At 67.2% G+C, this 42,579-nt stretch carries 40 protein-coding genes, 1 tRNA gene and 1 pseudogene; 21 read left to right on the top strand and 21 right to left on the bottom strand.

Annotated elements, in window-relative coordinates; genetic code table 11:
• The 6 genes and pseudogenes from D9V32_RS10820 to D9V32_RS10795 form a co-directional block, all read right to left on the bottom strand.
• Positions 1 to 65, bottom strand: a pseudogene (locus tag D9V32_RS10820) (50S ribosomal protein L11); the annotation flags it as partial.
• Between the two features lie 348 nt (positions 66 to 413).
• On the bottom strand, positions 414 to 698 hold the full coding sequence (locus D9V32_RS10815; RefSeq protein ID WP_147440448.1) for a hypothetical protein: 285 nt from the start codon (positions 696 to 698) through the stop codon (positions 414 to 416).
• A 336-nt stretch (positions 699 to 1,034) separates the two neighbouring features.
• Positions 1,035 to 1,574: a chloramphenicol phosphotransferase CPT family protein gene (locus tag D9V32_RS10810; protein ID WP_121648908.1), complete on the bottom strand. Its 540-nt coding sequence runs from the start codon at positions 1,572 to 1,574 to the stop codon at positions 1,035 to 1,037.
• A 117-nt stretch (positions 1,575 to 1,691) separates the two neighbouring features.
• Positions 1,692 to 2,522 (bottom strand): transcription termination/antitermination protein NusG, encoded by an 831-nt coding sequence (gene nusG, locus D9V32_RS10805; RefSeq protein WP_121648907.1) that lies wholly within the window; start codon positions 2,520 to 2,522, stop codon positions 1,692 to 1,694.
• Positions 2,523 to 2,605: 83 nt separating this feature from the next.
• Complete coding sequence (gene secE, locus D9V32_RS10800) at positions 2,606 to 2,923, bottom strand: preprotein translocase subunit SecE (protein ID WP_425462007.1); 318 nt, start codon at positions 2,921 to 2,923, stop codon at positions 2,606 to 2,608.
• A tRNA-Trp gene (locus tag D9V32_RS10795) sits at positions 2,921 to 2,993 on the bottom strand. Before D9V32_RS10795 ends, secE begins: the two co-directional genes overlap by 3 nt.
• 307 nt (positions 2,994 to 3,300) lie before the next feature.
• On the opposite strand from D9V32_RS10795, the gene D9V32_RS10790 reads away from it, so the two are divergent.
• Complete coding sequence (locus D9V32_RS10790; RefSeq protein WP_183086274.1) at positions 3,301 to 4,497, top strand: LCP family protein; 1,197 nt, start codon at positions 3,301 to 3,303, stop codon at positions 4,495 to 4,497.
• A gap of 60 nt (positions 4,498 to 4,557) precedes the next feature.
• On the opposite strand, the gene D9V32_RS10785 is transcribed toward D9V32_RS10790, so the two are convergent.
• The 3 genes from D9V32_RS10785 to D9V32_RS10775 all read right to left on the bottom strand — a co-directional run bounded on the left by D9V32_RS10785 (position 4,558) and on the right by D9V32_RS10775 (position 8,194).
• A complete protein-coding gene (locus D9V32_RS10785) occupies positions 4,558 to 5,154 on the bottom strand; it encodes a TetR/AcrR family transcriptional regulator (protein WP_121648904.1) in 597 nt (198 codons plus the stop codon).
• 110 nt (positions 5,155 to 5,264) lie between these two features.
• Complete coding sequence (locus tag D9V32_RS10780; protein WP_245982257.1) at positions 5,265 to 7,475, bottom strand: YhgE/Pip domain-containing protein; 2,211 nt, start codon at positions 7,473 to 7,475, stop codon at positions 5,265 to 5,267.
• Positions 7,472 to 8,194 carry an ABC transporter ATP-binding protein gene (locus tag D9V32_RS10775; RefSeq protein WP_121648902.1) on the bottom strand — a complete coding sequence of 241 codons (723 nt, stop codon included), beginning with the start codon at positions 8,192 to 8,194 and terminating at the stop codon, positions 7,472 to 7,474. Before D9V32_RS10775 ends, D9V32_RS10780 begins: the two co-directional genes overlap by 4 nt.
• Positions 8,195 to 8,296: 102 nt before the next feature.
• Between D9V32_RS10775 and D9V32_RS10770 the strand changes: the two genes are divergently transcribed.
• Positions 8,297 to 8,674, top strand: coding sequence for an SdpI family protein (locus tag D9V32_RS10770; RefSeq protein ID WP_121648901.1), 378 nt, complete (start codon positions 8,297 to 8,299; stop codon positions 8,672 to 8,674).
• Positions 8,675 to 8,750: 76 nt separating this feature from the next.
• On the opposite strand, the gene D9V32_RS10765 is transcribed toward D9V32_RS10770, so the two are convergent.
• Entirely contained in the window at positions 8,751 to 9,386 is a 636-nt protein-coding gene (locus D9V32_RS10765; RefSeq protein ID WP_121648900.1) for a TrmH family RNA methyltransferase, read from the bottom strand.
• An 88-nt stretch (positions 9,387 to 9,474) separates the two neighbouring features.
• Between D9V32_RS10765 and D9V32_RS10760 the strand changes: the two genes are divergently transcribed.
• The 6 genes from D9V32_RS10760 (at position 9,475) to D9V32_RS10735 (ending at position 15,066) form a co-directional block, all read left to right on the top strand.
• Positions 9,475 to 10,389, top strand: a complete 915-nt coding sequence (locus tag D9V32_RS10760; RefSeq protein WP_121648899.1) for a metal ABC transporter solute-binding protein, Zn/Mn family — start codon at positions 9,475 to 9,477, stop codon at positions 10,387 to 10,389.
• Positions 10,386 to 11,168, top strand: a complete 783-nt coding sequence (locus D9V32_RS10755; RefSeq protein ID WP_183086273.1) for a metal ABC transporter ATP-binding protein — start codon at positions 10,386 to 10,388, stop codon at positions 11,166 to 11,168. Before D9V32_RS10760 ends, D9V32_RS10755 begins: the two co-directional genes overlap by 4 nt.
• Positions 11,169 to 11,202: 34 nt before the next feature.
• Positions 11,203 to 12,099, top strand: a complete 897-nt coding sequence (locus D9V32_RS10750) for a metal ABC transporter permease (RefSeq protein ID WP_121648898.1) — start codon at positions 11,203 to 11,205, stop codon at positions 12,097 to 12,099.
• A 77-nt stretch (positions 12,100 to 12,176) separates the two neighbouring features.
• Positions 12,177 to 12,842 (top strand): metal-dependent transcriptional regulator, encoded by a 666-nt coding sequence (locus D9V32_RS10745; protein WP_121648897.1) that lies wholly within the window; start codon positions 12,177 to 12,179, stop codon positions 12,840 to 12,842.
• Between the two features lie 100 nt (positions 12,843 to 12,942).
• A complete protein-coding gene (locus tag D9V32_RS10740; protein WP_121648896.1) occupies positions 12,943 to 14,064 on the top strand; it encodes an LPXTG cell wall anchor domain-containing protein in 1,122 nt (373 codons plus the stop codon).
• Positions 14,065 to 14,256: 192 nt separating this feature from the next.
• Entirely contained in the window at positions 14,257 to 15,066 is an 810-nt protein-coding gene (locus tag D9V32_RS10735) for an HAD-IIA family hydrolase (RefSeq protein WP_121648928.1), read from the top strand.
• A 77-nt stretch (positions 15,067 to 15,143) separates the two neighbouring features.
• On the opposite strand, the gene D9V32_RS16580 is transcribed toward D9V32_RS10735, so the two are convergent.
• Positions 15,144 to 18,119, bottom strand: a complete 2,976-nt coding sequence (locus D9V32_RS16580; RefSeq protein ID WP_121648895.1) for a septum formation family protein — start codon at positions 18,117 to 18,119, stop codon at positions 15,144 to 15,146.
• Positions 18,119 to 18,667, bottom strand: coding sequence for an orotate phosphoribosyltransferase (pyrE, locus tag D9V32_RS10725; protein ID WP_121648894.1), 549 nt, complete (start codon positions 18,665 to 18,667; stop codon positions 18,119 to 18,121). Before pyrE ends, D9V32_RS16580 begins: the two co-directional genes overlap by 1 nt.
• A gap of 77 nt (positions 18,668 to 18,744) precedes the next feature.
• Here pyrE and D9V32_RS10720 point away from each other — a divergent pair, with 77 nt between their 5' ends.
• Together D9V32_RS10720 and D9V32_RS10715 are read left to right on the top strand one after the other, a co-directional pair.
• On the top strand, positions 18,745 to 19,617 hold the full coding sequence (locus D9V32_RS10720; RefSeq protein WP_121648893.1) for an exodeoxyribonuclease III: 873 nt from the start codon (positions 18,745 to 18,747) through the stop codon (positions 19,615 to 19,617).
• 282 nt (positions 19,618 to 19,899) lie between these two features.
• On the top strand, positions 19,900 to 21,144 hold the full coding sequence (locus tag D9V32_RS10715) for a M23 family metallopeptidase (RefSeq protein ID WP_147440447.1): 1,245 nt from the start codon (positions 19,900 to 19,902) through the stop codon (positions 21,142 to 21,144).
• A gap of 12 nt (positions 21,145 to 21,156) precedes the next feature.
• Here the strand turns inward: D9V32_RS10715 and D9V32_RS10710 are convergent, their stop codons facing one another.
• On the bottom strand, positions 21,157 to 22,170 hold the full coding sequence (locus tag D9V32_RS10710; protein WP_121648891.1) for a magnesium and cobalt transport protein CorA: 1,014 nt from the start codon (positions 22,168 to 22,170) through the stop codon (positions 21,157 to 21,159).
• Between the two features lie 146 nt (positions 22,171 to 22,316).
• Between D9V32_RS10710 and D9V32_RS10705 the strand changes: the two genes are divergently transcribed.
• The 3 genes from D9V32_RS10705 to D9V32_RS10695 all read left to right on the top strand — a co-directional run bounded on the left by D9V32_RS10705 (position 22,317) and on the right by D9V32_RS10695 (position 25,368).
• The gene (locus tag D9V32_RS10705) at positions 22,317 to 23,567 is read left to right on the top strand and encodes a sensor histidine kinase (protein WP_121648890.1); all 1,251 of its coding nucleotides are present in this window, start codon (positions 22,317 to 22,319) and stop codon (positions 23,565 to 23,567) included.
• Positions 23,564 to 24,277, top strand: a complete 714-nt coding sequence (locus D9V32_RS10700; protein ID WP_121648889.1) for a response regulator — start codon at positions 23,564 to 23,566, stop codon at positions 24,275 to 24,277. Before D9V32_RS10705 ends, D9V32_RS10700 begins: the two co-directional genes overlap by 4 nt.
• An 83-nt stretch (positions 24,278 to 24,360) precedes the next feature.
• Positions 24,361 to 25,368 (top strand): aldo/keto reductase family protein, encoded by a 1,008-nt coding sequence (locus D9V32_RS10695; protein ID WP_121648888.1) that lies wholly within the window; start codon positions 24,361 to 24,363, stop codon positions 25,366 to 25,368.
• 69 nt (positions 25,369 to 25,437) lie between these two features.
• Here the strand turns inward: D9V32_RS10695 and D9V32_RS10690 are convergent, their stop codons facing one another.
• Positions 25,438 to 26,460 carry an alcohol dehydrogenase catalytic domain-containing protein gene (locus tag D9V32_RS10690; protein ID WP_220700692.1) on the bottom strand — a complete coding sequence of 341 codons (1,023 nt, stop codon included), beginning with the start codon at positions 26,458 to 26,460 and terminating at the stop codon, positions 25,438 to 25,440.
• 115 nt (positions 26,461 to 26,575) lie between these two features.
• Here D9V32_RS10690 and D9V32_RS10685 point away from each other — a divergent pair, with 115 nt between their 5' ends.
• A complete protein-coding gene (locus D9V32_RS10685; RefSeq protein ID WP_121648887.1) occupies positions 26,576 to 27,274 on the top strand; it encodes an ABATE domain-containing protein in 699 nt (232 codons plus the stop codon).
• A 62-nt stretch (positions 27,275 to 27,336) separates the two neighbouring features.
• Here D9V32_RS10685 and D9V32_RS10680 read toward each other — a convergent pair whose 3' ends face one another.
• Both D9V32_RS10680 and D9V32_RS10675 read right to left on the bottom strand, forming a co-directional pair.
• A complete protein-coding gene (locus tag D9V32_RS10680; protein ID WP_121648886.1) occupies positions 27,337 to 28,080 on the bottom strand; it encodes an SDR family NAD(P)-dependent oxidoreductase in 744 nt (247 codons plus the stop codon).
• Positions 28,077 to 29,543: an MDR family MFS transporter gene (locus D9V32_RS10675; protein ID WP_121648885.1), complete on the bottom strand. Its 1,467-nt coding sequence runs from the start codon at positions 29,541 to 29,543 to the stop codon at positions 28,077 to 28,079. The genes D9V32_RS10680 and D9V32_RS10675 overlap by 4 nt, the downstream gene beginning before the upstream one ends.
• A gap of 102 nt (positions 29,544 to 29,645) precedes the next feature.
• On the opposite strand from D9V32_RS10675, the gene D9V32_RS10670 reads away from it, so the two are divergent.
• Positions 29,646 to 30,299, top strand: a complete 654-nt coding sequence (locus D9V32_RS10670; RefSeq protein WP_183086272.1) for a TetR family transcriptional regulator — start codon at positions 29,646 to 29,648, stop codon at positions 30,297 to 30,299.
• Between the two features lie 68 nt (positions 30,300 to 30,367).
• On the opposite strand, the gene D9V32_RS10665 is transcribed toward D9V32_RS10670, so the two are convergent.
• The 3 genes from D9V32_RS10665 to D9V32_RS10655 all read right to left on the bottom strand — a co-directional run bounded on the left by D9V32_RS10665 (position 30,368) and on the right by D9V32_RS10655 (position 33,539).
• Positions 30,368 to 31,441 carry a threonine aldolase family protein gene (locus tag D9V32_RS10665; RefSeq protein WP_121648883.1) on the bottom strand — a complete coding sequence of 358 codons (1,074 nt, stop codon included), beginning with the start codon at positions 31,439 to 31,441 and terminating at the stop codon, positions 30,368 to 30,370.
• A 92-nt stretch (positions 31,442 to 31,533) separates the two neighbouring features.
• On the bottom strand, positions 31,534 to 32,658 hold the full coding sequence (locus D9V32_RS10660) for an ABC transporter permease (protein ID WP_281272136.1): 1,125 nt from the start codon (positions 32,656 to 32,658) through the stop codon (positions 31,534 to 31,536).
• Complete coding sequence (locus D9V32_RS10655) at positions 32,655 to 33,539, bottom strand: ABC transporter ATP-binding protein (RefSeq protein ID WP_121648882.1); 885 nt, start codon at positions 33,537 to 33,539, stop codon at positions 32,655 to 32,657. Before D9V32_RS10655 ends, D9V32_RS10660 begins: the two co-directional genes overlap by 4 nt.
• A 162-nt stretch (positions 33,540 to 33,701) precedes the next feature.
• Between D9V32_RS10655 and D9V32_RS10650 the strand changes: the two genes are divergently transcribed.
• Positions 33,702 to 34,658, top strand: coding sequence for a siderophore-interacting protein (locus D9V32_RS10650; protein ID WP_121648881.1), 957 nt, complete (start codon positions 33,702 to 33,704; stop codon positions 34,656 to 34,658).
• A 140-nt stretch (positions 34,659 to 34,798) separates the two neighbouring features.
• Entirely contained in the window at positions 34,799 to 36,574 is a 1,776-nt protein-coding gene (locus D9V32_RS10645; protein WP_121648880.1) for a right-handed parallel beta-helix repeat-containing protein, read from the top strand.
• A 75-nt stretch (positions 36,575 to 36,649) separates the two neighbouring features.
• Here the strand turns inward: D9V32_RS10645 and D9V32_RS10640 are convergent, their stop codons facing one another.
• The gene (locus D9V32_RS10640; protein WP_121648879.1) at positions 36,650 to 37,642 is read right to left on the bottom strand and encodes a malate dehydrogenase; all 993 of its coding nucleotides are present in this window, start codon (positions 37,640 to 37,642) and stop codon (positions 36,650 to 36,652) included.
• Between the two features lie 136 nt (positions 37,643 to 37,778).
• On the opposite strand from D9V32_RS10640, the gene acs reads away from it, so the two are divergent.
• Positions 37,779 to 39,824: an acetate--CoA ligase gene (acs, locus tag D9V32_RS10635; RefSeq protein ID WP_121648878.1), complete on the top strand. Its 2,046-nt coding sequence runs from the start codon at positions 37,779 to 37,781 to the stop codon at positions 39,822 to 39,824.
• A 150-nt stretch (positions 39,825 to 39,974) separates the two neighbouring features.
• On the opposite strand, the gene D9V32_RS10630 is transcribed toward acs, so the two are convergent.
• Positions 39,975 to 40,430, bottom strand: a complete 456-nt coding sequence (locus tag D9V32_RS10630; RefSeq protein ID WP_121648877.1) for a hypothetical protein — start codon at positions 40,428 to 40,430, stop codon at positions 39,975 to 39,977.
• A gap of 236 nt (positions 40,431 to 40,666) precedes the next feature.
• On the opposite strand from D9V32_RS10630, the gene D9V32_RS10625 reads away from it, so the two are divergent.
• The 3 genes from D9V32_RS10625 to D9V32_RS10620 all read left to right on the top strand — a co-directional run bounded on the left by D9V32_RS10625 (position 40,667) and on the right by D9V32_RS10620 (position 42,536).
• Positions 40,667 to 41,257, top strand: coding sequence for a nitroreductase family protein (locus D9V32_RS10625; protein WP_121648876.1), 591 nt, complete (start codon positions 40,667 to 40,669; stop codon positions 41,255 to 41,257).
• Positions 41,244 to 41,471, top strand: a complete 228-nt coding sequence (locus tag D9V32_RS16050) for a hypothetical protein (protein ID WP_147440446.1) — start codon at positions 41,244 to 41,246, stop codon at positions 41,469 to 41,471. Before D9V32_RS10625 ends, D9V32_RS16050 begins: the two co-directional genes overlap by 14 nt.
• Before the next feature lie 135 nt (positions 41,472 to 41,606).
• Complete coding sequence (locus D9V32_RS10620; protein ID WP_121648875.1) at positions 41,607 to 42,536, top strand: aldo/keto reductase; 930 nt, start codon at positions 41,607 to 41,609, stop codon at positions 42,534 to 42,536.
• Positions 42,537 to 42,579 lie beyond the last annotated feature (43 nt).

The raw sequence follows: 42,579 nt of genomic DNA, 5'->3' as shown, positions 1-42,579 counted from the left end.
GGGTTAGCGGCGCCAGCCTGGATCTGCAGCTTGATCAGACCCGTGACCTTCTTCTTCGGTGCCATGTTATTTCCTTCTTTAGTGATCGAGTAACGGGCGGTTGCCCGCTGCTCTCCCGCCGACCCGGAGGGCCGCGGTGGTGTATAAAACCTGTGGGGTACGCGTCAGAAGACGCAAACCCGATCAAGTCTACGCGATCAGGCCCCAGATCGCGAGTCTGGAATTCGCGACTTTTCCACGGTAACCTCCACGATGATCGTGCGAGTCCGCAGGCTCGGTCAACGCATGATCTTCGGCCTGGACGCTCTAGAGCCGTCCCACCCGAATGGCCATCACCCGCGTCTGATGATCAGGCAGGGCGTCAATGTCTTCCTGGAAGCCCGGCAGGGCTTCCAGTCGCGGCATCGTCACGATCAGTGAAACTGTGCGGGGTCCAGCCCCAGCCCGGCCGCAATATCACTCAGCGGCTGGGCCTGCCCCGCGCCCTCACGCTGACGAACCAGGGCGGCAATCTCGACGTCCTCGATCGCGGGCAGCAGCGCGACGTAGAGCTCGTACGGAATGACGACCGCTTCGGGCTTGCGGTGAGCCCCGAAAATCAGTGGCTCGGCGGAGATGCCCTCCGCGCGGAAGCGCTTGAGGACCTGAGCAAGTTCTTCACCGGCGTCCTTGCTGGCAAAAACCAATGGGGTAGTCATGGCACCAAGGTACCCGTTTAGGCTCCTAAATATGTACATATCTGTGTTCAATATGCGGCTAGGAAGCGTCAGCCCAACGTACGGAACCCCTGTCGTAGCCACGTCTCGACTCAGTACCTTCGCGTTCATTTTGGGCCCCCGGGTTCCGTTTTGCGTCGAGGTTCTGCGTGCCTGATCCGGCGAACCACCTCGAACTGCGGCCAGGCTATCCCGAGACTCCGCGGATTCCACGGCTTCGCCCTCGATGCCCCAGCACTTGCCAGCGGCAGCCCTTTACATGCACAGAAACCACTCCGGCACGAGAAGACATCGTGCCCGCAGTGCCCGATCGCCGTTCTAAGCCGCGATCACGCGCTCCACGATGAGGCGGGCAGCGGCCTCCGGGGTAAGCGCCCCGGTGTCCACATCGAGGTCATAGCGGACACCTCGGTGAACCAGCTCGGCCTGCATCACCGCCATACCCGGGGTTCGGTCCGGGCGGGTGGCCTCGCGAGCCTCCGCAGTGTCCGGAGAACAGTGCGCACCCACCCAGAGCACGCGAAGCCCCTCAAGCTGCGCAAGCAGACGGGCCTGAGACTCACCACCGGAGAGAAACACATCATCCAGAATGATGGGGGCACCGGCGCGGGCCATCTCGGCGATCCCCCGCGTCCAGGCACGCTCCAGGCGGCGGAAGTCTGCGCCCACGGAGACACCGCCATCCGGTGCAAAGTCGATGCCGGTATTCCCCTCACGCATCGTCGCGGGGAGAGCGTCGACAAACGTATCAATGCTGACGCTTAGCCAGGGGCTGGGAAGCGCCGCCTGCAGGGCGCGCACGAGCGTGGACTTCCCAGAGCTCGAACCCCCGTTGATGACGATGACGTCGAAGCCCATGTGTCCCCCAGTGTAGCGATGCGTGCAGCCCAGGCTAACAGCCGCCGCTCCGAACTCGCCGCACACACAAACGAGGACCCGTCACTGCGAAAGTGACGGGGCCTCGAAGGGTAAAAACTAAAGCTTGGTGACCTGGTCGAAGCTCAGCTCGACCGGAGTCTCACGCTCGAACAGCGAAACCAGAACGGTGAGCTTGCCGCTCTCCGGCTTGATCTCGGAGATCGAACCCGGGAGGCCCGCGAACGAACCCTCCTTGATGGTGATGGTCTCGCCGATCTCGAAGTCGATCTCAGCGGTGACGGTGCGGTTCTGAACCGGCTTACCCGCGGCCTTGCTGGCGGCAACCTCTGCGACCTCAACCAGGCTCTTCAGCATGTTGAAAGCCTCTTCGAAGCGCAGCGGGGTCGGGTTGTGGGCGTTGCCCACGAAGCCGGTCACACCCGGGGTGTGACGAACAACCGACCAGCTGTCCTCGTTGAGGTCCATCCGGACGAGCACGTATCCGGGGATACGCACGCGGGTGACCATCTTGCGCTGACCATTCTTGATCTCCACCACGTCTTCCATGGGGACTTCAATCTGGTAGATGTACTCGGCAACATCGAGCGTGCCCTTACGCTGCTCGATGTTGGCCTTCACCTTGCGCTCAAAACCGGCGTAGGAGTGAATGACGTACCACTTACCCGGCTGCGTACGCAGCTCCAGGCGGAAAGCCTCGTAGGGGTCGAGCTCGACGGCGGCCTCGGCCTCGGCGTCTTCCTCAGCATCTTCGGCGACGTCAGCATCGGCGTCAACAGCCTCAGCCTCGTCTGCCTCTGCGGCCTCAACCTCGACAACCTCGGCGGTTTCGGCAACCTCGTCGGCTACGACCTCGGCCTCAGCGGACGGGGCAGCCACGACGGGGGTCTCAGCCTCGGTCACGCCGTTCTCGTTCAGATTCTCTGACACCTGATCTCATTCCTTACGTAAGTTGCCGCCTGACGGAGGGGAAGGGTGCGATGCGCACGGTACCCATCCGAAATCGCGAGGGCCTACGGAGCGCCGAAGACCCAGTTCACCAGGGCCGCGAACAGCATGTCCACGCCGTATACGAGGCCCATCATGATGAGAACAAACACCAGCACGACGAGCGTGAAGTTGATGAGTTCCTTGCGGGTCGGGGTGACAACCTTCTTCAGCTCGGCAATAACCTGCTTGAGGAAGAGGATGATCCCGGCAAACGGTCCGCGCTTCTGGGCGCGCGCCTGCTTCGCAGCAGCGACGATTTCCTCACCGGGCTCGTCGATTACGTTTGCGACCACGTGTTCACACCTTTCATGTGTCGGTGTTTCTAAGACACCGACGCGCAGGGCGGACAGGACTCGAACCTGCAACCTGCGGTTTTGGAGACCGCTGCTCTACCAATTGAGCCACCGCCCTATGAATCGAATTGTCGATCACAGGATGTTGAAACCTACCTTACAGTGCCAAACCCCGACTCGCCGAATCGGCGAAAAAGGGCGCAGAAAAGCTTGTTAGGTTTCTCCTACTCCGCAAGTCTAGGGGACTCGGGGCCGCGAAGTAAAGTCGACACCACACGAAGGGTCGTTTCACTGTCGCTTTGGGCTGCGCGCACCGCCCGGCACGCCCACCGTGATAAACATGACGTGTGCTTCCGGACAGTCCCGCTCCCACATCATCCGCTCCAACCCCGCGCCCCCCGCTGCCACCACGGCATGCGGCACACGTGCGCTGGGGGTGGCAGCGCATCACGGTGATCTCGCTCTGTGGCGTTCTCGGACTCGGCCTGATCGGGGCCGGCGCGAGTGCGCTCACCGTCGTGAACCTGCTCCAGCGCGTGGGGAACAATGCCGTGGACATCACCCCGGACGACGACACCAATGATGATCTCGGCGAGATCTCGGGCGGGTTCAACCTGCTCGTTGTTGGCGTCGACAATACTGACGACCAGGACACCTCGTTTGGGCCGCGCGATGCGACCCTCAACGACGTCAACATCCTGCTGCACGTCAACTCCGACCACTCCGGGGCCACCGCGGTGAGTATCCCGCGCGACCTCATCGTGGATCATCCGGCCTGCACCGATGCCGCGGGCACCGCCTTCGCGCCGCGCACCGGCGCACCGTTTAACGTCGCCCACGGGCGCGGCGGTCTCGCCTGCGTGGTGGCCACCGCCGAGAAGCTCACCGGGCTCTCGATCGGCTACGCGGCCGAGGTCGGGTTTGAGGCGGTTATCGGCATCACCGACGCCATCGGCGGTGTCCCGGTCTGCCTCACCAAACCGCTGCGAGACCCCGCGGCTCACGTGGATCTGCCCGCCGGTATCGTCGAGATCAAGGGCGCGGATGCCCTCGGATTCCTGCGCTCGCGCTACGGAGTCGGTGACGGCAGCGACCTGTCGCGCATTTCGTCCCAGCAGCAGTACATGTCCTCGCTGATGCGGAAGGTACAGACCGACTCCGCCCTCACGAACCCCTTCAAACTGCTGGCGCTGGCCGACGTGATCACCTCCTCGGCCCGCCTCTCCACGACCATGGCGCGGCCCGAAACCCTCGTTCAGATGGCAAACGTGCTGCGCAAGCTCGACCTCACCTCGGTCGCGTTCGTCCAGTTCCCCGGCACCACCGAGGACCCCCGCTACCCGCAGAAGGTGGTCCCCGTGCGCGCCGCCGCGGAGCGCCTGTTTGCCGACATCGCGGCCGACCGCCTGATCACACCGGACACCTCGACACTCGGTCCGGGTGCCATCGAAGTGCCGAGCGACGCCCCGAGCGACGCGGCAACCCCGCCGGCCGAGACCCCGGTTACCGAGGCCGGCGGCGAAACACCGGGCGCACCCGGTGACGGCGGCACCGAACCCGTGATCCAGACCGGTGTGCGCGGCATCACCGCCGATCAGGAAACCTGCACCGTTCCCCGCTAGCAACGCAAAGGCGCCCGGCCACCGAGATCATCGGTGGCCGGGCGCCCGTGGTTTACGCGGCTAGTGCCCCATGTTGTAGGCGCCGGAGAAGACGCTGAGGATCCCGTCCACCGTCTCATCACGCGTGCGCTCGGGATCAAACACAACCCACTCAAGCCCGGCCACGATCACGGCACCGAAGATGGCGCTCGCCCGAATCTCGGCGGCGTGCAGCTCTCCGCCATCGATATCGCGAAGCGCCTCGGCAAACACGCCGATGAGCTGGCTGCGCACCCGCTGCAGCGACTCCTTCCACACCCGATCGGTGCGGAACAGCTCGGCCACCAGGAGCTTCGCCATGGCCTGGTTGTCACGAACCCGGTCGAGGGTGCCCTCGATCAGCGCGTGCAGCGCACGCACTCCGGTGAGCTCGCCGCGAACCTCAACCAGGAACGTGTGGAACTGGCACAGGCCGTCATCCAACAGGGCCTCGAAGAGCTGATCCTTCGAGCTGAAGTTGTAGTAGACGCTGCCCTTGGCCACCCCGGCCTCGAGCGCGACATCGTCCATCGTGGTGCCGGTGATGCCGCTGCGCGCGGAGAGCTCGAGGGCGGCGTCCAGAATGGCCCGCTTGGTCTTTGAGACCTTCGGTGCTGCGACCGGGGCGGATGCGCTCATCACGTTCTCCTTCTGGGCGAGCAACTGGGGTGGCGGGGCCGCGATGCTCAGGTGCGGCGTCCGGTCGATCGGTGCCGGGTGGTTTTACCCGGCACCGACCGATCGTGAGACTAGATCGCGAGTTCTGGGCTCAGGCGCTTCATGGTCCAGACCTTCTGACGGCCGGCCGCGTAGGCCGAGATCGCGAAGCTGATCAGCAGTAGTCCGATCATATAGGCCAGCGCGATCCAGAAGCGGGCATCAACGCCTCCGGTAATAAGCTGTCGCAAACCGTTCACAACGTATGTCGCAGGCATCAGCGGGTGCAGCACCTGGAAGAAACCGGGCGTGGTTTCTACCGGGTAGGTTCCACCCGAGGAACTGAGCTGCAGCATGAGCAGCACGAGGCTCACCACGCGACCCGTGGCGCTCCCAAACAGCACGATGAACATCTGCTGCAGCGCGAGGAATGCGAGGGTGGTCAGGTACATAAACGCCGCGGTGGCGACCCAGTAGACCGGCTGCAGGCCGATTCCGTAGACGAGTACCAGCATCATGATCACGACCTGGCCGAGACCGATCGCGGCGGCCGGGATGAACCCGGTGAGCGCGGCCCGCATGCCCGAGGTGCGCCCGGCGAGGGCGCGGGTGGGCAGTGCGCGCAGGATCAGCCAGGTGATCAGCGCGCCGACGAACGCGGCGAGGGCGATGAAGAAGGGCGCGAAGCCCTCACCAAAGCTCGCGGCCTTGTTCTCGTTGGCGGTGGCGAGTGCCACCGGGTTAGCCACAACGTCGGCGGTGCGATCGATGCGAGCGGTCGAGTAATCGGGCGCCTTCTCGGCACCCTCGCCCAGCTTCCCGGCGAGTTCTCCGCTGCCATCGGCGAGCTTCTGGGTGCCGTCGGTCAGGGTGACGCCACCGTCTGCGGCGGTGCGTGCGCCATCGGCGAGCTGGGTGCTGGAGGAGGCGAGGGTGTGGGCACCGGTGTTCAGGGTCCGTGCGCCATCGGCGAGCTTGTTGGCTCCGGGCACGGCCTCGTTGAGGCTCGATGCGAGCGTGTCGGCACCCGCGGTGAGCGTTCCCGCTCCGCCGCTGAGCTGCTGCACGGCGTCGTTGACGCCGGCCGCGCCGGCCGCGAGGGTTCCGATGCCCTGCTGCAGGGCGGGAGCGCTCGCGCTGAGCTTCGCGGTACCGGCGGCCAGGCCGGAGGCACCAGCGGCGAGCTTCGAATCCCCGGCGGTGGCCGCGGAGATTCCCGCGGTGGCACCGGTGAGCTTCTCCATCTGAATGCCGTTGGCTGCAAGCATCGCGTTCAGCTGGGCCACGGTCAGGTTTTGCGTGGCATCCGAGGTCAGCGCCTGCTGAATACCGGCGGCGAGCTGCGCGGTCTTGTCGGCGTTAACGTGGAGCGCGCCCACGCCATCCGAGAGCGCCTGGGCACCATCGTTCAGCGCGCTTGCCTGGGCGGGGAGGTCCTTCGACTTGAGCTGGAGCTCGGCGGCACCGGCACCGAGCGCCGGGGTCTTACCGGCGAGCTGGCCCAGCCCATCGGAGAGCGTGTGCGCGCCGCCGGCGAGGGTACCCGCGCCGGTCGCGGCCTTGCCGATACCGTCGGCGAGGGTCTTGGTACCGGCACCGAGGGTGTCGGTACCGTTTGCGAGCGTGTGCGCGCCATCGGAGAGCTTGCCCGAGCCGTCGGCAAGGCTGTTCAGGCCCACCACCAGCTCACCGGCACCATCGTTCAGCGTGTGCGCACCGTCGGCGAGGGTGCCGGCGCCGTCGGCAGCCTGTCGCACCCCATCGGCGAGGGTGTTGACCCCCACGAGCATGGTGTTGGCGGTCTGCGCGCTGACCTGCTCGGTCACGGCGTTGCGCAGCAGCGTCATCGCGCTCTGGCCAAGGGTCGAGGCGAGGAAGTTGTTGGCGTCGTTGAATTCGACGTCGAGCTTGGCCTGCTTGGGGGTCTCGTCGGCTACCGAGGCTGCCGCGGCGGAGAAGTCCTTGGGCACGGTCACGGAGAAGTAGTAGGTGCCATCGGATACGCCCTTGCGAGCGGTATCGGCATCCACCCGGCTCCACTTGAGGTCACCGCCCTCGAGCACCTTGTCCACGACCCTGGTGCCCGCGTCGAGGCGGGTGCCGTCCTCCAGGGTGGCACCGCGATCCTCATTCACGATGGCGACGGGGAGATTCTTCATCTCGTCGGTGGGGGCCCAGAAGGCCCACAGGTAGAGCGCGCCGTAGATCAGCGGAATGAACAGCAGCACGACCAGCGAGATCTTCGGCAGCGTGCCCTTTTTGAAGCGGGTGAGTTCGGTCCCCGCGGACGCGAACGACATCATACGAGTTCCTCCTGGAGGGAGCGGGTGGGGGTTGTTTCGGCGGTCGTGGTGTCCACGGGGGCCGGGCGCACGGGGATTTCGGTTACCGCGACACCAACGCCCGCGTAGAGGGCGGGCTCGAAGGCGGCGGCGGATACCAGCACGCCGATGCCGCTCGCGGCCAGCTCGCCGAGGCGGGTCAGCACGGCGGCCTGGGCGCGCAGATCGTGCACGTGATCTACACCGTCGACGATGAGCACCGAGGGGGCATCCATGAGCGCCAGCCCGATGCGCAGCATCAGCTTGGTGTCCTCATCGAGGTCCCAGATCATCGTCTTGGCGGCGGGCACGGGGAGGGTGCCAAACGCGGGAGCGAGGGCTCGCACGACGGCCACGTCATCGGCGCGGCGCACCCGGGCGTACCAGGGGGCGTTCCAGCGGGCACGCTCGGTGACGGCGTCGCCCACGGTGACGGCCTCCTCCAGGGTGTCGATCCCGTCGAAACCGGCGATCGCACTCTGGGCGCGCAGGGCTCGGGGTCCGCGGGCACCGCGGACGGTGATTTCGCCATTGGTCGGCTTCATGCGGCCGGCGGCGGTGAGCAGCAGGCAGGTCTTGCCGCTGCCGCGTGAGCCGGTGACCACGCCGAAGGGGGCATCGAGGGAAATATTGAGGGGGCCGTAGACGGTTCCACGAGCCGCGGTGAGGGCGAGGTCTCTCGCCGAAAGCAGTGTTGTCACACCCGTGACCTTTCTCGTTCTTTGTACTGACTAGTCAGTTTAGACTCGGCGGTACAAAAATTGCAAACCGGTCAGGCCAACCACCCCGATAGGGTTGACGGTATGGACATCGTGACGTCACTGCTGACCGGATTGCCCCTGACCCTCGCCGGGGTCCTCGTTATCTGGATGGGCCGGCGCGGCGCCCGCGGAACCCTCAAGCGCAACCCCTATATGGGCGTGCGCACCGCCGCCACGATGCGATCGGACGCCGCCTGGATCGCCGCCCACCGCGCGGTGGCGACCCCCACGGTCATCGGCGGCGCGGGCATCCTTGCGGCCGGCCTGATCGCACTCTTTCTCCCATCGAGCGCCGGCGTCTTCGTGATTCTCGGCGGCGCCGTCTGGGGCCTCGCCTGGCTCGTCGGCACGATCGGCATCGCGACCCGCGCCGCCAACGCCGCCAGCGATACCCCCGGCCACACGGGCACCCTGATCTAGACGAACCGACCACAGCTTTCGCGCTGCGACCACGAAAAACACCCCGCTCAGGGCGGGGTGTTTTTCTGTGCGGACGCTAGAAGGTTACGTGCTGCATGACCCAGGCGTGCATGGTCACGGCGGCAGCGGCCGAGGCATTGATCGAGCGGGTGGAGCCGAACTGGGTGATCTCCACCACCGACTCCGAGGCCGCGATCGCCTCGGGTGAGAGACCCGGACCCTCCTGACCAAAGAGCATCAGGCAGCGCTTCGGCAGCGCGAAGGTCTCGAGAATCACGGATCCGGGCACGTTATCGATGCCGATGATCGGCAGCTCCTGCGCCGCACACCACTCGACGAGCGCCTCGATGGATTCGTGGTGAATCACGTGCTGATAGCGATCGGTAACCATCGCACCGCGCTTATTCCAGCGACGGCGACCCACGATGTGCACGGTGTCGGCACCGAATGCGTTGGCACTGCGCACGATCGAGCCGATGTTCATGTCGTGCTGCCAGTTTTCGATGGCCACGTGGAACGGGTGTCGGTGCTCGTCGAGGTCGGCGATGATCGCGTCCATCTTCCAGAAGCGGTAGCGATCGATGACGTTGCGGGTGTCGCCGAGCTCAAGCAGCTCAGCGTCGTAGTGCTCCTCGGTCGGCCACTCGCCCACCCAGGGGCCAACTCCCGCGGTGGAGAGTTCGTGGGTCGGTGCGGTCTGCGGCTCGGTCATCCCTCCAGCGTAGCCGCCCACGGCACGTTTCTTGGCATCCAGACAAAAGAGTTTTCGGCGCACCGAAAAGTTAAGCTATGGTTTCTCCATGACCCTCCGCAGACTCCGCCTCACCGCGCTTACCGCCCTGGCCGCGCTCTCACTCTCCGGCTGCTCGCTCCTCGACGAGGGCGGCCCCCGCACCGCCTCGACCGATGACAAACCGCTCGTTCTCACGAGCTTCACCGTGATCGCCGATATGGCGCGCGAAGTGGCCGGCGATCACGTGCGCGTGGAGTCGATCACCAAGCCCGGTGCCGAGGTGCACGGCTACGAGCCGACCCCGCACGATATTCGCAACGTCGCCGGTGCCGCGCTGCTGCTGGAAAACGGCTTCGCCCTCGAGGGCTGGTTTGATCAGTTCACCGCGGGGATCCCCCGGGTCGTGCTGAGCGAAGGCATCGACCCGATCCTGATCTCCGTCGGCGATAAGGCGGGTGCCCCCAACCCGCACGCCTGGATGTCACCCACCGCCGGACAGGTCTACGTCGCAAACATCGCCCGGGCCTTTGGCGAGCTGGTGCCCGAACAGGCCGCCGAGTTCACCCGTCGCGCCGACGCCTACTCCGCCCAAATCGGCGAGATCGGCGCGGGGCTGCGGGAACGCCTGGCCGGAATCCCCGAGGAGCACCGGTTCCTGGCCACCTGTGAGGGCGCGTTCAGCTACCTCGCCCGCGACGCCGGACTGGATGAGGGCTACCTCTGGGCGGTCAATCAGGAAAACGAGGGCACCCCGCAGCAGATGGCGGACCTCATCGCCCGGGTGCGCGAGCGCGGCGTTCCGACGGTGTTCTGCGAGTCGACCGTGAGCGATAAGGCGCAGCGCGAGGTCGCCGCGGCCACCGGTGCCCGCCTGGCCGGGCCCCTCTTTGTTGACTCGCTCTCGGACGGCCCGCCGGTGGGCAGCTATCTGGACCTCCTCCGACACGATCTCGACCTCATCGCCGACGGGCTCGGCTCGTGAGCGCGGCAGGAGGCCCCGCGGCGAGCGCGGCAGTAAACCCCGCGGCGAGCGCCGACACCGGCCTCGCAGCCATCTCGGTGCGGGATCTCCACGTGTCCTACGGTTCGGTGATCGCGCTGTCCGGGGTCAACCTGGAGCTGCCCGCGGGCAGCATTGTGGGGCTCGTGGGTATGAACGGGTCGGGAAAGTCGACGCTGTTCTCGGCCCTGATCGGCACGATCCCGGGGGCGCGCGGAACCGTGCGCATCCTCGGCCGGGAGAGCGCCCGGGCGCGGGCAGAGAACCTGGTGGCGTTTGTGCCGCAGACCGAGGTGATCGACCGCGACTTCCCGATCAGCGTGCGCGAGGTGGTGATGCTCGGGCGGTACGGCCGGCTCGGGTTCACCCGTCGGCCCCGCGCCGCCGATCACGCAGCCGTGAAGGCCGCCCTCGCCCGGGTGGGGCTGACCGAGCTCGCCGAGCGCCCGATCGGTGCGCTCTCGGGCGGGCAGCGCAAGCGCGCGTTCGTGGCCCGCGGCATCGTGCAGGACGCCCGCGTGCTGCTGCTGGATGAGCCCTTCGGCGGGGTGGATGCCACCTCGCAGGCGCTCATCATCCGCGTCCTCAAGGAGCTGCGCGATGAGGGGCGCAGCCTCCTCGTCGCCACCCACGATCTCGCGGGCATCCCGGATCTCTGTGACGAGGTGCTGCTGCTTAATCGCCGCGTGCTGTTCCACGGCGACCCGGCCACCGCCCTGCTGCCCGAAAACCTCGCACTCACCTTCGGGGTGGCCCCGTGATCACCCCTGCCGACACCGTTTCCGGAGACCCCTCATGACCGACATCCTCACCTGGTTCCTCGAACCCATCAGTCACGGCTTTATGTCCCGCGCCCTGGTCGCCACCCTCATCTCGGCGAGCGTCTGCGCACTGCTCTCGTGCTGGCTGGTGCAGATCGGCTGGTCGCTCATGGGCGATGCGGTCTCGCACGCGGTGTTTCCCGGGGTCGTCTTTGCCCACCTCATCGGGGTGCCCTTCGCCCTGGGTGCGTTTATCTTCGGCGCGGGGGCGGTGGGCCTGATCGGTGCCCTGCAGTCACGCACCACGCTGAAATCGGACACCACGATCGGCGTGGTGTTCACGAGCCTGTTTGCGCTGGGGATCGCGGTGAACTCGGTGTTCCCGAGCCAGGTGGATCTCAATCACATCCTGTTTGGCAACATCCTGGGCGTGGGCGTGAATGACCTCCTGCTGGTGGCCGTGGTGGGTGTCCTGTGCGGCGGAATCCTGCTCCTCAAGCGGCGAGACCTCACCCTGTTCGCGTTCGATCCGGTGCAGGCACACACCCTGGGAATTCCGGTGCGACGCCTGCGCTTCCTCCTGCTGCTGGTGCTGGCACTCGTGGTGGTCATCACGCTGCAGACGGTGGGCATCATCCTGGTCGTGGCGATGCTCATCATTCCGGGGGCCACCGCGCTGCTGGTGAGTGGCCGGATGGCGCGGATCCTGCCCATCGCCGTGCTCTCCGCCCTGGTGTCCTCGACCGTGGGCGTCTACGCGGCGTACTACCTCAACGCCTCCGTGGGTGGCGTGGTGGTGCTCACCCAGGCCGCACTGTTTATGCTCGCGCTCCTGGTGGGGCCGCGCGGCGGGCTAAGCCCGACCCACCTGCGCTCGCGCCGGGCGGCACACACCTCGCGCCTCGGGGCCGCACAGACCATGGATGCCTAGCGCGGGCACTCGGCAGCAGTTGACGGGTACCCTGGAGGCGGACCCGTATGCCGGTGCGGGCCACCTAGGAGAGCCCGATGCCGCTGAGCACCCGCTATGAGGACGCCCACGAGGACTACCTCAAGACGATCTACTCGTTTACCGAGTGGCAGGATGCCCCCATCACCCCCTCGGTGCTGGCCGCACGCCTGGGGCTCGCCCCCTCGACCGTCACCGAGATGGTGAAGAAGCTTGCCGCGGCGGGCCTCGCCCACCACGTGAAGTACGGCGCGATCACCCTCACCGATGCCGGCCGGTTGCGCGCCCTCGCGGTGATCCGTCGCCACCGGCTGATCGAAACCTGGCTCGTCAACGAGATGGGGTACACCTGGGATGAGGTGCACGATGAGGCCGAGGTGCTCGAACACGCCCTGAGTGACCGGCTGCTGGATGCGATTGCGATTCGCCTGGGCGACCCGCGGATCGATCCGCATGGCGACCTCATCCCGACCGCGAGCGGAGAGGTCACCCGTCCGGACGCGCACACCCTGTCGCTCAGCGCACCCGGCAGCGAGGTCACCGTGGTGCGCATTCGGGATCGCGACCCCGAGATGCTGCGCCAGCTCGCCGAGCACGGTATCGGCCCGGGCAGCGTGGTCACCCTGGTCACGCTCTCACCGACCCCGGTGCTGCGTGCACACGGCACAAACATCGTGCTGTCTATCGGGGCCGATGAGATGATCTGGGTCGCAAACGCGGGCTGACCCCACCCCCTGAACGGGGTCCGTACACGGCGGTCACCGCGGGCTATGCTACGAATCGTCAGCGTTTCGCGCACCCGTGCCCGCCCCTCGGAGAGCCCCCATGACCCGCAGTATCCGAATACCCGCGATCGTGGCCACCACCGCCCTCGCGCTCGCCTTCCCCATCGCCCTGGGGGTGGCCGGTACCGCGGCCACCGCCGCCGACACCGTGCGCTGCGACGTGTGGTCGGGCGGCCTGCGTAACTTCACCGTGACCGAGGCCGGCCCGCGGCTGTTCCGGGTGGCGATGATCGACTCCAACACCCTGGCCGCCGCCTTCGAGGATGAGGACGGCACCGAGTTTTACGACCCCATTCCCGAGGAGTTTCGCTTCGGTACCAACACCGTAACCTTCGGCTCCGGCGTCACCGTGGTGCCCGGCAGCGTACGTCTCACGCAGTCGATCGAGTCCGGCGAGCCGAGCGACCCCGCGGAATCGCAGTTTGGGATCGAGCGGCTGCTCCACAATGCCCCCTCCGAGGGCGAGTCCGCCACGGTCACCGATGCCGGCGACCTGGTGTGGGTTCACAGTCTGGATGCCCGCCCGCTGCCCGATGGCAGCCTGCCCGTTCCCTCCTGGCCGCCGCTGATTGACGTGGATGATGCCACCAGCGTGGTGGAGTTTGACCTCGCGGTGCCCGAAGACCGGGTGGGGAGCACCGAGCTGATCACCGGTTTGCAAGCGGTATTCACCGGCGGGCACCACGGCGTCTTTCCCGGCACCTGGGAGCCCGGGGACGATCACGTCACGAACTCGCGTGCCTGCGCGGTGACCCTCGCCGAAATCCCGCCATCCCCGTCCGCCTCCCCCTCGGTATCGGTCTCCCCCTCACCCTCGAGTTCGCCGACGCCGCCGGTGTCGCCGTCCCCCACTCCGCCCGTATCGCCGTCCCCCACTCCGCCAGTGTCGTCCTCGCCGACGCCTCCGGTATTGCCGTCGCCCTCCGTCTCCGTTTCGGCAACGCCTGAGATCTCACCGGACCCCACCGCGAGCCCGAGCGCGACGGGCACCGCTGGGCCCACGACCTCGGCGTCCGAAACCGCTGAGCCGCACCCCTCCGCCGAGCCCGCACTGCCGCACACCGGCGCGAGTTCCGCACCGCTCGCCCTGGGCCTCGGAGTCGTCGCACTGCTCGCCGGCGCGGGCCTTCTGGGCGCTCGCCGCGGACGCTCAACCCGATAGACACGCCCCGATCACGCCGCGCGGCCGAGACACCCCGACACCACGGAGGGGTTTCGGCCGCGCGCCGCGTTATTCTGCGGTGCCGACGCGCCACACGGCACGGCTTCGGGGAATCCGTGCAGCCCGGCCGGGCATCGTGGTCCCATAGACTGGGAGTGACCCGTTCACACAGCAGAGGGAGCAGTACCGATGATGCAGAAGCGCGCCGAAGTCGAATGTTGGCTGACCGACATGGACGGCGTTCTCGTGCACGAGAACCGCGCGATCCCCGGAGCCGCTGAGCTGCTTGAGCAGTGGCGCAACGAGGGCAAGCCCTACCTGGTGCTCACCAACAACTCCATCTTCACCCCGCGCGACCTGAGTGCGCGTCTGCGCTCCTCGGGTCTCGACGTCCCCGAGGATCGCATCTGGACCTCGGCACTCGCCACCGCAGCCTTCCTGAAGAGCCAGAAGCCGGGCGGCACCGCGTTTGTGATCGGCGAGGCCGGCATCACCACCGCGCTGCACGAGGCCGGATTCATCATGACCGAAACCAACCCCGACTACGTCGTTGTTGGCGAGACCCGCAACTACTCGTTCGAGGCGATCACCAAGGCCATCCGCCTGATCAGCGGCGGCGCGAAATTCATCTCCACCAACCCCGACGCCACCGGCCCGAGCCGTGAGGGCCCGCTGCCCGCGACCGGCGCGATCACCGCACTGATCACCAAGGCCACCGGCTTTGAGCCCTACGTGGTGGGTAAGCCGAACCCGATGATGTTCCGCTCCGCGCTGAACAAGATCGGTGCCCACTCGGAAAACACCGGCATGATCGGTGACCGCATGGACACCGACATCGTCGCGGGTATCGAGGCGGGTCTGCACACCGTCCTCGTCCTCACCGGCATCAGCGATGACGAGGAGATCGGCCGCTACCCGTTCCGTCCGGACGAAATCCTGAACAGCGTCAAGGACCTGCTGTCTCCGGCCCCGATCGAGACCGAAAACTTCGAGGAGCTGTAAGCCCCTCGCTGTGACCACACGATGACGCCCCGCCGAGTATTCTCGGCGGGGCGTCATCGTTCGCGGTGCGCGGGCGATTAGCTCGCGGGGACCACGCTCGCGGTGAGGTCCTGGCCGTCTGCGCGGGTGACAAAGCAGAGGTAGCTGCGCTGGCCGGCCGCCCACTGCTCGGCGGTGACGGGGAAGGTTGCCTGCACCTGCAGGCCGGTCACGGCGTCCGCGGCGAGCAGGCTCGGGGCGGAGCAGGCGAGGGCGGAGCCCGCGGCGATGCTCGCCTCACCGGGGAACTCTGCCGCGGCATCGGCGCTGATCGCCACCGGGCTGAGCAGCTGCGCGGCGTGCGGTTCGGTGCAGTCGACCGCGGTGAACTCGTTTGCCCAGGCATCGGTGAAGGGGGCGAGGCACTCGCCGCCGACCAGGGCCGTCCAGGGGCGCGGGCCGGTGGCGTCCGGGGCGGGGGTGCCGACGGGCGCGGACGCCGAAGCCGAAGGCGTCGGGGCGGCGCTGGAGGCGGGGCCGGTGGGCAGGGCGAAGCCCCCACCCACGGTCATGCTCAGCGTAAAGAGCACCGCGAGGAGGGCGATGAATCCGGCACCGATACCGACCAGCAGGCCGATTCGACGCCCGGATCCCCCTCGTCCGCCACCGGGGGCACCGATGGAGGTACCACCGGGAGCGCGCGGAGGGACCGCGGATGCGGGGGCCTGCGCATCGTTGGCCTGCGCGGCGCGGGCCTGCTGGCTGGCCGGGAAGCGGGTTGTCGCAAAGAGCGGGGGCTGATCGGCGGAACCTTCGGCGGCGGGCGTCGATACCGGGAATACCGGCGAGCGCGGGGCACCGAGCGAAGCGGCGGCTTCGGCTTCGGCTTCGGCTTCGGCTTCGGCTTCGGCTTCGGCTTCGGCTTCGGCTTCGGCTTCGGCTTCGAACGGAGTCTCGCCCATCAGGGTCACGGGGAAGATACCCTCGGGTTCTCCCACGGTCCAGGCCGCGCTCTCGGAGAGGTCGACGGGCTCGTCCTCCCGACCGGCGGGAAGCACCTGGGTGAGCGGAGGCAGTTCGATCGCGCCGGTCAGCGGCGGGAGGATCGTCGCGGCCACCGAGGCGTCGGCCTGGTCAAAGGCGAGCTCGGTTTCGGCTTCGGCGGCTGGTGCGCCGCCCGCATCGGCTTCGCCGTCCGCGGCGGTTTCCTCGTCCGCGTTGGCGTCCTCGTCCGTGTTGACGTCCTCGGGAGTCACCCCATCGGTAAGGCTGGTGCCGGCGGTGTCGCCGTCCTCGGACAGCGGGCCCTCATCGCGAATGAGTTCTGCGAGCAGGGCGAGGTCCAGTGGAACGGTGTGGGTGTCCTCGATCGGGACTACCGGCACCGCCGCAAGCGGGGGCTCGGCCTCGTCAAGCGACGCATCGTCATCGTCGCCGCGGCGTTCGCGCACGCTCTTTGAGACGAGGTCGCGCACACTGGGCTCGGCGATGCCGGGGGGCACGTCGAGGAGGGTCGTCGCGGGCTGCGCGGCCGCGGGGTCGAGGAGCACAGTGTTCTCGGGGTTCTCCGCACCGGATTCGGTATCGGGCTTGACCTCCGTATTTTGTTCGGAAAACTCGGCGGATTCGCCGTCGTTCAGGAGATCTTCACCGCTCGATTCCGATACAACATCGCCAGAGGCGGCACTGCTCGTATTTAATGCGGACTTTTCCGGGGGGTCCGATTCACGTACGCTCCCTGCGGCGGCCTCGTGCACGGTCGGGTCCAGCTGATCGTTCGGGGTGAGGCCCCAGTTGAAGACGGGCGCCTCGCTCGCCACCGGGCTCACCGCGGGTGTGGGGTTCGGGGTGACAAACGGCGAGGGGGTGTCGGGCCGGATGATCGGCAGTGCGGAGGCATTGGTGTCTCGGAAATCACGCTCCTGCGAGCTCTCACCGAGGTGCGCGGCCTCGGCAATTTCGCGCTCTGCCTCGGCCCGGGCCGCACGTTCGGCGGCCTCGTGTCGCTCACGTTCACGCTCAACCTCGCGCGCGCTCTCGGCGGCATCGGCGGCGGCACGCAGGTCGGCGCGATGTGCGAGTGGGGGTGCGTCCGCGGCACGGATCACGGGGATCGGGGCCGCACCCAGGTGTGTTTCATCCCAGTTTTCGCCGCTCTCGTCCGCGCGATCGTCTGTGATGCCGTCGGAGATGTCGACGCTTTCGACCTCGGGAATCGCTTCCCCCTCGAGTTCCGCTGCTGGCTCAGCCGCGGGGACCGCTTCGACCTTCGACTCCTCCGGCTCCGCTGCCGGAGCGGGTTCCGCCTCAACCTCGAGTTCCGCTGCCGGGTCAACCGCGGGAAGCGCGTCCGCCGCGGGTTCTACGATCGGCTCGGGCTCTGCTGCCGGCTCGAGTTCCACTGCAGGCTCGGGCTCTGCTGCCGGCTCGGGCTCTGCTGCCGGCTCGAGTTGCGCTGCCACCTCGGGCTCTGCTGCCGGCTCGAGTTGCGCTGCCACCTCGGGCTCTGCTGTCGGGGCGGTGAGACCACCCAGCGGGAAGGCATGGCCGGCGGCGGGCAGAATGAGCGCCGCGGTCTCGGTGGGTACCGAGATCAGATCGTCGAAGCCCGTGGGAGCGGGGGCGGGGGCGGGCGCAACGTCCTCGATGTCCGGCACATCGGCGACGCTCAGCGCCTCAGCATCAGCAATACCCGCGTCAGCCTCGGCGTCGGCGTCGGCGTCGGCCAGATCTTCCGAACCGGTTTCGGCCGTGAACACCGCGGTGGGTGGCGTAGAATCCTCCGGTACCTCGGCGGCCTCGTGGACAAGCGCGTCATACACGCTGTCCGCATGCTCGGCAACGGGAGGGGTTTCTTCGAGCGCATCGTAGATGCTGGAGAGCTCGATGGTGTCGGTGTTGGCGAGTTCCGCCATCAACCACTCGGTGCCCAGCGGCTCGGGATCCGAGGACTCCTCCGGCACCTCGGTAGACGCAGCGGGTGCGTCGTCAGGGAACAACGGGTCACCCGCGGGGGTGTCAGGCCGCGACTCGGGCTCCGTACCCTCGGGGGTGACCCCGTTGTCCCCGGCCACTACTCGAGCCCCAGGTCCGACAGACCGATGGCGGAGTAGTAGGGGTAGCCCGCTGCCTCGATGATTTCCTTGGCACCGGTGTTGCGGTCAACAACCACGGCGACACCGGCGATCTCAGCACCCACCTTCTTCAGGGCCTCGATGGCGACGAGCGGCGATCCACCGGTGGTGGAGGTGTCCTCCAGCACGATGACGCGCTTGCCGGCGAGATCCGGGCCCTCAACCTGACGACCACGGCCGTGGTCCTTGGGCTCCTTGCGCACGACAAAGGCGTCATATCCCGCCCCGCGAGCGGCACCCTGGTGGAGCACGGCGGATGCGATGGGGTCGGCACCCATGGTGAGGCCGCCCACAGCCACCACGTCGGGGATGTCGGCGATCAGGTCGAGCATGACCTGGCCGATCAGCGGGGCGACCCGGTGGTCCAGGCTGACCCGGCGAAGGTCAACATAGTAGGTAGCCTTCTTCCCGCTGGTGAGCGTGAAGTCGCCGTGGAACACGGCGTCGGCCTTAATAAATTCGATGAGTTTTTCACGTGCGTCGGTCACGGTGCCTAGTTTACGGTGCGCCGACACTCGGCGCACGGCGGGATCGCAGACGGCACGCGGGGCGCTACGGTGGAGGTATGCGAATCGCCACCTGGAATGTCAACTCGATCCGTGCCCGCGTCGACCGGGTGGTGGACTGGCTCGTGCGTGAGGACATCGATGTCCTGGCGATGCAGGAGATCAAGTGCAAGCCCGCGCAGTTCCCGATCGAGGCGTTCACGGCGGCCGGCTATGAGGTTGAGATCCACGGCCTGAATCAGTGGAACGGTGTCGCGATCGCGAGCCGCCTGCCGATGAGCGAGGTCACCCACGAGTTCGCCGGCATGCCGGGCTTTGCGAAGAAGGCGCCGGTGCCGCTGGATCCCGAGGCTCCCGGGACGGATGCCCTCGGCTATCCGCTCGAAGCACGCGCCCTGGGCGCAACGATTGATGGGCTGCGTCTCTACAGTCTCTATGTGCCGAACGGTCGCGGGCTGGATGACCCGCACTGGCACTACAAGCTGGCCTGGCTCGAGGCACTGCGCGCGGATACCGAGCGCTGGCTGAGTGAGAACCCCGATCTTCCGCTCGCCCTGATGGGTGACTGGAACGTGGCACCCTTTGACGGCGATATGGGTGACCCCAGCTTCTCCGTGGGCAACTCAACCCACGTGTCTCCCGAGGAGCGTGCCGCTTTCCACGCCTTTGAGGCGGCCGGACTGAGCGATGTGGTGCGACCCCTGGTGCCCGAGGGGTACACGTTCTGGGACTACACGCAGCTGCGTTTCCCGCGCAATGAGGGCATGCGCATCGACTTCATCCTGGCGTCGCGCGCGTTTGCCGACCTGGTAACCGATGCGTCGATCCACCGCGATGAGCGCAAGGGTGACGGCCCGAGTGACCACGTTCCGGTGGTCGTGGACATCCAGCTCGAGGGTGAGGACGACGATATGCCCATGATTTTTGGGTAGTCGACAAATATCGGCCCTAAAAGCTGTCGCATTACGCACGTTATCTGTCGCAATGGTGACGCCCGTGTGGCGGCGTGATTTCGGGAACTCGGCGGCTCGCCGTTATAATTTTGTTACTTTCAGGAGATTTTCCGGGAAAGTTCGTCGATATTCCGGTAACGTAGCCTGAGTTGGTTACGGATATTCGCCCCCTTTAGGGGTGACCGCAGTCACAAATCATGACGACTACCCCCTTGATTCAGGTGTGGCAGTTCCTCACCGCCACACATTCGGAGAAACCACGTGACCCAGAGTATGACGCCCGAGAGCGAACGGGTGCCCGCCGCATCCCTGCCCTCTCGTCGTGCCCTGCGCGCCGCACGTGAGGCCGCCACCGGCCCCGCTCCCACCATGCTGATCGAGCCGACCCTCACCGAGCCCGCGGCCGCCGCCCCGATCTCTGACGTCGCGTCGGCACCGGTCGCGAACGTCGCTTCCACCGCTTCCTCGATGACTCAGCCCGAACCCTTCGTGAGCACCGAGCCGGTAGAGAACGTCGCCACCACCCGCAACCTTGCACAGGGCACCGCTACCCCGGCGTTCCGGGTGCCCACGTTCGACGACGTTTTCTTTGCCGCCCCGGCCGGCACCGCTCGCGCGGCAGCAGCCACCGCCGCCGCACCCACCACGTTCTCCGCGACCACGGCCGCCCCGCAGGCCGACACCGCCGCACCCACGCGTCCGCGTCGCAGCCCCTCGGCTTCGGCCACCGCCGGCCCGGCCACCGCACCCTCCTCGCGGCGCCAGGCAACCGCCCGCTCGGCGCGCACAACCAAGCGTCCGCTGCGCCGCGCGGTGTTCTCCGCACTGATCGTTCCCGCCCTGATCGGCACCGCGGCACTCCCGTCCTTCGGGCTCGACTCCTCGGCCTCCGCGGCCGGCCCCACCGGTTATTCGGCCATGCAGCTCATCACCGGCGAGGCAAAGGCCGCCCAGACCCTCACCGTAAGCGCGGCAGCCTCCGTCGAAGACCTCGATCGCGGGACCTACGAAACCACCAACGGTGCCCGCACCGGTGGCGCCCACGGCAGCCTGGACGCCCTGGCCGGATACTCCGGCCCGTCGGCCGAAGGCTGGTGGCGTCCGGTTCCCGGCCCGATCACCTCCCCCTACGGTCCCCGCGGCCTAATCTGCAACAGCGTGGGCTGCTCCAACAGCTTCCACGAGGGCATGGACTTCGCCGGTGCCTCCGGCACCCCGGTCCGGTCAATCTTCTCCGGCGTCGTCACCTTCGTGGGTAATGCCGGAGCCTTCGGAAACCGCGTCATCGTTGATCACGGCAATGGCGAGGTTTCGGTATACGGCCACCTCCTGGCCGGTTCCTTCGAGGTCAAGGTTGGCGAAAACGTCCAGGCCGGTCAGATCCTCGCCGGCGTCGGTGCCACCGGCGTGGTCAGCGGCCCCCACCTCGACCTCAAGATCGAGATCGACGGCAAGATGACCGACCCCGCCGTATTCCTGCGCAGCAAGGGCATCACCTCGGTCTAGCCCCGCCCGGCGCTACAGCCAGTGCTTCTTCTTGAAGATCCAGTAGAGCGCACCGGCGAAAGCGGCCATGAGCCCGATGGAGAACGGGTATCCCCACTCCCAGGAAAGCTCGGGCATGTTGTGGAAGTTCATGCCGTAGACCGAACCGATCAGGCTCGGTGCAAAGATGATGGCCGCCCAGCTGGAGATCTTCTTCATCTCCTCGCTCTGACGCAGGCTCGCCTCGGTCAGGATCCGAGTCTCATCGTTCTGCCGCTGCCCCACCAGCGCGGTGTTGACCGTGAGCGCGTTTTCCAGCAGGCTGCGATATCCGGCCGCTCGCTCGATCACGCGCACCGCGTGATCGCCCACGTCGCGCAACCGGCGGCGCTGCTCGAGGGCGGTCGCGGGCATGCGGGCGGCGATGGCCGCGAGCATCGCGGGGAGCGGAGTGACGGCGCGCTGGAACGCGATCACCTCACGGGAGAGCTGGTAGATGCGCTGGGACTGCTCGTGCCCCTCGGCAAACAGGGCATCCTCGATTTCGTCCACGTCGTTTTCGAGGCCCGCCATGACCGGCTCATAGCCGTCGACGATCTCGTCCAGCACCGCAAACAGGACGGCTTCTGGCCCCTCCGCCAGCCGCGTGGGGTCGGCCTCCAGCCCGCGCCGGGTCTCGGCAAAGTTTGGTGCCTCGGAGTGCCGGATCACCACGGCGGTGCGCGGCCCGGTGATGACGTGCACCTCACCGAAGTCCACCCGCTCCTCGGCATCAACATAGTGGGCGGAGCGCAGCACGGTGAGCGTGGTCTCGCCGTAGCGCTCATACTTGGGGCGCTGATGCCCCTGCGAGGAGTCCTCCACGATGAGCTCGTGAATATCGAAGTCGGTGGCGAGCTGGCGCAGCTCGGTCTCATCGGGGCGGTAGAGACCCACCCAGGCGAAGCCGTCGGGATACTCGGCGAGCACCGGAAGGGTCTGCTCGATCCCCGCGGGTGAGGCCACCCGACGCCCGGCGACATACACCGCGTTATCGATCATGACCATGGTGAGACCTCCCGTGCGCACACCGACAACTCCGCCGGTTGATTCTCACCGTAGCCCAGTTCACCCCCGCGCGCCCGCGTCCGTCCGTTCGCGTCGGATCTCCGGAAAACGGGTGGCGGATCGTCGCCGTCGCCTAGGCTTAACGCATGCCCACCCGTGCCGAGTTGACGTTTGATCGCATCCTTGCGGCCGTCCTGTTCGTGTGCGCGATGCTGAGTCTCGCGCTCTACCAGCAGATGGGCGTCTTCGCTCATCCGGCACCCATGTGGGTGGGGGTGCTCACCTCGCTGGGGATGTGCGCCCCGCTGGCCTGGCGACGCCTGTACCCGGTGAGCGTGATGTTCGCATCCGGGGGCCTCTTTGTGGTCGCCGCCCTGCTGAGCGTCTCCGAACAGCTCATCGCCAACGTCTGCCTCTTCCTCGCGATCTACACCGTGGGCGCGGTGGTGGAAAACCGCGACCGTGCCCGGCTGATGCGGGTGGTCATGATGTCCGGGATGCTGGTTTTCCTGGTGGTCGGCCTCTACATCCAGGTGATGGATCCGAACCTCATCTCGAAGATTCCGCAGGTGGGGGCCCTCTCGCCCCTGGTCGCATTCCTGCTCGCGCAGATACTGATCAACGTCCTGTACTTTGCCGGGGCCTACATCATGGGTGAGATCGCATTTCGCGTGCGTGTGCGAGAGCGAGAGCTGCGAGCCCTCACCGAGGAGCTTGAGCGCGAACGCGCTCGCGGTGCCCGTCAGGCGGTGGTCTTGGAGCGGGTGCGCATCGCGCGCGAACTCCACGATGTGGTCGCGCATCACGTCTCACTGATGGGTGTGCAGGCGGGTGCTGCCCGCTTTGTCCTCGATCAGGACCCGGTGGCCGCCCGCACGGCCCTGCACCAGGTCGAAGACAGCGCCCGACTGGCAATCAGCGAACTGCGCGGCCTCCTGGGAACCCTGCGCGAGGCGGATTTGGCCCTCGATGCCGCGCCGCCCTCCACCGTGGGTCTCTCGGCCCTGCCCGCGCTCATTCGCATGAGCGAGGACGCGGGGCTCCCCACCCGGTTTGAAATCCAGGGTGCCGAGGTGCCGGTGTCGGATCTCACCGGTTTTACCCTGTACCGAATCGCCCAGGAATCACTCACCAATGCCCGAAAGCACGGGGGCCAGGCGGCCACCGCCGACGTGCGCCTGCGCTATCTGGATGACGGGGTCGAACTGGAAATCGGCAATACCGGTGCGATGCCCGTCCCGCGGACACAGACCGGGCACGGCCAGCTGGGCATGCGCGAGCGGATCGCCGCCGCCGGGGGTCGTCTGGAATACGGTCCACGTTCACGCGGCGGCTATCTGGTCCGCGCGTTTATCCCCACACTCGGTTCGTCCCCCTCCGAAGGAATCACCCCATGAGCCCCATCCGCGTCCTGCTGGTTGATGATCAGGCACTCCTCCGGGCCGGATTCCGCATCATCCTGGATTCCCAACCCGATATCGAGGTGGTGGGCGAGGCCGAATCCGGGTTGGAAGCCATCGCGGCGGCCGAGCGGCTGAGCCCGGATGTGATCTGCATGGACATCCAGATGCCCGGCATGGATGGGCTGGCGGCAACCGAGATTCTGCGTACGGGTTCGGCGGCCATTCTGGTGCTCACGACCTTTGACGAGGATGCCTACCTCTTTGCCGCGCTGCGGGCGGGGGCCGCCGGATTCCTGCTGAAAAACTCCACCCCCGAACAGCTCATCGATGCGGTCAGGGTTGTCCACGGGGGAGACGCGCTGCTCTCGCCAACCCTGACCCGCCGCGTGATTGAGCGCTTCACACCGCCGGAACCGGAGCCCGAATCCCCCGCCGAGGTGCGGGCCGCGGTTCACCCGGCACCGCCCACGGATCTCACCGACCGCGAGCGCGAGGTGCTCGAACTCCTCGCCCGAGGGCTCAGTAATCAGGAGATCGCCGGGAGGCTTTTTGTCGGGGAGGCGACGGTGAAAACGCATGTCTCCCGGGTACTGCAAAAGCTCGGGGTGCGCGACCGGATTCAGGCGGTGGTGTTTGCCTATGAGCGCGGCCTCGTTATTCCCGGGCAGAACCCGTCGGATTCCGAGACCCCCGCCGCGGAGTAGCCGCCGCGGGGTGCGACGCCGCGTTCGCTCAAAGCGAGCGGGAGAACGAACCCCGGAGGAGTCCCGAGCGGTACGCTCAAGAAATGGAATTCAGATATCTCGGAAACAGCGGTCTCAAGATCTCGGAGATCATTTTTGGTAACTGGCTGACCCACGCCTCGCAGGTCGAAAACGACATCGCGATTCGCAGCGTGCAGGCAGCCCTGGAAGCGGGTATCTCGACCTTTGACACGGCCGACACCTACGCAAACACCGCGGCCGAGGTGGTACTCGGTGAGGCCCTGAAGGGTCAGCGTCGTGAATCGCTGGAGATTCTGACGAAGGTCTACTGGCCCACCGGCCCCAAGGGTCACAACGACTCCGGTCTGAGCCGCAAGCACATCATGGAGTCGATCAACGGCTCGCTGAAGCGCCTCGGCACCGACTACGTCGACCTCTACCAGGCTCACCGCTACGACTACGAGACCCCGCTCGAAGAGACGATGCAGGCCTTCGCCGACATCGTGCGCCAGGGTAAGGCCCTCTACATCGGTACCTCGGAGTGGAGCGCGGATCAGCTGCGTGCCGGCCAGGCCCTCGCCAAGGACCTCGGCTTCTCGCTGATCTCGAACCAGCCGCAGTACTCCGCGCTGTGGCGCGTCATCGAGGCCGAGGTTGTGCCGGCCTCGGAGGAGCTCGGTATCTCGCAGATCGTCTGGTCGCCGGTGGCACAGGGTGTGCTGACCGGTAAGTACCTGCCGGGTGCCGCGGCTCCCGCGGGCAGCCGTGCCGCCGACGAAAAGGGCGGTGCGAACATGATCAAGAACTACCTCTCCGAGGAGATCCTGACCGCCGTCCAGACCGGTTTTGTGCCGATCGCCGCCGACCTCGGCCTGACCCCGGCCCAGCTGGCCATCGCCTGGGTGCTGCAGAACAAGAACATCGCCGGCGCTATCGTGGGTGCCTCGCGTCCCGAGCAGGTGGCCGACAACGCCCGTGCCGCCGGTGTGAAGCTGGAGGCCGACGTTCTGGCCGCAATCGACACCGCGCTGCGCCCGGTCGCCGAGTTCGACCCGGCCCGCCTGGTCTCCCCCGCGGGTCGTCCGTCCTAATCCCGCGCCCCGCGTAAAAAACCGGTGGCCCCGCGCATTGCTCGGGGCCACCGGTTTTTTGCCTGTGCGCTACGGCACCAGCACCATCCGGAAGCGGGCGGCACCGGAGAGCATGCGCTCGTAGGCGGCCGCGGTCTCGGCGAGCGGCGCCTGCTCGATGAGCGGGCGCACGCCGTGCTGGGCCACAAACGCGAGGTTGTCCTCGTTCTCGATCGGGCGGCCGGTGAGTGAGCCGCGCACCTGAATGCCGCGCATCACGAGGTCCGAGGTCGAGACGGCCACCGGATCCGAGGAGGCACCCACCACCATGAGCGTGCCGTTGGTCGCCAGCCCGGCGATGAGCGCCGAGGACGATGCGCCCGAGGAGGCCGTGGCGACAATGAGGTCGGCGCCGCCCAGCGCGTTCAGCTCGGCGACGGCGGCCGCCGGGTCCTGCGCGTCCACGTAGTGGTCGGCCCCGAGCTCGCGCGCAAACTCCGCCTTGGCGGTGCCCCGGCCGATCGCGACGGTGCGCATTCCCATGTGGTGTGCATACTGCACGCCCAGGTGGCCGAGCCCGCCGATGCCCTGGATCGCCACGGTAGCACCGGGGCGCACGCCCCCGTTCACGATGGCGTTGTAGGTGGTCACGCCCGCACACAGCAGGGGTGCGGCACTGGCGGATTCCAGCGACTCGGGGATGGCGACGAGGCCCGAGGCGCGGGCGATCATGAACTCGGCGTATCCGCCGTCCACGGTCAGGCCGGTCAGCGGCTGGTCGGCGCAGTGCATGAAGTCGCCGCGGCGGCAGGCCGCGCAGGCACCGCAGTGGCCGCCGAGGAAGCCCACGCCCACGCGGTCGCCGAGTGCCCAGCCGGATACTCCATCACCGAGGGCGTCGATGATGCCCACTACCTCGTGACCCGGCACGATTCCCGGCTCGGTTTCGGGGTGGGCGTGCACGCTCGCGGCATCGGTGTGACAGATACCACAGGCCTCCACGCGCAGGCGGACCTGGCCCGCGGCGGGCTCGGTCATCGGGCGCTCGACGAGCGCGAGGGAGCCATCGGCCGCCACGGCGACGGCGCGGTAGGTGCGGGTTTCAGAAGACACGGTAATCCTTTGTGATGAGTTATTGGCTAAAGCTGTTTAACAATAACTTAAACATTGTGAGAGTGAATTCGTTTTGGGTAAATCGTTTTAGCGAATAACCTGATATGCTCCCGCTATGGCAGTCGAAACGCGCGATACGGGCGCGCTCGTCGTGGATTTCGTGAGCACGCGGGCGGGCGCACACGCGCACGAACAGTTCACCGACCCCGCGGGTACCGCCGACTGGTTTACCAGCGCCGGGCTCATTCCCGTCGGCACCCCGGTGTCCGAGGCTGATGTCTGGACCGTACGCGAACTCCGCGACGCCCTCAGCGCCCTCCTCGCCGCCCACCTGCATCCGGCGAAAGACACCGATACCGCGCCCGCAACCGCCGCGATCGAACGCATCGCCGCGGTGCACCCGCTCATGCCCCGCCTCACCCCCACCGGAATGGTGCTCGTAGGCACCCAGTCCGGCATGGCCGGCGGTATCGGCACGCTCCTCGCGCACGTCGCGACCGTGGCGGCCAATCCGCGCGAGTGGGTGCGCTTCAAAACCTGCGGCAACCACACCTGCCATCTCGGATTCCGCGACAACACCCGCAACGGATCGGGGCTGTACTGCGGCCCCGGCTGCGCCGCCCAGGTCAACATGCGCGCCTACCGCAAGCGCAACGCGGCAGAACCCACAGGCCCTGCCGCCCAGGTCAACATGCGCGCCTACCGCAAGCGCAACGCGGCAGAACCCACAGGCCCTGCCGCCCAGGTCAACATGCGCGCCTACCGCAAGCGCAACGCGGCAGAATCCGCGGCAGAATCCACAGACTCCGCCTAACCGCGAATGCCGCCGGGGAAAGGCTCCCGGCGGCACGCGCTCGCGCAGTGCGGGCGCAGCGGCTACCTCACCATCAGCCCGCCGCCATCGATCATGATGGTCTGGCCGGTGATGTAGCCGGAATCATCGCTCGCGAGGAACACCACCACCGGGGCGATGTCCTTTTCCACGTCGCCGATGCGGCCGAGCGGCACACTCGCGAGTGCGGCCGCGGCCTGTTCCGGATAGTTTTCCGTCCACCACTGCACGCCCTCGGTCAGCGCGTAGGGGCACACCACGTTGACGCGAATGCCCTCGGGACCCCACTCGTTTGCGGCCACGCGGGATACCCCGCGGATCGCCTCCTTCGCCGCCGCGTAGGCTCCCTGGGTGGGGCTGCCGGTGAGCCCAGCCCCCGAGGCGAAGTTGATGATCGATCCGCCCGAGCGGGCGAGCAGGTCGTGGCAGACCATCATCAGCCGCTGGGTGGGGGTGAACGCCGACCCGAAGGCCTGGGCCCAGATTTCCGGGGTGGTCTCAAGCAGCGGCGCGGGGGTCGAGCGGTTGGCGTTGTTGACGAGTATGTCCACCCGCCCAAACGCGATCACCGCGGCCTCACGAATGGCCTCCGCGGCGCCCTCGGTGGAGAGGTCCCGGTGGTGGAACACCGCGTTCTCCCCGAGCTCGGCCTCAAGCTCACGCCCAGCCTCGAGGTTGGTGTCGACGAACAGCACCTGCGCGCCCTCGCGCACAAACACCCGTGTCAGACCGCGGCCGATGCCGCCCGCCCCGCCGGTAATAATGGCAACCTTGCCGTCTAGCTTCATTTCGATTCCTCCGTGTGTGGGTTACGAACAAACAGCGCGAGCACGATCGCCAGGAGCGACAGGATCGCGCCCCAGGTGAACGCCGCATGCGCTCCAGCGGCCCCCGCAACGAGCGGGTTCTCGCCCGAGGTCAGGTGCCGAGTGGTCTCATTTGTCATCAGCGTGATGAACAGGGCGGTGCCGGTGGCCCCGGCCACCTGCTGCAGGGTATTGACGGTCGCGCTGCCGTGCGCGTACAGCGACGGGCGCAGCCCGCCGAGCGCGGTGGACAGCAGCGGAGTCAGCGTGAATCCGAGGCCGGAGTTGAGCAGCATGAGCAGGAGCACGATGTGCCAGGTCTTGGTTTCGGCCCCCACCGTGCCGGCGAACAGCCACAGCGCGAGCGAGGAGATCACGGTGCCAAACAGCACGATCCAGCGCGGGCCAAAGCGGTCCGCGATCGCGCCGGAGAGCGGCGCAAAGACCCCCATGACGAGACCGCCCGGGAGCATCATCAGGCCGGTCTGCAGTGCGGTGAGACCGAGCACGTTCTGCACAAACAGCGGCAGTACGATCAGTGCCCCAAACAGCGCGAGCATGCTGAAGAACACCAGGATCACCGAGACGGTGAACGAGCGGTTGGTGAAGGTGCGCAGATCAAGCAGGGCCGAATCGGTGCGCTGCAGCACGAGCTGACGCCAGATGAACAGCGCGAGGGCAACAACTCCCACGCCGAGCGGAACCAGCGGGGGAACTCCCGTGTGGCCGGTCGCCACCTCGCCGAGGCTGCTGATGCCGTAGATGAGGCCGGCGAACCCAAACGCGGACAGCACGGTCGAGAGAATGTCGAGGCTCGCGGGGCGGCGCTCGGTGAGGTTGCGCATCTTGAGGATGGCCGCAACGAGGGTGGCGGCGGCGATGGGCAGCACAAACCAGAACATCCAGCGCCAGCTCAGGTTGTTCAGGATCAGGCCGGACACCGTGGGGCCGATGGCCGGAGCGGCCGCCATCACAATGGCGATGCCACCCATGGTGCGGCCACGCTTTTCCGCCGGCACCACGTTCAGGATGGTGGTGCTGAGCAGCGGGGTCATCAGGGCGGTGCCCACCGCCTGCAGGACGCGCGCGGCCAGCAGCACGGCGAAGCTCGGGGCGAGGGCCGCCAGCAGCGTGCCCGCGGTAAACACCGCGATCGCGGTGATCGCGAGGCCGCGCAGCGGGAAGCGATTGAGCAGGTAGCCACTGGTAGGAATGACCACTGCCATGGTGAGCATGAAGCCGGTGGCGAGCCATTGCGCGGTGCCCGCGTCGATCGCGAAGTCGCGCATGAGGTGCGGCAGCGCCACACCCATGATGGTTTCGTTGAGGATCATCACGAACGCCGCGATGAGCAGCAGCGCGATGATGGGGCGCGGATTTACCGCGGAGACGGCCGATCTTGTCGATTCTTGGTGCGCGGTTTGGGCGCGCGGGGTTGCGGTCATGGGGGAGTCCTTCGGTGTTGGTGAGTTAACCGTGTCACACTGTGCCATGTTGACGCAAGATGCCAATATGCTGCGCTAAGCTAATTCCAAGCAAGGAGCATCGTGACCCCACTTTTTCCCACCCCGGACTCCCCCGGGCTCGACCTGCGCGAACGCCGCCGGCTCGAAACCAGCGCGGCCATCGGCGATGCCACCCTCGACCTCTTCGAGACCCGCGGCGTGGAGCACACCACCGTCGCCGATATCGCCGCCGCCGCGGGGATCTCGGTACGCACCTTCTTTCGCTACTTCCCCTCCAAGGAGGCCGCCGCGGTAGACGGCCAGCCGGTCTTTGGCCCCGTCATGCGTGACCTCCTGACGTCCCTTACCCCCGAAAAGCCGCTCCTCCCCCAGATCGAGGGCGCATTCCACGCGGTTTTGGTCGAGCTCGAACAGTACGGCGGCGCGGTTCACCGCCAGCTCATCCGCGTGCGCACCCTGATGCTTGAAAACGGCAGCCTGCGCGCCGCATCACTGCGCTACGAGGACGAAAACGATCGCGCCCTGGCCGCCGAGATCGCCGCCCGCTACCCGCTCCCCGGAGGTGCCAGCGAGGCCTGGATCGCCGTACACCTGGCCACCTTCACCCTGCGCACCGCGTTCGACAGCTGGGTCCAACAGGTCGATGACAGCGACCGCGAAACGCTCGCCGACACCCATACCCGCCTCGTCGACGCCCGTAATGCCCTCGTCGCCGGCAGCGCAAACGCCCGCTGAACGCCGGACACCGGGCACAACACAAAAGCCCCGCCGAGGCGGGGCTTTTGCGCGGCTAGACCGCGGAATTAGCGGGCGGGCAGCGCCTCGGCGATGGCCGCGATGAAGGCGTCCACATCGGCCTCGGTGGTGTCGAACGCGGTCATCCAGCGCACCTGCTCGAGCGAGGCATCCCAGTCGTAGAAGCGGAAGGACTCGCGCACCCTATCGGCCGCGGCCGCGGGCAGGGCCGCAAAGATCGCGTTGACCTGGGTTTCCTGGGCGAACGACAACCCGGAAATCTCGCCGGCGGCGATCTTCGCCTCCAGCCCTGCGCGCAGGCGCGCGGCCATCGCATTGGCGTGGGCGGCACCGCGCAGCCACAGATCGCCCTCGAGCAGCGCGACCAGCTGGGCCGACACGAAGCGCAGCTTCGAGGCGAGCTGCATGTTCATCTTGCGCAGGTAGTCCACGCCGTGGGCGCGCTCGGGGTTCAGCACGAGCACGGCCTCCCCAAACACCACGCCGTTCTTGGTGCCACCGAAGGACACCACGTCGACCCCGACATCGGTGGTGAAGGCGCGCAGTGGCAGGTTCAGTGCGGCGGCCGCGTTGGCGATCCGGGCACCGTCCAGGTGCACGGCGAGGCCCTTGGAGTGGGCAAACTCGACAATGGCCCCGATCTCCTCGGGGGTGTACAGCGTGCCAAACTCGGTGGACTGCGTGATCGACACCGCGTGCGGTTCGGCCCGGTGTACGTCGCCAAAACCATAGGCCTCGGTGGCGATGAGCTCGGGGGTGAGCTTGCCGTCCGGGGTCGCGACGGGCAGCAACTTGAGGCCGCCCACGCGTTCGGGTGCGCCGCACTCATCGGTGTTGATGTGTGCCGAAGCCGCCGTGATCACGGCCCCCCAGCGCGGCACGACCGACTGCAGGCTGAGGACGTTCGCGCCGGTGCCGTTGAAGACGGGAAAAGCCTGCGCCCGGTCGCCGAAGTGGCCGCGGAACACCTCGGCCAAGCGCGCGGTGTACACGTCATCCCCGTAGGCGGACTGGTGTCCGCCGTTGGCCGCGACCAGGGCGGCCAGCACCTCGGGGTGGGCCCCCGCGTAGTTATCGGAGGCAAAGTGACGGACGGACGCATCGTGCAGAGGGGAGGTCATACTCCTATGCAATCACGATTTTTGCCGGGCTCGCCACGGGAAGACAAAAGTGGCGGTGCCCCGGGGGCACACCGCCACTCTCGCGCGCGACTCTAGCCGCGCAGCGCCTCACTCAGCTTGAGCTTGCCACCCGTGTGCAGCAGCGAACCGCGGTAGATGCGGGCCGCCAGCAGGATCACCAGCACCACCGAGACCAGCAGAATGGCCAGCGACACCAGCGGCTCCCACCACAGCGCATCGCCGAAGAACAGGCGTACGGGCATGCCCACCGGGGCAGAGAAGGGCACGTAGCTGAGCACCGACATAACCACCGGGTTGTCATTGAAGAAGGCAACTCCGAAATAGGGGATCATGACCAGCATCGTCACCGGGGTGATCGCCGAGCCCACGTCCTCCTGACGAGACACCAGCGAGGCCAAGCCCGCAAACAGCGCGGCGAGCAGCACGAACCCGAAGATAAAGAACACCACGAACCAGATGATCGGCGCACCCACCCCGGCCAGCAGCGCGTCCTGACCGGTGGCCGAAAGCCCCACAATCGCGACGGCCGCAATGGCCGCAACCTGCGCAAAGGCCAGCAGCGAGTTGCCCAGCACCTTACCCGCGAGCAGCACCCGAACCGAGATCGTGGACATCAGGATCTCGACGATCCGGGTGGACTTCTCCTCGACCACCGACTGGGCGATCACGCTGCCGAACGTCACCGCGGACATCATGAAGATCAACCCGAACGCCAGCGCCATGATGAAGCGCAGCGGGCCGGTCACGCCATCCCCGCTCAGGAGTTCCACCTGCGGGCGCAGGGTGAGCGCATCACTCAGCCCATCCGGTGCCTTATCGCGGGCGATGATGGTGACCCCGGTGGGGTTTTTCTGGGTGGGCTGCTCGGCGATCACCGCGGCATCGACACTGCCCTCACGCACGAGTGCGCGGGCATCCTCGTTACTGGCGACGCTCTCGACATCGAAGGTTTGAGTATCCAGCAGGGCGGCCACCGGGCCCGCGGCGGCCACCCGGGTCTTCTCATCACCGGAGAATCCACCACCGGCGGCGAACCCGCTGAGCAGCACGCCGATCAGAACCAGCACGATCAGCGAGGCTGAGGAGAACAGGAACGCCTTGCTGCGCAGGCGCTGGGTCATCTCGCGCTCGGCCACCAGCCAGGTGGTGGACAGTACCGAGGGAGCGTCGGGGGTTGTGGGGCGTGTGGTGCTCACTGGACTACCTCCCGGTAGATCTGGGCGAGGGACGGACGAACGGGGGTGAACGCGTGAACCTCGCCGCGTTCAAGGGCGCCGCGCAGCACCAGCTGCGCGCGCTCGGCGGTGTCCGCATCAAACTCAACGTGGCCACCATCAAAGTTCAGAACCGAGATACCGGGCACCTCACGTACCCAGCCGGCATCGGCGGAGCCATCGAGGCTGAACCGGTTCCCCCGGTGTGCATCACGCAGGCTCTGGGCGGGGCCCGCGGCGCGCACCTGACCACCGGAGATAATCACGATGTCATCGCAGAGGCGCTCCACGATGTCGAGCTGGTGACTGGAAAACAGCACCGGAACCCCGGCCTGCGCGCGCTCCTTGAGCACGGCCAGCACCACGTCCACCGCGAGCGGGTCGAGCCCGGAAAAGGGCTCGTCCAGGACCAGGGCGATCGGATCGTGTACCAGGGCCGCGGCGATCTGCGCGCGCTGCTGGTTTCCGAGCGACAGGCTCTCGATGGTGTCACCGCCGCGCTCCCCGAGGCCCAGCTGCTCCAGCAGCGTCGCGGTGTTGCGCTTGGCGGCGTCCGCGGAGAGGCCGTGCAGCCGTGCGAAGTAGGTGATCTGCTCGGCCACCTTCATCTTCGGATAGAGCCCGCGCTCCTCCGGCATGTACCCGATGCGGCGGCGATCCTGCTCGGAGAGTGGGGATCGATTCAGCAGCACCTCGCCGCTATCGGAGCCCAGCACGCCGAGCAGAATGCGCATCGTGGTGGTTTTTCCGGCGCCGTTGCCGCCCACAAAACCGGTCATCCGGCCGGGCGCAATGGTGAAACTCATGTTCGTGAGCACCTGGCGGGTGGCAAAGGATTTATTGATGCCGCGAATCTCCAGCATGGGGCCCTCCAATCGTCTTGTGACCCCAGGCTAGTGCGCGGCACGGCCGTGAAGCGTCCCTCATTTGGCGGATTTTCGCTGTCCCCCACGTGGCGGATACGGACGATCAATCGGCTGGAACCGAGGATTGGGTTTCCCCCCAAGATCGCCTAGAGTTAGGTAATGCTCAGCTTAGAAGACGCGCAGCCCCTGGTTCGTACCGATCGCCCCGGGTACCGCCCCTGGCGCGCACGGGTGAGCGCGGTCACGCCACTCTCCCCGCACTTCACCCGGGTCACCTTCCGGGACGAAGAGCTGAAATTCTTCGGTACCGACCTCCTGGACCAGCGCATCAAGGTCATCTTCCCCTTCCCGGGCCGCCCGCTCTTCGAACTGCCCGATACCGAGGGCAACGCCTGGTGGGACTTCTGGCGCGACCTCCCCGCCGAGGACCAGGCCCCGTTCCGCACCTACACGGTGCGCGATGTGCGCCCCACGCTCGGCGAGGTCGACGTCGACTTCGTGGTGCACTCGGTGCCCGCGGGCGCGGAGCTCGGACCGGCCGGCCGCTGGCTGCTCGAGGCCTCGGCCGGTGACGAGGTGTACCTGGTGGGGCCGGATGCCCGCAGCATCCACTCGGCCATCGGGATCGACTGGCACCCGGGTGACGCCACGCGCCTCCTGCTCGCTGGAGACGAAACCGCACTGCCTGCGATCGCCGGAATTCTTTCCGCGCTGCCCGCGGATGCGATCGGTGACGCCCTGATTGAGGTCCCCAGTTCGGGGGACATTATTTCGCTCACACACCCCGCCGGAGTGAACGTACGTATCCTTCCCCGCGAGGATGCCGAGCACGGGGCGGCGCTCACCGCGGCCGTGGACGAGTGGCTTGCGGGTCACGGTGAGCTCCTCGAGGCCGCCCGTGCACCGCGTGGCCAGAAGCTCAACGAGGTCAACCTCGACACCGAAATACTCTGGGAAACCCCCACCGATGAGGACTCCGGGGAGTTCTACGCCTGGCTGGCCGGGGAGTCCGGTGTGATCAAGCAGCTGCGCCGCACCCTGGTTCAGGGCCACGGGGTGGATCGTCGACGCGTCGCGTTCATGGGGTACTGGCGCATCGGCAAGGCCGAAAACTAGCGTCCGCGCGCGCAACAAACGGTGGGTGAAATGCTACGTCATGTATTGACATCGTAGATATACATCGTGATCCTTAAGGGGTGCGAGTACCGGGAAGGGAATACCCGGTGCTCTCCCCCCAACCCACAGAACGGATCACCATGACATCCTCCGCTCCGCGGCTTTTTCGGCGTGCCCTCGCACCCGCAGCCGCACTCGGGACCGCAGCGCTCCTGCTTGCGCTTCCGCTGACCGCCCAGGCACTCCCCGACACTGACCAGTCGCCCACCCCCACCCCGGCCGCTGAGCTGAGTGTGGCCCAGGACGAGTCGATCCAGGACGCGATCAACCGGGCGCCCGCGGGTGCCACCATCAATATCGCCGCGGGCCCCTTCACCGAGGACCTCAGGATTACCAAGCCGATCACCCTGCGTGGGACCACCGGCGAGCACCCCACCGTGATCAGTTCACGGTCAAAGGCCAAGACCATCGACATCACCAACACCCACGATGTCACCCTGAAGGACCTCATCCTTCTCGGCACCAAGAACCTGCCGAACAACGCCATCAGCGCCACGGGCATCGACGCCAACGGCGTAAATGGCCTCACCCTTCAGAACATCACCGTTACCGAGTTTGCGAAGAACGGAATTGCCATCACCAACCGTTACCTCCCCACAGCGGGCACGGTTTCGGGCAATATCTCGCTCACCAATGTCCGCGCGGATCGCAACGACTGGGCGGGGCTTGCGTTCTACACGCTGAGCTCCCAGGGTGCAACCGATGACATCAACAGCGTGCGGTTCTCGGGCGACAACTCTTTCGTCGGCAACCAGTACGACATCCAGTTCGGCGACGAAAACAACACCGCCAAGGTCAGCGGACCAAACGGTGGCCCGGTCGCCCTGGGCTCGGTCCTCGTCGGCACCTTTGGCCAGGACGAAAAGGCGGGAATCCTGGTCAACGACACCAGTGCCGTGACCGTCAAGGACGCCCAGCTGCAGCGTCAGAGCGGGTCGGTGACGCCGATCACCGCGGCGGATCTGCTGCCCGGCGTCAGCGTCGAGGAAACCGCAACCAACCCGACGGTGGAGCCCACGGCCGAGCCGACCCCCACGCCCACCCCGAGCACTGAGCCGACCGTCGAGCCGACCCCCACGCCCACCCCGAGCACTGAGCCGACCGTCGCCCCGACCCCCACGCCGAGTGCAACCCCCTCGGAGAACCCGACCACCACTCCGACCCCTGAGCCGAGCACTGAGCCGACCGTCGCTCCCACTCCGCAGCCCTCGGCCACGCCGACCACCGTCCCGACCGTGGCCCCGAGCCCGGCTGCGCCGGCCCCCGCGGGAAGCACCGAGGATCTGCTGAAGCTCGTCGAGGAGCTGGGTCTGGACATCGCCGGTACCACCGCTTCCGCCGTGGTTCCGGCAGGCGTTACCCTGTCCAACCTTGACCCGACCGCACCGCTGAGCGTGAGCGTTCCCTGGGTCGGCGAGGATGACTTCGTTGACGCCTACGCCTACTCGACCCCGACCCTGCTCGGCACCTTCCCGGTGACGGACGGGCGCGCCATCGTGACCGGCGCCGACCTTTCCGGGCTGGCCGCGGGCGATCACCACATCGTGTTCCGCGGGCAGACCAGCCAGAACGTCGCGGTAATCGCGGTTGCCGTGGCCGAGGTGGCGACCCCCACCGCGGTTCCCACCGATGGCTCGACCCCGACCACCGTTCCGACCGAGGGCACGAACCCCACCGAGGGCACCGCGCCCACGGCCGCACCCACCACCGCAACCCCCATCGCTTCGGGCCCCACCCTGTCCGAAACCGGTGCGAATGACCCGCTGCGCCTCGCCGCCGCGGGTGGCGTGCTCGCCCTGCTGGGCGCCGCCGCGATCGGATTCGTCCGTCGTCGTCGCAGCCAGGAAGCCGCCTAACCGGCGCTCACCCCATAACGGCGATGGCCGGGAGCTACAGCTCCCGGCCATCGCCGTTATTTCCTGCGGTGCCGGCTAGCCGGGCAGCAACCCGAGGGCCGCCACGGCGTCTCGTTCGGCGATCAGTTCGGCCACCGAGGCGTCGATGCGGGTGCGCGAGAACCCGTCGATCGAGAGCCCGGCGACCACGTGCCAGCGGCCCTCCACCGAGCGTGCGGGGAAGGAGGAGACGATGCCCGCGGGGACGTCATAGGCCCCGGTGGATACCAGTGCCACCGAGGTCCAGGAGTCACCCGGGGTGCCGAGCACCCAGTCGCGCATGTGATCGATCGCGGCACTCGCCGCCGAGGCCGCGGAGGACAGCCCGCGGGCGGCGATGATCTCCGCCCCGCGCTTTGCCACCCGCTCGATGTAGGCGGTGCTGGCCCAGTCGGCGTCCACCACGGCGAGCGCCGGCACCGAGCGGATGCTGGCGTGGCTGAGGTCGGGATACTGCGTGGGCGAGTGATTGCCCCACACGGTGATGCCCGAAATGGTGTCTACCGGCACCCCGGCCTGATGCGCGAGGATGCCGATGGCGCGGTTATGATCCAGCCGGGTGAGTGCGGTGAAGCGCTCGGGCGGGAGGTCCGGGGCGTTGCGCTGCGCGATCAGGGCGTTGGTGTTTGCCGGGTTGCCCACCACGATGACGCGCACGTCCGGTGCCGCGTGATCGTTGATCGCGCGGCCCTGGGGCCCGAAGATACCCGCGTTGGCCTCGAGTAGGTCGGCGCGTTCCATGCCCGCGGTGCGCGGCTTTGCGCCCACGAGGAACACGATGTTGGCGTCGGCAAAGGCCTCTGCCGGGTCGGTGTGCACGGTGGATTCGACCAGCAGCGGATAGGCGCCGTCGATCAGTTCGAGCCGGGTGCCCTCGGCCGCCGGGACGCCAGCGGGCACCTCCAGCAGGCGCAGCCGCACCCGGGTGTCGGGGCCGAGGAGATCCCCCGCGGCGAGTCGGAAGAGGAGCGCGTAGCCGATGTTTCCGCCCGCGCCGCTGACGGCAATGGTGACCGGTGATGTACTCATACCGCTGAGTCTAGGTCGGGGTCTTTGGTTCTGTCCCCCCTCATCCCAAAAATGTTGGTCTCGTGACGGAACGCCCCTGTTACGGCCGGTTACGCCCCGCCCGGCGGCAATCGCCCGCGCTGCCTAGCCTGGGGGTATGCCCTCCCCCGCATCCGCCCCCGCCTCGATCACCAGCCCCGAACCCGCACTGGCCGCGCTCCTCGCGGAAACCCGCGCGTTCCCGGCTCCCGCACACCTGGCCGAGCGGGCAAACGTCCCGCCGAGCGAGTACGCGCGTGCGGCCGCGGATCCGGACGCCTTCTGGGCCGAGCAGGCCGCCCGGCTGGACTGGGAGCACCCCTGGGATTCGGTACACACCTGGAAGCCCGCCACCGAGCAGCCGGATGGCACACTCTCGATCCCCGAGACCACCTGGTTTGCCGGGGGTACCCTGAACGTCGCGGTGAACTGTGTGGATCGACACGTGGCCGCCGGGCGCGGGGACAAGATCGCGCTGTACTTCGAGGGCGAGCCCGGGGATCGTCGGGCAATCAGCTACGCCGAGCTGCAGCGCGAGGTGTCGCGGGCAGCTAACGCCCTGGCCGAGCTGGGCATCGGCCGCGGCGACCGCGTGGTCATCTACCTGCCGGTCATCCCGGAAACCATCATCGCAACCCTCGCGGTGGCACGCCTCGGCGCGATCCACTCGCTGGTATTCGGCGGTTTCAGCGCCGAGGCCCTGCGCTTCCGAGTGGAGGACACCCGCGCCAAGCTCCTGATCACCACCGATGGGCAGTACCGCCGTGGCACCGCCGTGCCGGTGAAGGCCAACGCCGATGCCGCCGTGGAGGGTGTCGAGAGTATCGAGCATGTCCTGGTTGTCCGCCGTACCGGTTCGGATATCGCCTGGACCGAGGGCCGCGACGTCTGGTGGCACGACACCGTGGACGTCGCCGAAGACACCCACGAGCCCGAGTTCTTTGACGCCGAAAACCCGCTGTTCATCATCTACACCTCGGGCACCACCGGCAAGCCCAAGGGGCTCGTACACACCTCGGGCGGCTACCTGACCCAGGCGTCCTGGAGCCACTGGGCGGCCTTTGATGCGAAGGACTCCGACGTCCATTGGTGCACCGCGGACCTCGCCTGGGTCACCGCCCACACCTACGAGATCTATGGCCCGCTCTCCAACGGCCTCACCCAGGTGATCTACGAGGGCACCCCGAACACCCCGCATCCCGCCCGGCACCTCGAGATCATCGAGCGCTACGGCGTGACCACCTACTACACCGCGCCCACCCTCATTCGCACCCTCGCGAGCTGGTTCCCCGAGGGCCTGCCGGAGGGCTACGACCTCTCCAGCCTGCGCCTGCTCGGCACCGTGGGTGAGGCCATCAACCCCGAGGCGTGGGTGTGGTTCCGGCACAACTTCGGCCGCAATGAGCTCCCCATCGTCGACACCTGGTGGCAGTCGGAAACCGGTGCCGCGATCCTCGCCCCACTACCCGGCTCAAGCACCCTCAAGCCCGGGTCCGCCACGCGCGCCCTGCCCGGCGTCAGCGCGATCATCGTCGACGAGGCCGGCGAACGCGTGCCCTACGGTTCGGGTGGCTACCTCGTGGTGGATCGCCCCGGCCCGGCGCTTGCCCGCACCGTCTGGGGCAACCCCGAACGCTACCGCGACTCCTACTGGGAGCGCTTCGCCCGCCAGGGCTACTTCTTCTCCGGCGACGGCGCGAAGTGGGATGAGGACGGCGACATCTGGGTGCTCGGCCGCGTGGACGACGTCATCAACGTCTCGGGCCACCGCCTCTCCACGATCGAAATCGAAAGCGCGCTGGTATCGCACCCGCACGTGGCCGAGGCTGGCGTGGTGGGCATCTCGGATCCGGTGACCGGGCAGGCCATCGCCGCGTTCGTGATCCCCTCCCATGACCGCCCGGACGACACGGATCCGGCGGCCTGGGCCGCGAAGTCCGCCGCGGTGACGCGCGAACTCCAGGACCACATTCGCGAGCAGATCGGTGCGGTCGCAAAGCCCCGCGAGGTCGTCTTGGTGCCCGACCTCCCCAAGACCCGCTCGGGCAAGATCATGCGCCGCCTGCTCGTGGACATCGCCGATGCCCGCCCGCTGGGCGACGTCACGAGCCTGCAGGACGACACCGTCCCCGCGCGCATCGCCGCCATCTACGCGGAGCGCTAGGCCTCGCCGCAATTGTTATCGGGTGAAAGAAATCCAGCCCACACCAGATGACTGGGCGGGCTGAACGGTTGGCCTCAATCTAACACCGACCGCGTGCGTCCTCACCGATCTCTCCGGAGATTTCCGCTACTTGTCCGCGACTGGACGGGTTTAGGCCTCGCCGCACTCCTTGCCGGTGGGCACGGCACCCGCCTCGGAGGGGCAGCCGTTGCCCTCGGTCGTCATGAGCTGGTTGATGCGCTGCGGGGTGAGGTTCAAAAGGCGGGCAATATCGGCCTGGCGCAGACCCTGCTCGGAGAGCGCGCGAATGGTTTCGCGGCGCAGGCGGGCGGCCTCGGTGAGGGCGGCGCGGCCGGCCTCCTCCTGTTCGGCGGCGGCGGCCCAGAGCGCCTCGGCTTCGCCCGGGAGCTCAATCTCGGTGTCGACCACGACGCTGGCCGGGGATACCGCCAGACACTCACTCGCAATTTCCGCCGCAATCTCAGGAATGTCGCGTACCGTGGGCGACTGACCGGATGTGTCGAGCTCGGGGATCTCGATTTTCCACCAGCGTCCTGCACGCCGTGCGGTCGCGCGCAGCGGACGGGTTTCGGGTTCCACCGTCATGATCGATCCTTCCGTTCTCGGGGTTTTAGGTCAAAATCTCGAATATCTAGGGGGACTAGAGATTCATCGTAAATCTTATGCAACTTTTTTCGTCATCCGGGGAATACGAACGCCCAGACCACACGTTACAGCTCTCGTGCCCCGCGGGAATCGCGTTGCACGACTTACATAACAACCTCAGATTCGCGGATTACATTCCCCGCCGCGGCACATCAAGCGCCCGAAAGGACCTCACCATGACCACCATCGACACCACCCGTCACGCCCAGACCTCCGCCCCGATCAGCGACGTGCTCGCCGGTCGTTGGAGCCCGCGTGCGTACGTTGCGGACGCCGTCATCAACGAGACCAAGCTGTCCTCGGCCCTCGAAGCCGCCCGCTGGTCGCCGAGCGCCAACAACAGCCAGCCCTGGCGCTTCATCGTGGCCCGCCGCGGCACCGAGTCCTTCCAGAAGATCGTGGACGCGCTGGTCGGCTTCAACCAGGCCTGGGCTCAGCACGCCAGCGTCCTGCTGGTTGCCGTTGCCGCCACCAAGAACGAGGAGGGTGGAGACCAGCCCTGGGCCATCTACGACCTCGGCCAGTCGCTCGCTCACCTGAGCGTTCAGGCCCACAAGGACGGCCTGTACGTGCACCAGATGGCCGGCTTCGACCCCGCCGCCCTGACCGCTTCGTTCGGTCTCGAGGAGGGCTTTGTCCCCTTCACCGTTTCCGCCCTCGGTGAGCTTGCCGCTCCGGAGACCCTCGAGGACGACTTCCTGCGCTCGCGCGAGACCGCTCCCCGCGAGCGCAAGGCCCTCGATGAGATCGTTGTTGTCAACGACTAAGGCGCCGACTCGTCGGCGCCGATTCTGGAAGGCCTGCACGGTCGGCCTGGCCGTGCTGCGCTTCCGGATCAGCCTGCTCCACCTCGGTTTCGTTCGGCAGGGTCTCGCCGGGCTCGAGGCGGATCTGGATCTGAACGCTCGCACTCCCGCCTCGGATCGCGACCGGATCGACAACACCGCGATCGATGAACCGCGGCTCACCCCGGTGGGCTAACCTAAGCCGACGCCACGCGTAATACTGATCCCCCGGTATTGCGCGTGGCGTCACCGCGTTAACACGCGGTAATTTACCCGCAAAAAGCGGGGGTGCGGGGTGCACGCCACGCGCGAGATGCGATTGAATAGGGGGATGAAGATTCTCCCCCTTCCCCAGAGCAACCTCCAGGCCTCCAACATCATTCTTGGGCTCATGCGTATCGCCGAGCTCAGCGACCAGGACATCCGCACCCTGGTGGGTTCCGCGATTGACGCCGGCGTCAACGTGTTCGACCACGCGGACATCTACGGTGGCGCCCGCCACGCGTGCGAGGAGCGTTTCGGTAACGCCGTAACCTTCACCGCCGAGGAGCGCGAAAACGTCATCATCCAGTCGAAGGTCGGCATCCGTCCGGGCTACTTCGACTTCTCCCGCGAGCACATCGTGACCACCGCGCACGAGGCCCTCGCCGCCCTCAAGACCGACTACCTCGACGTCTTCCTGCTCCACCGCCCGGACACCCTGGTCGAGCCCGAGGAGGTCGCCGCGGCGTTCGCCGAGCTGCACGAGCAGGGTCTGGTGCGTAACTTCGGTGTCTCCAACCACACCCCCGGCCAGATCGAGCTGCTGAAGAAGTACGTGGCCCAGCCGCTGATCGTCAACCAGGTGCAGCTGAGCATCACCCATGCCCCGCTGATCGCCTCGGGTATCGCCTCGAACATGGCTGGCCTTGACCAGTCCATCAGCCGCGACAACGGCCTGCTGGACTACGCCCGCCTGAACGACATCACCCTGCAGGCCTGGTCGCCGTTCCAGAAGGTATTCTTCGACGGCGTCTTCCTGGGTGACCGCGAGGCCTTCGGCCCGCTGAACGACGTGCTGGACGAGCTGGCCGCGAAGTACGGCGTGACCCCCACCGCGATCGCGACCGCGTGGATCACCCGCCACCCCGCCAACATCCAGGTGGTCCTCGGCACCACCAACCCGGGCCGCGTGGCCGAGGCCGCCGCCGGCTCCGAGCTCCCGCTGACCCGCGAGGAGTGGTACCGCATCTTCACCGCAGCCGGTCACACCCTGCCGTAACCCACGCACCACACAAAGCACCCCCGCGATCCCAAGGATCGCG

Source organism: Mycetocola tolaasinivorans (genome assembly GCF_003667565.1).
GTDB lineage: Bacteria > Actinomycetota > Actinomycetes > Actinomycetales > Microbacteriaceae > Mycetocola > Mycetocola tolaasinivorans.
This window is presented reverse-complemented; position numbering and strand designations above follow the sequence as displayed.

Coding starts and splice junctions, on each gene's coding strand:
- D9V32_RS10760 (WP_121648899.1), top strand. CDS start 9,475: ATGACCCTCCGCAGACTCCGCCTCACCGCGCTTACCGCCCTGGCCGCG.
- D9V32_RS10640 (WP_121648879.1), bottom strand. CDS start 37,642: ATGAGTACATCACCGGTCACCATTGCCGTCAGCGGCGCGGGCGGAAAC.
- D9V32_RS10625 (WP_121648876.1), top strand. CDS start 40,667: ATGACCACCATCGACACCACCCGTCACGCCCAGACCTCCGCCCCGATC.
- D9V32_RS10710 (WP_121648891.1), bottom strand. CDS start 22,170: ATGGTCATGATCGATAACGCGGTGTATGTCGCCGGGCGTCGGGTGGCC.
- D9V32_RS10680 (WP_121648886.1), bottom strand. CDS start 28,080: ATGAAGCTAGACGGCAAGGTTGCCATTATTACCGGCGGGGCGGGCGGC.
- D9V32_RS10745 (WP_121648897.1), top strand. CDS start 12,177: ATGCCGCTGAGCACCCGCTATGAGGACGCCCACGAGGACTACCTCAAG.
- D9V32_RS10630 (WP_121648877.1), bottom strand. CDS start 40,430: ATGACGGTGGAACCCGAAACCCGTCCGCTGCGCGCGACCGCACGGCGT.
- D9V32_RS10740 (WP_121648896.1), top strand. CDS start 12,943: ATGACCCGCAGTATCCGAATACCCGCGATCGTGGCCACCACCGCCCTC.
- D9V32_RS10720 (WP_121648893.1), top strand. CDS start 18,745: ATGCGAATCGCCACCTGGAATGTCAACTCGATCCGTGCCCGCGTCGAC.
- D9V32_RS10620 (WP_121648875.1), top strand. CDS start 41,607: ATGAAGATTCTCCCCCTTCCCCAGAGCAACCTCCAGGCCTCCAACATC.
- D9V32_RS10780 (WP_245982257.1), bottom strand. CDS start 7,475: ATGATGTCGTTCGCGTCCGCGGGGACCGAACTCACCCGCTTCAAAAAG.
- D9V32_RS10655 (WP_121648882.1), bottom strand. CDS start 33,539: ATGCTGGAGATTCGCGGCATCAATAAATCCTTTGCCACCCGCCAGGTG.
- D9V32_RS10765 (WP_121648900.1), bottom strand. CDS start 9,386: ATGACCGAGCCGCAGACCGCACCGACCCACGAACTCTCCACCGCGGGA.
- D9V32_RS10750 (WP_121648898.1), top strand. CDS start 11,203: ATGACCGACATCCTCACCTGGTTCCTCGAACCCATCAGTCACGGCTTT.
- D9V32_RS10735 (WP_121648928.1), top strand. CDS start 14,257: ATGCAGAAGCGCGCCGAAGTCGAATGTTGGCTGACCGACATGGACGGC.
- D9V32_RS10695 (WP_121648888.1), top strand. CDS start 24,361: ATGGAATTCAGATATCTCGGAAACAGCGGTCTCAAGATCTCGGAGATC.
- D9V32_RS10810 (WP_121648908.1), bottom strand. CDS start 1,574: ATGGGCTTCGACGTCATCGTCATCAACGGGGGTTCGAGCTCTGGGAAG.
- D9V32_RS10815 (WP_147440448.1), bottom strand. CDS start 698: ATGACTACCCCATTGGTTTTTGCCAGCAAGGACGCCGGTGAAGAACTT.
- D9V32_RS10700 (WP_121648889.1), top strand. CDS start 23,564: ATGAGCCCCATCCGCGTCCTGCTGGTTGATGATCAGGCACTCCTCCGG.
- D9V32_RS10785 (WP_121648904.1), bottom strand. CDS start 5,154: ATGAGCGCATCCGCCCCGGTCGCAGCACCGAAGGTCTCAAAGACCAAG.
- D9V32_RS10650 (WP_121648881.1), top strand. CDS start 33,702: ATGCTCAGCTTAGAAGACGCGCAGCCCCTGGTTCGTACCGATCGCCCC.
- D9V32_RS10770 (WP_121648901.1), top strand. CDS start 8,297: ATGGACATCGTGACGTCACTGCTGACCGGATTGCCCCTGACCCTCGCC.
- D9V32_RS10705 (WP_121648890.1), top strand. CDS start 22,317: ATGCCCACCCGTGCCGAGTTGACGTTTGATCGCATCCTTGCGGCCGTC.
- acs (WP_121648878.1), top strand. CDS start 37,779: ATGCCCTCCCCCGCATCCGCCCCCGCCTCGATCACCAGCCCCGAACCC.
- D9V32_RS10665 (WP_121648883.1), bottom strand. CDS start 31,441: ATGACCTCCCCTCTGCACGATGCGTCCGTCCGTCACTTTGCCTCCGAT.
- D9V32_RS10645 (WP_121648880.1), top strand. CDS start 34,799: ATGACATCCTCCGCTCCGCGGCTTTTTCGGCGTGCCCTCGCACCCGCA.
- D9V32_RS10685 (WP_121648887.1), top strand. CDS start 26,576: ATGGCAGTCGAAACGCGCGATACGGGCGCGCTCGTCGTGGATTTCGTG.
- D9V32_RS10675 (WP_121648885.1), bottom strand. CDS start 29,543: ATGACCGCAACCCCGCGCGCCCAAACCGCGCACCAAGAATCGACAAGA.